Origin of the sequence: Moorena sp. SIO1G6 (genome assembly GCF_010672795.1) — a bacterium.
GTDB classification, from domain to species: Bacteria; Cyanobacteriota; Cyanobacteriia; order Cyanobacteriales; family Coleofasciculaceae; genus Moorena; species Moorena producens.
The window spans coordinates 1-57,671 of sequence record NZ_JAAHFZ010000026.1; the positions used below are offsets into that span (position 1 = coordinate 1).

The 57,671-nt window shown below is 43.3% G+C and carries 44 protein-coding genes (1 of these 44 running past the window's edge); 22 read left to right on the forward strand and 22 right to left on the reverse strand.

Features of this window, described 5'->3' with window-relative positions:
* Nucleotides 1-174: 174 nt before the first annotated feature.
* The gene (locus F6K63_RS22330) at nucleotides 175-306 is read left to right on the forward strand and encodes a hypothetical protein (protein ID WP_287313141.1); all 132 of its coding nucleotides are present in this window, start codon (nucleotides 175-177) and stop codon (nucleotides 304-306) included.
* Complete coding sequence (locus tag F6K63_RS22335) at nucleotides 281-733, forward strand: MerR family transcriptional regulator (protein WP_071104228.1); 453 nt, start codon at nucleotides 281-283, stop codon at nucleotides 731-733. Before F6K63_RS22330 ends, F6K63_RS22335 begins: the two co-directional genes overlap by 26 nt.
* Nucleotides 734-940: 207 nt before the next feature.
* Here the strand turns inward: F6K63_RS22335 and F6K63_RS22340 are convergent, their stop codons facing one another.
* The 3 genes from F6K63_RS22340 to polA all read right to left on the reverse strand — a co-directional run bounded on the left by F6K63_RS22340 (nucleotide 941) and on the right by polA (nucleotide 6,274).
* A complete protein-coding gene (locus tag F6K63_RS22340; RefSeq protein WP_287313142.1) occupies nucleotides 941-1,756 on the reverse strand; it encodes a calcium-binding protein in 816 nt (271 codons plus the stop codon).
* Nucleotides 1,757-2,159: 403 nt separating this feature from the next.
* Nucleotides 2,160-2,357 (reverse strand): hypothetical protein, encoded by a 198-nt coding sequence (locus F6K63_RS22345; RefSeq protein ID WP_287313143.1) that lies wholly within the window; start codon nucleotides 2,355-2,357, stop codon nucleotides 2,160-2,162.
* A gap of 926 nt (nucleotides 2,358-3,283) precedes the next feature.
* Complete coding sequence (polA, locus tag F6K63_RS22350) at nucleotides 3,284-6,274, reverse strand: DNA polymerase I (protein WP_287313144.1); 2,991 nt, start codon at nucleotides 6,272-6,274, stop codon at nucleotides 3,284-3,286.
* Nucleotides 6,275-7,123: 849 nt separating this feature from the next.
* Between polA and F6K63_RS22355 the strand changes: the two genes are divergently transcribed.
* The 3 genes from F6K63_RS22355 to F6K63_RS22365 all read left to right on the forward strand — a co-directional run bounded on the left by F6K63_RS22355 (nucleotide 7,124) and on the right by F6K63_RS22365 (nucleotide 9,998).
* Nucleotides 7,124-7,300 (forward strand): NblA/ycf18 family protein, encoded by a 177-nt coding sequence (locus tag F6K63_RS22355; protein WP_008178810.1) that lies wholly within the window; start codon nucleotides 7,124-7,126, stop codon nucleotides 7,298-7,300.
* Between the two features lie 497 nt (nucleotides 7,301-7,797).
* A complete protein-coding gene (locus tag F6K63_RS22360; protein ID WP_008178808.1) occupies nucleotides 7,798-8,676 on the forward strand; it encodes a universal stress protein in 879 nt (292 codons plus the stop codon).
* An 80-nt stretch (nucleotides 8,677-8,756) separates the two neighbouring features.
* A complete protein-coding gene (locus F6K63_RS22365) occupies nucleotides 8,757-9,998 on the forward strand; it encodes an SH3 domain-containing protein (protein ID WP_008178805.1) in 1,242 nt (413 codons plus the stop codon).
* A gap of 307 nt (nucleotides 9,999-10,305) precedes the next feature.
* Here the strand turns inward: F6K63_RS22365 and F6K63_RS22370 are convergent, their stop codons facing one another.
* Entirely contained in the window at nucleotides 10,306-11,292 is a 987-nt protein-coding gene (locus tag F6K63_RS22370; protein WP_008178801.1) for an aldo/keto reductase, read from the reverse strand.
* Nucleotides 11,293-11,792: 500 nt separating this feature from the next.
* Here F6K63_RS22370 and F6K63_RS22375 point away from each other — a divergent pair, with 500 nt between their 5' ends.
* The gene (locus F6K63_RS22375) at nucleotides 11,793-12,614 is read left to right on the forward strand and encodes a SirB1 family protein (RefSeq protein WP_008178796.1); all 822 of its coding nucleotides are present in this window, start codon (nucleotides 11,793-11,795) and stop codon (nucleotides 12,612-12,614) included.
* Between the two features lie 51 nt (nucleotides 12,615-12,665).
* On the opposite strand, the gene F6K63_RS22380 is transcribed toward F6K63_RS22375, so the two are convergent.
* Nucleotides 12,666-13,130, reverse strand: a complete 465-nt coding sequence (locus F6K63_RS22380) for an SRPBCC family protein (RefSeq protein ID WP_075896223.1) — start codon at nucleotides 13,128-13,130, stop codon at nucleotides 12,666-12,668.
* Nucleotides 13,131-14,093: 963 nt separating this feature from the next.
* Here F6K63_RS22380 and F6K63_RS22385 point away from each other — a divergent pair.
* Nucleotides 14,094-15,725, forward strand: a complete 1,632-nt coding sequence (locus tag F6K63_RS22385) for a mechanosensitive ion channel (RefSeq protein WP_008178789.1) — start codon at nucleotides 14,094-14,096, stop codon at nucleotides 15,723-15,725.
* Nucleotides 15,726-15,860: 135 nt separating this feature from the next.
* On the opposite strand, the gene F6K63_RS22390 is transcribed toward F6K63_RS22385, so the two are convergent.
* Nucleotides 15,861-17,366, reverse strand: coding sequence for a GTP-binding protein (locus tag F6K63_RS22390; RefSeq protein WP_287313145.1), 1,506 nt, complete (start codon nucleotides 17,364-17,366; stop codon nucleotides 15,861-15,863).
* Nucleotides 17,367-17,790: 424 nt separating this feature from the next.
* On the opposite strand from F6K63_RS22390, the gene F6K63_RS22395 reads away from it, so the two are divergent.
* The 4 genes from F6K63_RS22395 to F6K63_RS22410 all read left to right on the forward strand — a co-directional run bounded on the left by F6K63_RS22395 (nucleotide 17,791) and on the right by F6K63_RS22410 (nucleotide 24,812).
* The gene (locus tag F6K63_RS22395) at nucleotides 17,791-18,066 is read left to right on the forward strand and encodes a hypothetical protein (RefSeq protein WP_008178783.1); all 276 of its coding nucleotides are present in this window, start codon (nucleotides 17,791-17,793) and stop codon (nucleotides 18,064-18,066) included.
* Nucleotides 18,067-18,143: 77 nt separating this feature from the next.
* Nucleotides 18,144-19,505, forward strand: coding sequence for a P-loop NTPase fold protein (locus tag F6K63_RS22400; RefSeq protein WP_287313146.1), 1,362 nt, complete (start codon nucleotides 18,144-18,146; stop codon nucleotides 19,503-19,505).
* Nucleotides 19,451-24,679 (forward strand): WD40 domain-containing protein, encoded by a 5,229-nt coding sequence (locus F6K63_RS22405; protein WP_287313147.1) that lies wholly within the window; start codon nucleotides 19,451-19,453, stop codon nucleotides 24,677-24,679. Before F6K63_RS22400 ends, F6K63_RS22405 begins: the two co-directional genes overlap by 55 nt.
* Complete coding sequence (locus tag F6K63_RS22410; protein ID WP_287313148.1) at nucleotides 24,663-24,812, forward strand: hypothetical protein; 150 nt, start codon at nucleotides 24,663-24,665, stop codon at nucleotides 24,810-24,812. The genes F6K63_RS22405 and F6K63_RS22410 overlap by 17 nt, the downstream gene beginning before the upstream one ends.
* Nucleotides 24,813-24,817: 5 nt before the next feature.
* Here F6K63_RS22410 and F6K63_RS22415 read toward each other — a convergent pair whose 3' ends face one another.
* The 3 genes from F6K63_RS22415 to F6K63_RS22425 form a co-directional block, all read right to left on the reverse strand.
* Nucleotides 24,818-25,633, reverse strand: a complete 816-nt coding sequence (locus F6K63_RS22415) for an Rpn family recombination-promoting nuclease/putative transposase (protein WP_287313149.1) — start codon at nucleotides 25,631-25,633, stop codon at nucleotides 24,818-24,820.
* 150 nt (nucleotides 25,634-25,783) lie between these two features.
* Complete coding sequence (locus F6K63_RS22420; RefSeq protein WP_287313150.1) at nucleotides 25,784-26,701, reverse strand: hypothetical protein; 918 nt, start codon at nucleotides 26,699-26,701, stop codon at nucleotides 25,784-25,786.
* Nucleotides 26,702-26,922: 221 nt separating this feature from the next.
* The gene (locus F6K63_RS22425) at nucleotides 26,923-27,507 is read right to left on the reverse strand and encodes an FAD-dependent oxidoreductase (protein WP_287313151.1); all 585 of its coding nucleotides are present in this window, start codon (nucleotides 27,505-27,507) and stop codon (nucleotides 26,923-26,925) included.
* 347 nt (nucleotides 27,508-27,854) lie between these two features.
* Here F6K63_RS22425 and F6K63_RS22430 point away from each other — a divergent pair, with 347 nt between their 5' ends.
* Entirely contained in the window at nucleotides 27,855-27,986 is a 132-nt protein-coding gene (locus F6K63_RS22430; RefSeq protein ID WP_267875608.1) for a hypothetical protein, read from the forward strand.
* A 12-nt stretch (nucleotides 27,987-27,998) separates the two neighbouring features.
* Nucleotides 27,999-28,277 carry an exodeoxyribonuclease VII small subunit gene (gene xseB, locus F6K63_RS22435; RefSeq protein WP_083373696.1) on the forward strand — a complete coding sequence of 93 codons (279 nt, stop codon included), beginning with the start codon at nucleotides 27,999-28,001 and terminating at the stop codon, nucleotides 28,275-28,277.
* A gap of 6 nt (nucleotides 28,278-28,283) precedes the next feature.
* Here xseB and F6K63_RS22440 read toward each other — a convergent pair whose 3' ends face one another.
* On the reverse strand, nucleotides 28,284-28,892 hold the full coding sequence (locus tag F6K63_RS22440; RefSeq protein ID WP_071104244.1) for a hypothetical protein: 609 nt from the start codon (nucleotides 28,890-28,892) through the stop codon (nucleotides 28,284-28,286).
* Nucleotides 28,893-29,290: 398 nt separating this feature from the next.
* Entirely contained in the window at nucleotides 29,291-30,484 is a 1,194-nt protein-coding gene (locus tag F6K63_RS22445; RefSeq protein ID WP_287313152.1) for a DNA double-strand break repair nuclease NurA, read from the reverse strand.
* A gap of 254 nt (nucleotides 30,485-30,738) precedes the next feature.
* Here F6K63_RS22445 and F6K63_RS22450 point away from each other — a divergent pair, with 254 nt between their 5' ends.
* On the forward strand, nucleotides 30,739-32,205 hold the full coding sequence (locus F6K63_RS22450) for an NF038122 family metalloprotease (protein WP_287313153.1): 1,467 nt from the start codon (nucleotides 30,739-30,741) through the stop codon (nucleotides 32,203-32,205).
* A gap of 149 nt (nucleotides 32,206-32,354) precedes the next feature.
* A complete protein-coding gene (locus tag F6K63_RS22455) occupies nucleotides 32,355-36,119 on the forward strand; it encodes a two-partner secretion domain-containing protein (RefSeq protein ID WP_287313154.1) in 3,765 nt (1,254 codons plus the stop codon).
* Between the two features lie 103 nt (nucleotides 36,120-36,222).
* On the opposite strand, the gene F6K63_RS22460 is transcribed toward F6K63_RS22455, so the two are convergent.
* The gene (locus F6K63_RS22460; protein ID WP_154659656.1) at nucleotides 36,223-36,384 is read right to left on the reverse strand and encodes a hypothetical protein; all 162 of its coding nucleotides are present in this window, start codon (nucleotides 36,382-36,384) and stop codon (nucleotides 36,223-36,225) included.
* Nucleotides 36,385-36,994: 610 nt separating this feature from the next.
* Between F6K63_RS22460 and F6K63_RS22465 the strand changes: the two genes are divergently transcribed.
* From F6K63_RS22465 to F6K63_RS22490, 6 genes are all read left to right on the forward strand, one after another.
* Nucleotides 36,995-37,252 (forward strand): hypothetical protein, encoded by a 258-nt coding sequence (locus F6K63_RS22465; protein WP_287313155.1) that lies wholly within the window; start codon nucleotides 36,995-36,997, stop codon nucleotides 37,250-37,252.
* A complete protein-coding gene (locus F6K63_RS22470; RefSeq protein ID WP_287313156.1) occupies nucleotides 37,227-38,387 on the forward strand; it encodes a phosphotransferase family protein in 1,161 nt (386 codons plus the stop codon). The genes F6K63_RS22465 and F6K63_RS22470 overlap by 26 nt, the downstream gene beginning before the upstream one ends.
* A gap of 142 nt (nucleotides 38,388-38,529) precedes the next feature.
* A complete protein-coding gene (locus F6K63_RS22475; protein ID WP_287313157.1) occupies nucleotides 38,530-38,679 on the forward strand; it encodes a hypothetical protein in 150 nt (49 codons plus the stop codon).
* Nucleotides 38,663-39,778, forward strand: coding sequence for a T3SS effector HopA1 family protein (locus tag F6K63_RS22480; RefSeq protein WP_287313158.1), 1,116 nt, complete (start codon nucleotides 38,663-38,665; stop codon nucleotides 39,776-39,778). Before F6K63_RS22475 ends, F6K63_RS22480 begins: the two co-directional genes overlap by 17 nt.
* Nucleotides 39,779-40,280: 502 nt before the next feature.
* Nucleotides 40,281-40,595: a hypothetical protein gene (locus tag F6K63_RS22485; protein ID WP_287313159.1), complete on the forward strand. Its 315-nt coding sequence runs from the start codon at nucleotides 40,281-40,283 to the stop codon at nucleotides 40,593-40,595.
* Nucleotides 40,596-41,016: 421 nt separating this feature from the next.
* Complete coding sequence (locus F6K63_RS22490; RefSeq protein ID WP_193431447.1) at nucleotides 41,017-41,175, forward strand: hypothetical protein; 159 nt, start codon at nucleotides 41,017-41,019, stop codon at nucleotides 41,173-41,175.
* A gap of 439 nt (nucleotides 41,176-41,614) precedes the next feature.
* Here F6K63_RS22490 and F6K63_RS22495 read toward each other — a convergent pair whose 3' ends face one another.
* The 9 genes from F6K63_RS22495 to F6K63_RS22535 all read right to left on the reverse strand — a co-directional run bounded on the left by F6K63_RS22495 (nucleotide 41,615) and on the right by F6K63_RS22535 (nucleotide 55,906).
* Nucleotides 41,615-42,382, reverse strand: coding sequence for a peptidylprolyl isomerase (locus F6K63_RS22495; RefSeq protein ID WP_287313160.1), 768 nt, complete (start codon nucleotides 42,380-42,382; stop codon nucleotides 41,615-41,617).
* An 89-nt stretch (nucleotides 42,383-42,471) separates the two neighbouring features.
* On the reverse strand, nucleotides 42,472-44,025 hold the full coding sequence (locus F6K63_RS22500; protein WP_287313170.1) for a beta-barrel domain-containing protein: 1,554 nt from the start codon (nucleotides 44,023-44,025) through the stop codon (nucleotides 42,472-42,474).
* Nucleotides 44,004-44,240 carry a hypothetical protein gene (locus F6K63_RS22505; protein WP_287313161.1) on the reverse strand — a complete coding sequence of 79 codons (237 nt, stop codon included), beginning with the start codon at nucleotides 44,238-44,240 and terminating at the stop codon, nucleotides 44,004-44,006. The genes F6K63_RS22500 and F6K63_RS22505 overlap by 22 nt, the downstream gene beginning before the upstream one ends.
* A 20-nt stretch (nucleotides 44,241-44,260) precedes the next feature.
* Entirely contained in the window at nucleotides 44,261-47,011 is a 2,751-nt protein-coding gene (locus F6K63_RS22510) for a peptidase domain-containing ABC transporter (RefSeq protein WP_287313171.1), read from the reverse strand.
* A 4-nt stretch (nucleotides 47,012-47,015) separates the two neighbouring features.
* Entirely contained in the window at nucleotides 47,016-47,609 is a 594-nt protein-coding gene (locus F6K63_RS22515) for a helix-turn-helix domain-containing protein (RefSeq protein ID WP_287313162.1), read from the reverse strand.
* Between the two features lie 1,658 nt (nucleotides 47,610-49,267).
* Complete coding sequence (locus F6K63_RS22520; protein WP_287313163.1) at nucleotides 49,268-50,662, reverse strand: hypothetical protein; 1,395 nt, start codon at nucleotides 50,660-50,662, stop codon at nucleotides 49,268-49,270.
* Nucleotides 50,663-50,892: 230 nt separating this feature from the next.
* Nucleotides 50,893-52,692 carry an adenylate/guanylate cyclase domain-containing protein gene (locus F6K63_RS22525; RefSeq protein WP_287313164.1) on the reverse strand — a complete coding sequence of 600 codons (1,800 nt, stop codon included), beginning with the start codon at nucleotides 52,690-52,692 and terminating at the stop codon, nucleotides 50,893-50,895.
* Nucleotides 52,693-53,272: 580 nt separating this feature from the next.
* Nucleotides 53,273-54,055: an HAD family hydrolase gene (locus tag F6K63_RS22530; RefSeq protein WP_008178737.1), complete on the reverse strand. Its 783-nt coding sequence runs from the start codon at nucleotides 54,053-54,055 to the stop codon at nucleotides 53,273-53,275.
* A 1,644-nt stretch (nucleotides 54,056-55,699) separates the two neighbouring features.
* The gene (locus F6K63_RS22535; RefSeq protein ID WP_008178736.1) at nucleotides 55,700-55,906 is read right to left on the reverse strand and encodes a hypothetical protein; all 207 of its coding nucleotides are present in this window, start codon (nucleotides 55,904-55,906) and stop codon (nucleotides 55,700-55,702) included.
* 343 nt (nucleotides 55,907-56,249) lie between these two features.
* On the opposite strand from F6K63_RS22535, the gene F6K63_RS22540 reads away from it, so the two are divergent.
* A complete protein-coding gene (locus F6K63_RS22540) occupies nucleotides 56,250-56,621 on the forward strand; it encodes a hypothetical protein (RefSeq protein WP_287313165.1) in 372 nt (123 codons plus the stop codon).
* Between the two features lie 333 nt (nucleotides 56,622-56,954).
* On the opposite strand, the gene F6K63_RS22545 is transcribed toward F6K63_RS22540, so the two are convergent.
* Nucleotides 56,955-57,671, reverse strand: partial view of a hypothetical protein gene (locus tag F6K63_RS22545; RefSeq protein WP_008178731.1) — the 3' portion only. The gene runs 63 nt beyond the window's last position; 717 of the gene's 780 nt are visible here — the last part of the coding sequence; its start codon lies off the right edge, out of view — the gene reads right to left on this strand; it ends in the stop codon at nucleotides 56,955-56,957.

The following is a 57,671-nucleotide window of genomic DNA, read 5'->3' on the forward strand; positions in this document are numbered from 1 at the left end:
CGCGATTGGCCGTAGGCCACGCTAAAAGCGATCGCATTCCCAATCCCGATTCCCGATTCCCGATTCCCGATTCCCAATTCCCGATTCCCGATTCCCGATTTCCTAACTATTCCGATATTGACGCAGTTGCTAATAGTCGAAACCACAGCACTTGACTTGCTAGCCACCCTTACCATGTTTACCACTATTACCACGCTTTCCTCCCGATTACCGGAAATTGTCAATTTTTCTTTTATCCCTTATACTAGTAGTATCGGAATAGTTAAAGTAGGGTTAACTGATGAACAAGTGCGTTGGAACTACTGAAGCAGCATCTCTATTAGGAATTTCTTCTCGGCGATTGCGCCAACTCCTAGAGAAGGGTCGGGTGCGGGGTGCCTATAAAAGCGGGAAATTCTGGATTATTCCTCTGTTCAACCATTTGCCACAAATTACTAAAGGTAATCGTGGACCAAAGGGCAAATGGCGCACTAGTCGTACGACCGCTTTAGCGAAGATTAATGTCAATCGTAATCACATTGGCTCGAATATGAAGAAAAGCCCGGAAGACCGGAAGCCAGTGATTTCAGTAAAACGAAAGGGAACTAATCTCTACGGTAATGAGGTAGAAATTCTCGGTCCTTGTAAGATTGTGTATCAGCCGGATAATCCACTCGATTGTGGCGCTCGTTTGTGGATTGAAACCTTTAGTGATATTCACTTTATAGGTGGGAGTTTTCCGGCTAGTAGTTAAGTTTATCAAGGGCTTTGCGATTATTCAAAATTATCTATTTCATTACTCGGCGTTGCATCAAGACATTGAAGTATGAAAGCGCGATCGCCTGGTTTTGGTAAAACCCCCGTTGGTACCCCAACTTTAAGGGACGTTGAGAGCTTTGTTTTGCCCAAAGTTGGTGGGTTAGGGGGCAAAATTATACCGATAAATCTGCCTTGCCAAAAATTAGAAGAAGAGATCAGGATTGATGAAGAGATCAGGATTATCGATTTGGCTAGCCTGAACTCCAACTACAACTGCTAGAAGGTCACCGTCGCTAACTATTTCAGTTCCTTGGCTAGTATCAGAGAAGTCCAAGTCCTGAAAATCTAAGCCTGAACCTAGACCAAATTTAGCTTGACTAAGATCAAAGTTAAAGATGGTATCAAACCCCTCACCTGTACTTAAAAGGACTTTAGCAGCACCTGTTCCTAAAAAGACTTGGTCATTACCTTCGCCACTAAAAACTATATCATCTCCACCATTGGCAAAAATAATATCATCGCCATCGCCAGCGTTAAAAATCTCACCGTCAGAAGAGCCAGTTAAAGTGTCATTTCCACCAAGACTAGCAAGGGTATCATTGCCACCGTTGCCATTTAGTTGGTCATCACCATCATTGCCATCAATTCTATCAGCCTGGGAACCACCATTAAGCTGGTCATCACCATTCCCACCGTTAATGATGTCATTGCCACCGTTGCCATTAAGCTGGTTATTACCAAGACTTTCAGCCGTTACCGCTAGGACCTCGTTACCAGAGCCACCATTGATTTGGTTATTGCCAGCACCACCTAAAAGAGTATCATCCCCACCATTGCCATTAAGCTGGTCATCACCATCCTCACCGAGGATGGTATCGGTATCAGAGCCACCATTGATTTGGTCATTGCCAGCACCACCTAAAAGAGTATCATTCCCGCCGTTACCATTAATCTGGTCATCACAAGGAGTACCCTCAATCAAATCATTCCCTGGTGTTCCATTTATTGTATTAGCCATGTTTATATTCCTTGACAGTAAATACTATCCTTGACAGTAAACACTATATTACCCAAGAAATCATTGATTGAATAATAAATTTTTATGTCATTTAACGTCAATTTTGACTCTAAAAGTGTTCGTAAGCTAAGCTAAGATTATGTGGATGATTATACTTTAATGATAGAATAAAAATGATAGAATAAATGCCCAACTATTAGTAGTAAAATGGCGTTGCTGACTAGGAGTATGAATGCGCGATTGCCTTTGGCACAGCAAAGCTGGACGCCTGATTTTAAAAAAGCCGCCATTAGTCCCCCAGAGTTGGGGGACTTTGAGAATTTTGTTACCCCCATAGGGAGTTAAGGGAGCAAAATTATACCGATAATCAGCAACTAGTACTAATTATCTACAGCATCAAACTCTACTTAGAGCGACGCAATTGTTTAGCAGCCTGTAATCCCTGATTGACAGTAGTAGTGCTAAGGGCTGCTACCTGAAGCCATGGCACAACATCATTTTTGATGCTCTTTTGGACATCACTACTGATAGTGTAAGTAGCGAAAACAGCAAGAGCTATAGGAACACAGAAATGCCCTATAGCTCGAAGAGACTCTTTCATTCTAATTTTCTCCTTTATTTTTAGGAACCAAAGGAGATTAAGCTTAATATCGTTAAGACAAGCACAATATTAAACCTAACCCTAATGTCGAACTATGAATAAGGCTCTGTCATAGTTCATTCATATCCTAACTGATTAAATTTATTATGTCCTAAATCTGGAGGAGCGACATGCAATCTGAAATCCTTACTGGGTAATAATTTCACCACATAATTGAAAAAATATACATAATTCTAAAGGGTCTTTGTGACTGTATATTGCCTGATATAATTGGCATCACAGCCCTATATAGTGGCATTTTTAGGGCTTATGTCTCCCCCTCTGATTCTAAATTTTACCTCCCTAAATTTAACTGTGCTTCATCAAAACTTCACGGTTTTTCGAGTACAATGTATAAGACAAGCACAATATTAATCCTGATTTGCGAAATATTTCTTAATATTCGCAAACAGCATCAATATCAAACCTAACCACTAATGTCGGACTATGAATAAGGCTCTGTCATAGTCCGATCATTTTCAACTTATTGGGCAAAGACAGCACTACCACAAACATGCCTTTGCCCTAGGATTAACGATCGCCCCTAACATCAAGAGTAATCTCAGCAGTTATCACCCGGTCTGTCTGTGAGATAATCTTCACCCGTCTAACCCGACCAGAGTAAGGCGTTCGCCTAGCGGCGACCTAGGAGAATCGCACAATACTCAATTTTGCCAGCTCCCTTTCCACTTCTGCTGACTGCTTCACCAAAGATGCCAGTCTGTGATCGCAGCCGTGAAAAAGACAGATCCAAGCGCAGGGCTAGATCTCCGGAATTGGAATAAATTATTATAGCGTTTCTCGTACTTATGGGCTAACAGTCTTCTTTGACGCTGATTCCCTTCAAACCCTCGTTACTATTGCCTATTGCTAGCATGCCTATTGCCTTATTTAGCTTCCATCCAATTATCCCCAGCATGTATTTCCACAACTAAAGGAACACTTAACTCAACTGCTGATTCCATAGTTTCCCGAATTTTTACCTGCAATTCTTCCCATTCATCAGGAGGAATTTCAAAGATTAATTCATCATGGACTTGTAATAGCAACCGCGCCTGATATTTCTGTAACTCTTGATACAGATTAACCATAGCAATTTTGATGATATCAGCGCTAGAGCCTTGAATCGGGGAATTAGCTGCTGCTCTTAATGACCCAGCATCATAAGGATTGATACTCTTAAGTTTATCCAGATCAATCTGATCGAGAGCTTTACCTTGCAGCCTTCTAAGACTGTTACCACTAAAGCTAAAGTAGCGACGGCGTCCGAGTATAGTTTCTACATAGCCTTGTGCGATCGCTTTTTTCTTAGTTTCCTCTAAATAAGCAAACACTAGAGGATAGCGCTGATTCAATCGATCAATAAATTCTTTTCCTTCAGCTGTCGATACCTTAGCTTCCCGAGCAAACCGTTGTGCTCCCATGCCGTAAATTACGCCAAAGTTAATTATCTTACCCAAGCGCCGCTCTTCAGCAGTAATCTCTTCTTTATCAAATAACATTTGCGCTGTCAAGGTATGGACATCCGCTTGAGTTTGGTAAGCTTCGACTAGCACTGGCTCTTGACTCAAGTGAGCTAGGATTCGTAACTCAATTTGGGAATAGTCAGCGGATACCAACAGCCAACCGGATTCTGGAATAAAACCCTTCCGAATCTGGCGACTAAAATCAGTACGAATAGGAATATTTTGTAAATTAGGACTAGAGGAGGATAGTCTACCAGTTGTGGTCACGGTCTGATTAAAATCCGTATGTACTCGTTTAGTATCGGAACGCATCAGTGCTGGTAAAGCATCCACATAAGTAGATTTCAATTTAGATAAACTACGATACTCCAAAACAGCATCTACTACGGGATGGTCTCCTTGTAATTTAGCTAATATAGTAGCATCGGTAGAGTAACCGGTTTTGGTTTTACGAGACTTCCTACGATCTAACCCTAGTTTCTCAAACAGTAACTGACTCAGCTGTTTAGGGGAACCTAAATTGAATTCTTGTCCAGCATCTTGATAGGCTTGCTGCTTAATTGCCACTAAATCCTTTTCCAGCTCTTGAGAGAACTGTTCCAGATAATCCTTATCAATACTAATCCCCTGGTATTCCATTTCAGCTAATACCGGTTCGAGGGGTTGCTCTACATCTAGCAACAATTCCTGCAATGCTGGAATTTTCGCCAATTCTTCTCGTAATTTAGAAACTATTCCGAAGGTGGTATAAGCATCCATCCCACAGTAATCCGCTACAGTGGGAATGTCTAAATCTCCGATAGTTTTCCCTTTCGGAACCAAGTCCTCATAACTTTGTGCTTCTATTCCCAAATAGTGCAGCCCTAAGTCACTAAGTTTATGGCTAGTTTCAGGATTAAGTACATAACTTGCTAGCATGGTATCGAATACAACTCCTGCTAGCTGAATCCCGTTACAACGGAACACTAGTCGGTCAAATTTACTATTTTGTAAAACTTTGGGATAATCTGAGCTTTCTAAAATTGGACGTAGGGATGCTAAGACAATATCCTTATCTAAATTAGTCCCATCTTTATGACCGATAGGAATATAAGCAACATCAGTAAGTTCTTTTCCCCAACAACAGCCAATCCCCACCAACTGAGCATCTCGTGGTTCCAAATCACTGGTTTCTGTATCCCAAGCCACAGGATTTCCAGCATCGGTATAGTATTTCAGCTGTTCAACTAATTGATTGAGCTTGTCTACGTTATCGATAATTTGTGGTTGAATCGAACCAGTATTAGACCCTTGCTCTTGAAACTCTTCCGTTTCCGCTGCACTGAAAAAGGCAATATCATCATCTTCCTGAGTATCAGTATTGCTATCAGTATCGCTATTAGTATCACTATTAGTATCATTTGGGGCATTAGTTTCGATATCCTCTAGCACTACGCCACCAAACCGCTGCTGTAGTTTATCTATTTGACTGATAAATGACTTTAACTCTAACTTCTCTAATAGCGGTTTGAGCACTTGAGGATCGAATCCTTGGAGCTGAGACTGGTCTAAATCAATATCGACAGGAGTATCAAATCGCAATTGAGCCAAATAGCGAGCATGCTCCGCATCTAATTTACCGACTTCCAGCTTTTTCTTAACGGCACCCTTAATAGTATCAAGGGAAGCATAAATATTATCCAGGTTTTGGTATTCTTTGAGTAACTTAACTGCAGTCTTTGCTCCGATGCCCTTAACTCCAGGAATATTATCGGATGGATCCCCACAGAGGGCTTTATAATCCACGACTTGAGAGGGTAATACTCCCAATTTTGCTTCTACTTCCTCTAAGCCATATTCCGTTGGGCCAACTGTAGCACTCCCCCTAGAAAACGGACCACTGAGATATAAAACGGTAATTCCTTTGTCTGGAGCAACTAGTTGAAATAAATCGCGATCGCCAGATACAACTTTGACACGATAGCCTTGATCAATAGCTTGGTGAGCTAAGGTTGCCAATACATCATCAGCTTCATAACCAGGAGAAGTTATTACTGGGATTCTTAACCCTTGTAGTAACTGCTGGAGATTCTTGACATCTGGTAAGAAATCTTCTGGTGTTTCGGTGCGATTGGCTTTATAAGTAGCATCGGCTTGTTGGCGAAAGGTGGCTTCTTTGGTATCGAAAGCAATTGCGATCGCATTCGGGTTTTCTGACTCCATTACCTCTAGCAAAGATTTAATGAAGCCAAAACAGACACTGGTCGGAATTCCAGTTTTAGTCCGTAATCCACCCTGACGACTTTTGGCAAAAGCAAAATAGGAGCGAAAAGCCAGAGAATGACCATCAATTAAAATCAGTAGCGGGGATGCTGCCATTGGGGAATCATCAGGGACCGGGGGAGAGTTGTCAGAAGAAGTAGATTTGGGCATATCCCTATTTTAGCTATATTGTAGCGATGGCTTGTTTGTTGACAGCCAGGGAATTCCGGATTAACTGAGGCTTAGCAGGTAAGTAACTAAGGATGAATCATTAACTGTCTAGGGTATAGGTTAACTGGCTAATGGGATCTCAACTATAGTTAATTAACTACTATTCCGTTAGGGTGCTGGTTGTCTGATCGACTTTGCGATGAAGCGATCGCGCCCCGCGTGGCCTACGGCCAATCGCATCGAAGCCACTCACTGAACTCGGGAATTTACCATATAGTCAACTAACTACTATTCCGTTCGGGTGCTGGTTGTCTGATCGGCGTTGCGATGAAGCGAACGCGCCCCGCGTGGCCTACGGCCTCAGCTTCCGCGCTTATGCGATCGCATGGAATAGCCATGTGTTGATCACAGCTTACTCACTAACTCTACCGGGAAGGTGTGTTATTAACGAAACCTGAGCAGTGTTTTGCTCACAGCTTACTCAGTAACTCTACCGGTAAGGTGCGTTATTAAAGAATCCTAGCAATTCAGCACCTTTGTGGTGTGTCTATTTTTGCGTAAGTCCTGTTGATGATGAAGGCATCAACTTTTGTTTTATGGAGTATAAGAAACAACTATACCGAATTGGACAGCATCAATCCTAGCCAGGAAACTTCCTAGAAATAGTCTACGATTGTTTCTAACGTCATGCAAAATCAAAATATGGCAATTTTGTCAAATACTTGTTACGATTCTTCATTAAAGGTCAGATAGGTTAACGGTTGATACATTTACCGATACCTAGGGTGACCATGACTAGGGCTGCTCTAGCCAGCCAAAACCCATGATTAGTTTTTAAGGAGCTCAACTATGTCTAAACCTGTAGAACTTTCCCTGGAACAAAAATTTAACCTGCGGTCCTTTGAATCTCAGGTCCAGAAAATGAGCCGTGAGCAAGCTCAGGAATTCCTAATCAAACTCTATGAGCAAATGATGATGCGTGAAACAATGTACAAAGAAGTCCTAAAACACGAGTGGGGATTATAGCTAAAGCCCTAGTCTGATTGTTATTGGCCTTAATTGAGCCGCGACCTCCTTCTCTTGCTCAATTCCGTAGGTAGGAAAGGAGCTGGGGATGCTGGGGCGTCAACTCGAATTATATTAAGATTTAATTAAAATTAAAATTGATTGATTCAACTTATTGTTAACTAATATCATCAGCGTAAGTATTATCACCGTAGGCTTGCTTAAAGGGAAGTCTTCAGCCTTCAGCGTTCAGCCGTCAGTAGACGTAACAGATATTAAACGAATGCTTACCTGTTTTATTCACAAGGTGTTCGCGTAGCGTGCGCGTAGCGCTAATCGCTGTTCGCTGATATCTGATAGCTTACGGATTGGCAATACCCCAATTCACTCTAGGGCAGCCAGGATGAATAGTTGATAAATTTATATAAAATAATCCCAAACTCTCTAAAACTATCTAAAGTAATTGTAAAGTGTTCTAGTCTGAAAGAAACTCTAAGAAAAAGCGATCCTCCCTGCATATGTTTCAGCATTGCCTAGTCTGCACCGACTTCTCCGACGGTTTATATCGGCTAGTAGATTTTGTCCCCAGTTTAGCGGCTGGTGGGCTCAAGAAAATCATCTTCTGCAACTTTGTTCCGCTTTGGGAAGAGGGAGAAATACCTCGTATTGATGAAGAAGGAATAGAACAAGCTCGCCGCCGCTTTGAAGAGGGTTTGACCAATATACCTGAAGGGGTAGAGGTTCACATCGAAGTGACCTCAGGTCGTCCTAGTGACAGTATTCCTAAAATCGCCAAACGTTACGATGCTGATGTCATCCTGATTGGCACGCCAGTGCGCAGCTTATTACAAGAAAAGCTTTTCGGTAGCACTACAGCAACCTTGACCAAGGAATGTAGTACACCATTGCTAATGCTGCGACCACAACTGATTTCAGCTTACACCTGCGAAGAACTCGATCTACGCTGCAAACATCTATTCCGGTATTTACTAATTCCCTATGACGGCACTACAGCCTCGAACTATACCGTCGAAAGGGTCAAAGAGTATGCTAAACAAGCACCAGATAACTCAATCAAGCAGTGTATGCTGTTGTGGGTAGTCAGCGAAGGGGGGCGCAGAGAATTATCCAAGGACCCTCAGTTACAAAAAGCTCAAGACAAGCTAGAACCAGTAAAAGCAGAGTTAGAAGAGCTGGGCTTACAGGTCAATACGGACGTGCGAGTGGGCAATCCCCGTGAAGAGATTTTAGACACAGCCTTAGAATTTGATATTACTGCGATCGCAATCTCTTCCGATCACAAAGGAAAATTCTTAGATTGGTCAGTGCGTAGCTTAGCCGGTGATTTAATGCGCAGCAGCTGGCACCCTGTTCTCTTCTTTCCACCACAAAGCTAGGATCGAGAGTATAGGGTTTTATGCAGAGTTCTAATAAAATAAAGCCGTTCCACTTTGATAGTGAATAATAAATCCAACATATGATCAGAAAGATTAGTGGTTGGCGAAGATTACTAGTGGTGTGCATCTCTGTGGCGCTAGCTTTTACAGCTTTTCCTGCGCCATCTTATGCTACTAGTCCTGCGATCGCTCAATTTACCCCATCATCTCGTTTAGAAAACATCTCATTTGAGAACCAGGTAAAATTTCAACTTGCTGCGGCTACAGACAATTGCCGCAAAGTGGTGACTAGAGGCAGTGATCTCAATGTCCGCAGTGGACCCGGTAGCAATTACCGGATTATCGGTTTTGTCAAAAACGGGTCTGAGGTTACCCTTGAGCAAATAGTAAACCAAGACTGGGCAAAAATTTCTTCTCCCTTGTCAGGTTATATTTCTCAGCGGTATCTCCAATCCTGTCCACCACCACCTAAACAGGAATGTCGCATAGTTTCGACCAATACTGGCAGGGGTCTGAATGTACGTCAGAGTCCTGGTGGTAAGATTATTGGTGACTTGGACAATGGCGCTAAAGTCACTATCGTCAATACCATTACTGATGGTTGGGTACAGGTTGTCTCTCCCCTAAAAGGTTATGTTTCCGACCGGTATCTTAAACCCTGTCCACCTCCTCCTCCGAAAGAAGAATGTCGTCTAGTTTCGACTAAGGGTAACCCGCTCAATGTGCGTGCGACCCCCGGTGGTACCATTGTCGGTGTTGTAGAAAATGGTACTAAGGTCACTATCAAGGGTACTAGTACTGATGGTTGGGTACCGATTGTTTCGCCCCAGAAAGGTTATGTGTCTGAGGCATATCTTCAACCCTGTCCCACCGTCAAAGAACAGTGTGGTACAGTTACCACTCGTGGTAGTGATCTGATCGTGCGTTCAACCCCTGGTGGTCCCAGTATCGGTACATTAAAAAATGGTACTGAGGTCAAGATTGAGAGTATAGGTGCCGATGGCTGGCTGAAGATTTCAGAACCCATAATCGGTTATGTGTCTGGCCAGTTTGTTACGATAAAACCTTGTCCAACACCACCACCATCTGAAGAGAATTGTCGGCAAGTTTCAGCACCACAGGGTTTAAATGTCCGCAAAGCACCGTCAAATGATGGCGAGATTATTGGAATTCTCGCTGATGGTTCTAAGGTAACGATTGTTAATCGTGGAAATAATGGCTGGGTTCCTATTTCTGCGCCCTTACAAGGTTACGTTACTGGCAAGTATCTGATCTATTGTCCTGAGTCTAAGCCAGAAGAGGAGTCAGAACCAGTGGGTTAACGCTGAGATCTGGCTGAGATCTGGCAGCATTGTCGATCTAGCGATGCAGCTAAGATTGTAGGGTGCGTTAATAACGCACCCTACTGCTGATCTGTAAGTATCGAGCATGCACGTTGTTATAAGCTATAATTCTTTAACCATTCAGCTATCAGCTATCAGCTCTCAGCTATCAGCTCTCAGCTTTGGAATCAAACAAGTAAGCATTGCTTTAATCTCTGTTAAGTCAGCTGACGGCAGCTCAAGTAGCTTGGCCATTCCCCTAGCCTGGCCAACGGCTGACCGCTGACTGCTGAATGCTTACATAATTTTAAGTCCACTTCCGGAAAAATGTATTGTCTTTCCAAGCAGAAGCTGTCCGTGCTTCAATAGCAGTCATTTGTTCTGAACTCAACGATTGAAATGCTTGGGCTACTTTAAAATTTGATTCTAATTGCTTGACGGATTCGGCAGCAATAATACAACAATGTACTCCCTCCAGAGACAAAACATAACCCATAGCTTGATCCATTCCATCTAAGACACCATTTTTGAATAACCTGCCATAAGCCGGAACTTTCATAGCAACGACTCCTACATTTTTCTCTCGCGCCACTGGTAAAACAGTTTTGGCAAAAGGACGAGGATGATGAACATCTGCCGCATTGAGAGAAATTAAGGTGGTATCAAAGGGATAGCGCCGCAACCCTTCTGCAATCACATCCGGTTCGTGATGTCCGGTAATACCTAAATATTTTACAATTCCTTGTTCTTTTGCTTCTTCAAAGGCTTTGATAGCGCCATTGGGACTAAAAATCTGATCTAACGTTTCGTGAAAAGAAACATGATGTAATTGCCATAAATCGATAGAATCAGTTTGAAGGCGTTTAAGCGATCGCTCTAACTCTCGCCAAGCCCCATCTCGATCTCGTTGTGCTGTTTTTGTTGCTAAAAATAGATTAGAGCGATAAGCGGGTAATACCTTACCCATATATTCTTCGCTGGGGCCATAACTAGCCGCCGTATCAAAATAACGAATTCCAAACTGTAACGCCGCTTCAATTTGGGCGACGGCATCAGCTTCTCGATTCATCTTCGACAAAGGCGTTTTTCCTGCACCTCCCAATCCAAAGATTGGAACTTTCACCCCCGTTTTACCTAACACTCGTTCTGGCATTGTAGCTGCTGTTGGCAGTTGAATAGCTGCTGTTGCTGACAGTTGAGACTGCTGTTGATGCCATGCTGCACTTCCAACAATACCACCCGCAGCAGCAACACTGGTCACGATCAACTGACGTCGAGTTGTTTTACGTGTCATCGCTCGCCTATTTTACAGTAGGTTTGCCCGTATTTTAGCCTGGTTTCTGCAACCTAAGCATATGCGCTACGCGCACGCTACGCAAACAGCTGACAAAGTACTTGTCGCCAAGATTGCTAACTTGATCTATTCCAATGGTGGAAACATTATCTACGCCGATAAACATACAGGTTTGGCAACTGGAATTAAATCAGGAAAAAAAACTTAAACTCTTATCCCTGTATTGATGCAGCCCTTCCCTATCAGCAACTGTATCGCTTTATGATAACACTAAAAACTCCTCAGATATCTTGACACTGTTCCCTATTCCCTATTCCCTGTTCCCTTTTGATATCAATCTTATGTTTACCTATCACATAAAAATACTATATATAGCAGTCGCCAGGGCACTTAGGACATGACAAAAGTCTCAAAGCTAAGTATAGCAATAGTTTGACTTCTGACTTCTGACTTCTGACTTCTGACTTCTGCTATATTCATAGTAGCTGAGGAAATTTTAGATGGACTTTACCTTAGGGCGTCAAGGGTTTTACACAGAAATAAATCAGCCAGATGACCAAATTCATTTGGCAAGAGCAGCGCTTTACATAGCTGAGGAAGAATACCCGGATCTGGCTATTGATGATTACTTGAATGCCTTAGATGTGATGGCATCTGAAGTAGAGGAGCGTTTGCCTGAGCAACGCTATCCCCTGCGAGTGATTAAAACTCTTAATCAGTATTTCTATGATGACCTAGGATATTCGGGCAATAGCAGTGATTACTACGATCCCCGTAATAGTTTCCTAAATCAGGTCATGGATCGGCGCACAGGTATTCCGATTAGCCTTTCGGTGGTGTACCTGGAAGTCGCTCGACGCCTTGATTTTCCCATGGTTGGTATTGGGATGCCAGGGCATTTCCTAATTCGCCCAGAGTTTGAGCAGGTGGGGATCTTTGTAGATGCTTTCGATGGTGGTGAGATTTTATTTGAACAAGATTGCGAGGAACGACTAACCCAAATTTATGGTCATCCGGTAACCCTACAACCAAGTTTCCTAGCACCGGTGAGTAATCGGCAGCTGTTAGCAAGGATGCTCATGAATCTTAAATTGATTTATCTCAATGGCCAAGACTTACCTAGAGCGCTAGCCGCAGTTGAGCGCATGTTGTTGCTGTTTCCTAATGCACCGGTACAACTGCGGGATCGGGGGCTGATTTACTCCCAGTTGGGATATTTATCAGAAGCATGCCAGGATTTAGAACGTTATTTGGAAATCCTGCCCCAAGCTGAGGATGCTGATATCATTCGTCGGTTACTAAAACAGATCGGAAATGAGTAAAGGCTTCTATGGATGGGCATGACTAATCACCAATTCCCTAATCCCTAATCCCTAATGACTGCACTCACGTCGGTAAATCTCTTCTGCTACTAACTTAAGGCGTCTGAGTTGGGCTTTCATATCATTCTGAGTCCATTGGGCAGCAAAGCTGTTGAATCCCCAGCTAACGATGGGGTTGGGAATTTCAAATTCAAAACGGTTGACCAAACGGGTGCCTTGTTCAGCTGGCTGACACTCCCAGCGGTCTCGTCCTTTGAAAAAACCCTGGAACTGCCAAACCACTAACCCTGGCTTGCGGTCAATAACCACACTCTTGAGAGTGGGCTGCAACCAGGGAATGTTAATAATAAACCGCGAGCGACTCCCGACATCAGTACTCCACTGCCCCACTGATTCACAACGCAAAATCGGGTTGAGCCAGCGATGCATTAAGCTCTGGTCAGTGATACAGCGCTCGACAATGGTGGCGCTGGCATTAATTTTAATGGATTGTTCAAAAAATTGGGCGTTTTGCATGTAAAATTTCGACATTATTGAACTATCTTGATTACGGTGGCAGCTAGCCACACTACCAGACCACTAGAGTTGTGAGGAGGAAAAATTAATCAAGACTTGATTTTTGTACATCAATTCGCTCTAAATATAAGGGTTACGTCTTGAGTGACTGACAAACCTACCAAGAAATCTTTCAGCTCCCGAGTGTCCGACGTCACATCGGGGCAAATGCCGATTCAACACTCAATCAAGTTACCCAGCTAACCAGCGGGGGTAAGACCCCCTAAGCCAAGCAGTTGACTCCTGTCGGCAACTATGGGTAAATTCTATCAGCACTCCTGGGTCAAGATTTGTCAGTTAGGCAAGATTAAGCCACATCTGTGGAAAATTTGAGGAGTAAAACGTTCTCCATGAACATCTCAACCTTTACTTTTAAATCTTCTTGTCGTACCTTCTGCTCAAGGTTATTTTCAGTCAGCACCCTCCTCTGAAGAGACCAGGCGTAGATAGCCTCCCTTCAGGTAGCTGACCAGCCTAAGACCTTGACCCAAGGGGTTGCCCTTAAGGTAAAGGATCTACGTTGTTGGCAAGTGTTAAAGTTCCTACCTTGGGGTACTTTGCCCGCTCCAAGCTCTAGAACCGAGTCGTTAAACAATTAGACGAGGGCTAAGACAGTGCGGTTCGGAAAGTACCGACCAACAACGTTGGCGAGGCAAACGTTACCTTGTGCAGAATCGGCGATTCCGGCTTTAACTGGAAAGCACAACAACTGCACCTCTTGTTGTCCAGCTCTTTTTGGGACGGCAGTCTATACCGCAGCGTCTCGGTTCCTCTGGGGTCACCAGACGCGCAGCTTCCCCGCTGCTCAACTTATCTAGTTGAGACGATAATACCGTGCTCCTCACCAGACCACAGTAGTCACAAGGAACTTAAAAAACTTAGGGTTGTTTGTGACATTGGACAATTTAAGTAAGAACAAAGACTATGAATGGAACTTGGGAAGGTATCTTCCAAATTGTAGGAGTTGGTGTGCAGCCATCGGCACACCTGGTTTTAGCCCAGACAGGAGTTCCCGCATTAGACCAAGTTTTGGCAGATGGGGGAACCACCTTACTGAATGTGGTTAAATCGATCGCAATCTTAGTCATTGGTCTTATCCTTGCTAAGATTGCTGCTGGTATTACCAAAGCAGTACTGAATCGCACCAATATTGACAACAACATTGCTCAGTGGGCTACTGGCGGTCAGCCAGGAAGCGAGCCTCCTCCCATTGAGCAATGGTTATCCGGGGCAGTTTTCTGGATTATCATCGTTTTCACGGTAGTGGCGGTTCTAGAAACCCTCAAGCTAGATACGGTTTCCGGACCCCTGAATAGTTTTCTAGACACCATCCTCGGCTTCCTCCCCAGTGTCTTTGGTGCGGCGATTCTATTGGGCATTGCCTGGTTAATCGGAACTATCGTCAAGATGATAGTAGTCAGGACCCTCAATGCATTGAATCTCGATCAGCGCTTGGGTGAGCAAGTCGGCGATGGTGGTACTAGTCAGTTCTCTCTGGCTCAAACCATTGGCAATGCCCTTTACTACTTAATCTTCTTACTGTTTCTGCCATCGGTCTTAGAGACCCTAGGCTTACAGGGAACTCTCGATCCAGTACTAACTATGCTGGGTGAGATTTGGGGGATTGTGCCCAATATTGGCGCAGCCATAGCAATTGGTGCTATTGGTTGGTTTATTGCTCAACTTGTGCAACGTCTGGTCACTAGTTTCTTGACAGCAGCAGGTACAAATCAGATCGGGGAGCGGTTTGGACTAAGTAGCTCTGGTGGTCGCTCCCTAGCGGGGATTATCGGTACGATTGTCTATGTCCTGATTTTGATTCCCGTTGCTACCGCTGCCCTTAATGCCTTGCAGATCCAGGCCATCTCTGGCCCTTCGATCGCAATGTTAAGCCAGGTTACTAATACCATCCCCAAACTATTTGCTGCGGCTGGTATTCTGGCAGTTTTCTACGTAATCGGACAGTTTGTTAATGATCTGCTCACCAACGTCCTGACAGACCTTGGCTTCAACAATTTATTTAATTGGCTAGGTTTTTCCGCCAGCGCTCCTAGCACCACTGATGAAACAACTGATGAAACAGCAGAATCAGACACACCACAGAACCCACTTACCAGTCGCACCCCTTCTGAGCTAGCGGGACTGCTTGTACTGATTGGTATCATGATCGCTGGTATTGTGGCAGCAACGGATGTGTTACAGATTCCCGCCTTAACTGACATTGTCGGTGGGGTTGGTTTCATTGGTGCTCGGGTGCTGTCCGGGTTAGTAGTCCTTGCTATCGGTCTATTCCTAGCCAATTTTGCTTTCAACTTGATTACTGGCTCCGGCGCTCGCCAATCAAATATCCTGGCACAAGTAGCTAGGATTGCGATTATTGCCTTTTCTTTAGCCCTAGGTCTACAACAAATGGGCATTGCCCCTGATATTGTGAACTTAGCCTTTGGTTTGCTCTTAGGTGCAATCGCGGTTGCGATCGCATTAGCCTTCGGTCTCGGAGGTCGCGATGTTGCTGGTGAGCAAGTTAGAGAATGGCTAGATTCTTTCAAAAAGTAACTCGAAGTTATTCGCGTAGCGTGGCCTAAAGGCCAAGGTTGTTCGCCCTTTTTGAATTAAGAATTAAGAATGTAGAATGTAGAATTCTTAATTCTACATTCTACATTCTACATTCTACATTCTTACAAACAACTTTCAACCTTCAACTTTCGATAATCTTGCCCTCAATTCTCCTTTAATGCGATGGAGAATTGAGGTTTCGTCTAAAGAGGAGAGAATTCGTCTAACAACGGCTTTTGGTCCATCTTCTCCCCAGGATGCGCCATTAGCTAAATAGGTTTTGGTAATTTGTCCAATACCATAGCCAGAAACTCCAGCAACACTAGCTTGGGTGATGGCAACGGACATATATGGCGCTAGGGAAACCCCACCAGTGACAGGAGCAGAAATGCCTAAAATACTTTTTAAGCTACTCAGTCCCAAGTTAGCCAAGAGTTCACTAGCACCAATACCTCCCATACTCATAGCGATTTTTTGTAATAATTGAATAGCTCCCTGCTCAGTCATAGCAATACCATAGAGACGGGATAAAGTAAGAATCATTACCACATCAACTACAGTAGCGGTGAGGATATCCACAACAGTAACTGGATTGAGAGCAATGACAAATGCTTTAGTTATCACTGCTTTCCAGATAATTTGATTGGCACTGTCATCCCGAATCTTCATTTTTCGGTTGACCAAGTTTTCATTCAACTCATCCGCGTAAAGCATGGTGTTAAGAGCAACAAGGGATTTACCTTCCCGATGTAAAATCTCCAGAATTTTTAGTTTCAAATCTTCAATCTGGGGTTTCCCTCGGCGGCGCTTGACCTGAATGTTGCCATTAGGCGATCGCACTGCTACAGATACCAAAGGTGAAGCAGCAACCATCACAATTTCTGCTGGTGAAAGCAACTGCTTGACCCGTTCATCCCGAATTTTTCTGTAAATTGCCATGCGATCAGCATCGGGATATTGGTCAATCTTGTTCAACACCAGTAACATCGGTTTCCCACTAGCTCTTAACTGAGATAGAGCTTGGTACTCTACCTTAGTCATATCACCAGCAATAATAAACAGCAGTAAATCTGCCTGTTTAGCCACCTCTAGAGCTAAGGCTTCCCGAGTTTCCCCATCTACTTCATCAATCCCTGGGGTATCGATTAGCTGAATTTGGGAATTACCAATACTGGGTAGGGCAACCTGTAGAATATCCTGTTGGCTATGATTTGGACTAGGGGTTTCTTGACTAGAGGTTTGACTAGGGCTTTGATTATGGCTTTGATTATGGGGCTGCCAATGGGCAGTTTGAGCATTCTGAGTCACCCCATGTAGGGCACCAGTTTCAAATACAGGTTGACCGACTAAGGCATTGAGTACAGAGGATTTCCCTCGTCCCACCATGCCAAAGGCCGCAATTTGGATACAGGTATTTTCCAGCTTCTCAAGCAGATTGCCTAAGTCTTGGATTTGAGCATCTAAACCAGCTTTTTCTCTACGGGATAAGTCAAGATTAGCGACTAGATCCCTGAGGGAGTCTTGTGCCTGTTTGTAGTTCAGTTCTGCCTGGATTTGCTCAAAACCTGAAATTGCGCTATCTAAATCCTGATCAAAATCTAGAGAGTTAACAGAGTCAGACTCAGGCCAGAATTCGGTCAAAACAGCACCTCCTGCTTAAGACACTTCTGCTTTCGATCCTAGAGCATCAGTTCAGGAATCACTTTTGAGAAGAGGGCGAATATAGAAATAGATGCGTAAGCATTCAGCTATCAGCCGTCAGCCGTCAGCTTTTGAATAAAAGAAGTAAGCATTCGAATAATGCTGAGTTAGGTTCCAGCCTCGAAGCCTGTGGCACAAACTATTTGCCTGTGCCACAAAGCACCTCAAGTAGCGTGCGTGGCCTACGGCCAATGGCTGATAGCTGATAGCTGACGGCTGAATGCTTACATAGATGCTTCACAGCTGACATGGGTTACAGCCATTATTCATCCCTGGTAACTTCCTGATTCCAACCCACAGCTGTCGAAGAGTTAATCATTGCCTTACACCATTGATTCGATGCAAACCATAGGAGAGATATGAGATGATCAGCCAATTCTTAAGTGTTAGTCTAACCTTGCCGATGCTACTGAACTTAGGTCAGAGTCTCACGGATACCCAAATCGTAAATTATGGTAAAGTTAATGATCATACACCAACATGGACTAATTTTGAGGGTAAACTCAATAGTCAAAACCCACCGTCGTTATCCTTGGCCAGCCGGGATGAAGCAAAAGACCAAGAGCAAAAGTGTGAGTGGCTAGACATATGTTCAGAATTGACGGGGGCATCTTTATTGGTTAGCAAAACGCTTTTATAAAAGGTAAGTTAGGTGCTAAAAAAACGTGGGAATTAGCATTGTCCTGCGACTAAATCAGGAAGGAAAATTACGCTATAATGGTACTAGATCTGCCAAGATTATACAAAGCTTGTAATCCCAGCAAGCCCCTGAGTATGGGAGATGTCAATGATAGAAAATACTATATTGATTTTTCCCCAGTCAGAGGAAATAAAATTATTGAATCCCTCAAGCGAACCATCACCTTAATTTCTCCAGATGAGCCGACTTGTCAGCTATTTACAGGGCATATTGGCTGTGGTAAATCCACAGAATTACTTAGACTAAAAGCTGAATTAGAGCAACAAAAATTTCATGTGGTTTATTTTGAGTCGTCTCAAGATTTAGACATGGCTGATGTTGATCTAAGCGATATTTTGCTGAGTATAGCTGGTCAAGTCAGTGAAAGTCTGGAGAAAATTAAAATTAATATAAAACCAGGCTATTTTGTCAATCTTTTTACAGAAATTACCGATTTTTTGCGCACACCAATTGAATTAGGTGCTGAAGCAGAATTGTCGGTAGGCATTGGCAAAATAACGGCTAAAACTAAGGAAAGTCCTAAACTGCGGCGTCGATTACGGGAATATCTCGAACCTCGCACTAGTGGCATCTTAGACTCGATTAATGAAGAACTACTAAAACCTGCTACCACTACCCTGAAGAAAAAGGGTAAGGCGGGACTAGTGGTGATTGTGGATAATCTGGACCGGGTGGATATTCGCCCTTTACCCTCTGGGCGTACGCAACCAGAATACTTATTCATTGACCGGGGTGAACAGTTACGCCGACTCAATTGCCATATTGTGTACACAATTCCCTTGGCGTTAACTTTCTCCAATGAGTGCGAAACCCTGAAGAATCGCTTAGGTGGTGGACTTACTCCTAAAATCTTACCGATGGTGCCAGTTAAACTGCGCACAGGTAAGGAGTTTCCCGATGGCATGGCTTTGCTACGAGAAATGGTACTGGTTAGAGCTTTCCCCAATCAAACTACTGAGGAACAATTTGCTTTGCTCCCGGAAGTATTTGATAATATAGAAACCTTAAACCGCTTGTGCCGAATTAGTGGTGGTCATGTGCGCAACTTGCTAGGATTATTGTTTGATTGTCTTAGGCAAGAAAACCCACCGATTCCCAGTGAGTGTTTAGAAAATGTGATTCTCGAACGTCGCGATTATCTGATCTCATCAATTACTGATGAGGAGTGGGAATTGCTGTTTCAGGTGGTGCAACAGCAAAAAGTCAGGGGTGATACGGAATACCAAACTCTATTGCGCAGTATGTTTGTCTTTGAATACCGCGATCGCGATGGAAATTGGTTTGGTATAAATCCAGCATTAGAAGAGGCACCGCAGTTTAAGTCATGGTTGAAACAAAATCACCAGCAGACGCTGCCCAATACAACGATAGTACATTAAAGGCTCTCTCTAGAGCGATCGCATTTTCACAAGGGGAATTTTCCCTTGTGATCGTGCGATGTAACTACCAGGGTTTGCAACAACAGATGCTGCAACGCCTCAAAGCACTCTGTCAGCAGCAATACCCGATTACAGAGTTTATCATACCGCCATCGGCTACCACCCTTTACACCACCATCCAAAACTACGAACACAGGGAATTGGGGCGTGGACAGGACAAGGGGATAGACAGATGCGGGAACAGAGAGAGTTCTAGCCCCATTGACCCTTCATCCCCTGACCCTCTTACCTCCTCACCCCCTCATGCCGCATTACTGATTGTTGGTTTAGAGTCAGTCATTGCCCTTGAGGAATTACTGACCTCTACTAATCAAGTCCGGGATGAGTTTCGTAAACGCCTAACCTTTCCTCTAATATTGTGGGTTAATGACCAAGTACTGCAAAAACTGATCCGGTTGGCACCAGATTTTGCCAGTTGGGCAGCCACTCCCCTCAAGTTTGAACTGACCACCACAGAGTTAGTCAATTTTCTCGGACAAAAGGCTCAAATGGTATTTGCCTGTCTATTGAACTCTGGAAAGCCTTCCCCCTCAACCACGCCACAAATCCCCAATCCCAACCTACCCTACGGGAACGCCAAAGGCGAACAACCAACCAACCTTCAACATTCCAACCTTCAACCTCCCAACCTCCAACCTCCCAACCTTCAACCTCCCAACCTTCAACCTCCCAACCTTCAACATTCCAACCTCCAACCTCCCAACCTTCAACCTCCCAACCTCCAACCTCCCAACCTCCAACCAACCAACCCCGATATTTGTATTACCTATTCCAGAAACTCAGCACTGCAAAACCAACGTCGATTTGAACTGGATTTCGCCCTAAAAGATTTGCACAGTCGTGGCATTACCTTGGACAAGGAATTAGACGCTAGTCTAGAATTTGTTTTGGGTCTAGATGACTATAAACGCGATCGCATAAATCTAGCCAAGAAGCGGTTTCGTAAAAGCTTAAGAGTTTGGCAGCAAACCGATAACTTAGAACGGCAGGGGTTATTATTGTTTTATCTCGGTTTGTGTTACTGTCGCCAGGCTGACCAAAATCAAGCTCATAAACAGCGCTATTGGGAAGAAGCTTGGCCGTATCTGCATCGATGTATGGGAATTTTCACCCAAGCGGGGCGTCACGATCTGGTGGCTATTTTTATTAGTAAGCTAGCTGAACTGCTGCAGCATCTACAAGGGTGGTCATTCTTACAAACCACCTCTCAACAGGCTCTGTCCCTTCATGAAACCTATGGGACTCAGGTGCAACTAGCCCAAGATTACGGTTTTCTGGCAGAAGTAGCCCTTGAGCAATCCCGATGGGACGATGCTGGTCAATTAGCCGAGAAAGCTCTATTAATTTTGGTTGTTGCTGCTGATGATCAGCCCCATGACCAAGGCTTGCATCCATTGCTATTAGCCCAGCTCTATCGATTATTTTTGGTAAAATCCCAAGGAAAGCAGGGAAATTTAGCAGAAGCGGTCAAGCAGCTGGAAAAAGCGAGTCATAAACTAGCAGATGCCATAGAATCCAGCAATTATCACTATGAGCCTCAGCGTTACCTGCACCTGTTGGAACGATTACGTAGCCTTTACTTTGAACAAGGGCAATACCTAGAAGCATTTCGGATTAAACAAGAACAACGGGCAGTGGAGCAGCTGTATGGCTTCCGTGCCTTCATTGGTGCTAGTCGTCTACAGCCACCACGAGGAGCTAATAATCCCAGCTGGCATGGTGTACAGCCACAAGACCTTATTCCCCAGGAAATGGCAGCTTCCGGACGTCAGCGAGATGTAAACCGCTTAATGGAACGGATTACCCGTGCTGATCACAAACTGACAGTTATTCATGGTCAGTCAGGGGTTGGAAAAAGTTCCATTGTCCATGCCGGATTAGTGCCAGCACTCAAAAATAGACCCCTTGGCGATCGCATTGGGTTACCGATTGTGGTACAAGTTTACACCGATTGGGTGGGGGAACTAGATAAACACTTGGCCGATCAGGTATCAGGAAATGGAAATGAAGACCTCTTGATCAGGGAAAAATTTATAAATTCTAATGGTAACGGTAATGGTAACGATCTAATTTCTTCTATCCTGGAGCAATTACAACACAACGCCGACAATAACTTGTTAACGGTTTTAATCTTTGATCAGTTTGAAGAGTTTTTCTCCGTTTATTCCCATCAATACCAACGCAAACTGTTTTATATTTTTTTAGTAAATTGTCTTAAATTACCCTATTTAAAACTAATTTTTTCTATCCGAGATAACGCCTTACATAAATTACTAGAACTAGAACATTATACTTGGGAAGTTATAGAAAGTAATATCTTAGATAAAAAGATTCGTTATCCATTAGTCAATTTTTCCTTAGAAGATGCTTATGCAGTTATTCAAAGCTTAACCCATCGGGCTAATTTTTATTTAGAGCCAGCTTTAGTTGACGAATTAGTCAGAGAATTAGGATCTGAAATTGGAGAAGTTCGTCCCATTGAGTTGCAAGTGGTAGGTGCTCAACTCCAAGCTGAAAATATTACGACTTTAGCTCAGTATCAGCACCATGGTCCCAAAGCCAAACTGGTGGAACGGTTTTTAGAAAAAGTTATTAAAGATTGTGGTCCTGAGAATGAAACAGCGGCTTGGCTAGTGTTGTCGTTACTCATTGATGACAATAAAAATCGACCCCTTAAGAATCGCTCGGAGCTAGCCATAGAATCATCCTTAGAAGACCATACATTAGATTTAATATTAGAAATTTTTGAGAAATCAGGATTAGTATTTATATTACCAGAAATTACGATCAACCGCTATCAACTGGTTCACGATTACCTGGTAGACGTTATCCGCCATAAAAAGCAATCGAAACTGCAAGCAGAATTAGAAAATCTGCGCCAGAAAGACAAACAGAGCCAGGATAAAATTGAGCAACTGGTTAAAGAACAAGAACTCCAAAACCAACTGGCTGAAATAACTAAAAAACAAAGGAAAACCGAAGAAAAGCTGAATCGAATTCTCAGACAACGATTGCGAGAAGCACGTTGGGCAGGAATGGCATTGTTCAGTCTGATGGTGATTACCGGTATACTTGGGGTTCGCTACGCTATCAGTAAAACCAACAACCATTTGAGTGACCTGAGCTACTCCTCAAAAGCTCTAGTTGATGCCAACAGAACCTTTGATGCCCTAATCCTAAGTTTAGAGGCAGCCCAGCAATTGCAGCAATCCCTTGGGGTGAATGCAGAGACCCAGACACGGGTAGTCACTGCTCTACAACAGGCAGTTTATGGGGTCAGAGAACGCAACCGTTTAAAGGGACATCGAGATTGGGTTAGTAGTGTCAGTTTTAGTCCAGATGGTCAGCTGATTGCCTCTGGGAGTCGAGACAAGACTATCAAACTTTGGGGCAAAAACGGTAAGTTGCTCAAAAGTTTCCGAGGTCATCGGGCTGGAATCCAAAGTGTCAGTTTTAGTCAAGATGGTCAGATGCTGGCTAGTGGTAGTGAAGACAAAACCGTCAAGCTATGGGGTAAGGATGGATCCCTAGTAATGACCTTAGATGGGCCAGATGGGCATACCGAAACAGTCCATTGTGTTAGGTTTAGCCCCAATCGCCAGATGATCGCATCGGCTAGTGAGGATAAAACTGTGAAACTTTGGAGTAAAGATGGTGCTTTACTCCATACTCTCACTGGTCACAGTGATTCAGTGTTGGGGGTTAGTATTTCTCCCAATAGTCAGTTAATTGCTTCTGCTAGTAAGGACAAAACTATCAAACTTTGGCGCAGGGACGGAACACTCCTGAAAACCTGGCAAGCTCATACCAAACCAGTGGTGAGTGTCCGTTTTAGTCCTGATGGCAACACTATTGCCTCTACCAGTACAGACAACACTGTCAAACTCTGGCAAACTAATGGGGAATTAATTGATACCCTCGAAGGTCATCGTAATTGGGTTCTTGATGTCAGTTTTAGCTCCGATGGTAAGAGGCTAGCTACGGCTAGTGCTGATCACACCATTAAACTCTGGAACAGTGATGGGGAATTAATCGAAACCTTGGCTGGACATAGCGAAATGGTGGTAGATGTCACTTTCAGTCCCGACAACAAGACCATTGCATCGGCTAGTGCAGACAAAACCATTAGACTCTGGGCTAGTGACGGGGGGATACTGGCACCGATCCGCCATAATCAAACTGTCAGAAGTGTAAGTTTCAGCCCCGATGGTGAAATGATTGCTACTGCTAGTGCAGACAATACCATTCAACTCTTGAGGCGTAAGGATCGTACCAGCAAAACCTTCTTGGCTCATGGTGAACCTTTGACTGCAATTAGTTTCAGCCCTGATAGCACGATTATGGCTAGCGCTAGTGAAGATAAAACGGTTAAACTCTGGAGTTTAGATGGCTCCTTGCTTAATACTCTAGAAGGACACCAGGATCAGGTTTGGGGAGTTAGTTTTAGTCCCGATAGTAAGTTAATTGCCTCTGCTAGTGCTGACAGAACCGTGAAACTCTGGGATTTAGACGGCACCTTAGTCAAGACCTTAGAGGGGCACCAGGATAAAGTTTGGGGAGTCAGTTTTAGCCCAGATGGCAAGCAGATTGCTTCTGCTAGTAATGATGGGACTGTAAAACTCTGGAATACTAAGGGTAAGTTGCTCAAAACCTTAGAAGGGGATAATCAAGAGCATAATGATGCGGTGAATTGGGTTAGTTTCAGTCCAGACGGCGAGATGATTGCTTCTGCTAGTAGTGATGGCACGGTAAAACTCTGGAATCGTGATGGCAAGTTACTCAATACCTTGAAAGGCCATAATGGTGCCGTGAATTGGGTTAGTTTTAGTCCCGATGGAACCTTAATCGCATCTGCTAGTGGTGATACAACGGTTAATCTTTGGAGTCGGGATGGACATTTAATTAATACCTTTAAGGGACACAACGATTCGGTGTTTGGAGTTAGTTTTAGTCCCGATGGCAAGTGGCTAGCTTCTGCTAGTAAAGACAAAACCGTGATCTTGTGGAATTTAGATGTGGATTATTTGCTACAGCGCGGTTGTAGTTGGTTGTACGATTATTGGCACTATAACCGTGAGGGTCAAAGGGATCAGCTTTGTGGATTTTCACTATAAGGGAGTAGGGAATCGGGAATCGGGAATCGGGAATCGGGAATCGGGAATCGGGAGCAGCGCTATAGTTTATGAACTCTTGACTATTGCCTATTGCCTATTGCCTATTGCCCATTACCCATTACCCATTACCTAAATATGTCAACTATCAGAAGACTGCTCAACCACCTGTGTAACTTGTTCCACCTCTAATTCTAAAGCTTGGGCAACTTGTTCTATGGTTAACCCCAACGCTAATAACCGAGGTATCGACTTTAATTTGCCTTGAATTTCACCTTCAAGTCTCCCCTCCTGTATACCTTCGGCTTTTGCCTCCTGATAAACTTTGGTTTGCCGTAAATCACTTAAGCTAAACATGGCTTCGATCTCCGTGCGACTGAGTTTGGGTAACTTATACACCAGTATGGTCTCTATTAATTGTAGAAGTTCTCGCTTTTGTCGTTCATTCTCCACCTCCTCAGTGGTTCGTTGAATCAAGTCTTGAGCAAATGCAATGGCAGAATCTTCCTCAGTGACAATTAGCTGTACTGTGGAGATACCCACCGATGGTGCAGAGGTCTCGGCTAATTCATCGAGATAAATCCGAGATACCCTTGGAGAATCGAGTAATTCTCGATACCTAAAAGTAGCTCCTTTCTCCACATTGCGGCTAGGGTAAATCACCACACCACGCCAATCATTGCTGAGTTCGGTTTTGTCTAAGTACAGAAAAATTTCACTAAAAAACCGGGAGTAAAATTGAGAGTCCCTCTGAAATTGGACTTCTACAAAATAAATTGGTTGTTGGGCTGTGGTGATTGTGGGCAGGAATACCCCATCAATTCTAAAGGCTAGTTGTTTGACTTCCACAGAAGCGAATTGATAAGCTTGTGCTTCTGTAGGGGAATGGTTAATTAATTCAAAAAAGATGCTGGGGAACGATTGAAACAGGCGATAGAATATGGTATCGGTTTTCACATTTAGGTCATTACTTAACTATAGCAATTCTACTACTTGTGAGGTACACAATTTCGAGATTTTAGGGAACAGGTAACAGCGATGCAGCGCTGCTCCCTAAAACCTAGAAAATTGTACCTCATGGGTAGTAGAATTGCACTAACTAATTTGCTAGTAAATACCCCAATCATCAATAATTTTTTCTCTTTCAGAAACCGCCAATTGAGATAGATTTTTACCAAGAGCAGATTCCATTTCAGGGGAGAGAATTATGTGCTGATTTTGGTCAATAGCTATGTGCTTATCTACTTGCTCTTGGGTAAGAATACCCTGGCATACATAAGTTGATAGTATTTCGAGAACAACCTGAAATGCATTGTAAGGAATAGAAGTTAATTTAAACCCAGGAATATGAATATATTTACCCCCATTTTTATGGTGATATAGATAACGAATAGGATTATCATCCCGTTTGGCAGCATCTACCTCATCGGTAGTTTTTCTACCAGGATAAACTTGAACCGCTTTTTTGAGCTTAATATTTTCCAATCCCTTAGCCCAAGGAATCCAGCGAGAAATATCCTGCTTAATTGTGCTCAACATTTCTGCTTCCGTTCTACCAGTTATTTTTTCCAAATTATCCAACCATTCCCTAGGAATAGTTTTCGGAGTTTCAGCCAAGGGAATATCTAATTCTGCCTGGTTATATTCTCGACCAGAAAAAATTGCCAGATGATCGTATCCGACTTTAATTATTCCACCATATTGACCTCGAATGAGCATAGTACTAGAAAAACTTTTTTCGATTTCTGGAAACTGTTTTTTCAAGTCTGAGGGAATCTTGTATAGTCCATAAACTTTTAGCTTTACTAGATTTCCTTCGATATATTGCTCAAATTTTAGTTCTGGAATCGGAATGCCCAAACCCTTGGCATAACCAGCATTAACTATCGTATCGAAATAAAGTTGATTATTGTGATTTATCTTTAACTCGAAGTTTTGACTATTGATGGCAATATTACGTACTTCCTTATTGTAGTGAATGTCAACAAAATTTTCTCTAACAAGAAAATTAAACAGATTGATCATGTGACAAACCTGAGGGGGTGACATGAGACCTGAAAATCTTACTAGATAAGGCTTTGATGCCAGTTGTCTTAGGAAAGATAAACTGGCAAATTGACCCTACGAATGATGTAATGGCAAGCTCAAACCCTTATAACTACGTCCAAGGTCAGGCCAAAACAGCATGTATCTTTTTGTTACAGATCGGCTGAACGCAATACCCAGTAAGGATTTTAGCTTGCATGTCACCCCCTCAGGTGACAAACATATTCGGCAATATTTAAGACAAATTGCCTAACTTTGACTGCACCAGCGATGTCCTGTTTGGCCGGATCGAAATTTCCAAGTAAGGGTTTGATGGCTTCTTGATCTAGTATCTTTACTAAGTCTTCTGGCTTGCCAAAAATAGCTTCATTATGAGAGTATTTTAAATGTTGCTGATAAATTTCAACCAAAGCAGCAGCAACATCTTTATAAGTTATCCCTTCTTGGTTAATAGCAGTGTTTCCTATTTCATTGGGTACTAAATAATTAACATAGCTATCTACAAAAACATACTCAGGCATTAATTGTTTAAATAAAATACTTTGTTTGAATAAATGTTCCAGTGTCTTTTTATGTGCACCATAAACAAAATGATGCAAAATACCTGTATTATTGAGAGAAGCTCCATTTTTATTAAAAACTTTTGATTCAGCTTCAAAAACCGATACTTTGGCGATACCTAATCTAGCTAAAATACATGCTGTTGAGACTCCCATAGCACCGGCTCCAATAATGGCTATATTTTGTCTTTGCTGAAGTGGTAGATTAAATACAGTTTCTAGCATTTTTTTATAGGGCAATCCCATCTAAATCAGGTTAAAATAGAAGCAAACGTGATTGGACTTCTTTTCCACGAGACTTCTTATTTTTGCTTGCTTCAAGGAGCATAGCAACGGAGTCGGAACGTTGATTTTATTTAAAGGGGCTACTTTTAGTATTTATGTTTAGTTCAATTGTTCTCTATGGCTGGTATCACAGTTGAGGGTGTGGAATGTGCCTTAAAAGTCACTAAGTCCGATTGTCATAATTGGTTTACTGACTGCTGTTACTTTACCTCATAAGTCTTAGAATTGCTATATACTTTATTAACTATTGCCTCTATTCCTCTCCTGGGATGGGTTAGGGGTGGGTTATGCCTCTTGCCTCTTCTCCCGATTACCGATTACCGATTCCCGATTCCCAATTCCCGATTACCGATTCCCTGTTCCCGATTCCCTGTTCCCGATTCCCTAAAATCCAAAAATTCTGTACCTTACCCCATTGAGAATTACTATCTATGGAAACTCAACCTGATTCAAACCTAACTGATTCAAACCTAACTGATTCAAACCTAACTGAAATCCCTTCTGGAGAAACCTGGAACTATGAAGCGACGGTGGCTAAAGTGGAAACTATCATTAGGCAAATAGAAACGGGAGAACTAGCACTAGCCGACGTGTTTGATCAGTTCTCCGCTGCTGTCGAATATCTCCATGAATGTGAATATTTTTTGGATCAGCGACAGCAACAGATGGATTTGTTGATTGAGACGCTGAGTGATGATTCAGATTTTTAAGAGTAATTAGCCCATCCCTTGAATACCAACATGTCCAGCAAAGGCATACCAATCTTCACTAAAGCCCTTGAATTCCAGATCTTTCAGGCTAAATTTTACGTGATTCTCCTCCACAGTAAACTTAATGGTATTATCAGCATTAGCTTGATCAGTAACAATCACCAATTCAGTGCCTGCTGGAATTTCCTGCTTTGATACTTCATTCAACATATTAGATTGAATAGGAGCTCGCTTAATTACCGTATCTTGATTAAAGAAAAGGTTAAGTAAAACCGGTTGATTGACTAAGGTATTCTGATAAATAGGAATGTTGAAAGCAGTCTTATCCTCTTGTTTAGAGACTACATTACTAACAGTTTCTACTGGTTGAATACTATCCATCATAATTGCTACATGGTCTTCAAAGGCATACCAATCACCACTGAAACCCTGAAAAGCAATATCTTTTAAACCCAGTTTAATGTGATTGCCAGATTCCTGACCATAATAGCGAAGTACTAATAGAGTACCTGCTGGTACCATCTGACGTTTATTATCAGGCAATTGCGACGATTGAATCGGCTCTTGCTTGAGATAGCTATCTTGTTTAAACAGAATTCTTAATACATTTGCCATGAGACTATACCGGTTTTTAAGTGGGTAAGGTAAAAATTTTTTAGAATTAAGAATGTAGAATTAAGAATGTAGAATTAAGAATGTAGAATTAAGAATGTAGAATTGAGAATGTAGAATTAAGAATGTAGAATTAAGAATGTAGAATTAACCATTCTGCTTTCTGCCTTAACCATTCTGCCTTCACCATTCTTCATGCTCCATTATATATGAATTCTAAATTATCCATTATATATAAATTCTAAATTCTCCATTCATCATTCACTATTCTGCATTATAAATTCTAAATTCTGCATTCACTATTCTTCATTCTGCATTCACTATTCTTCATTCTAAATTCTCCATTCTTCATTCTAAATTCTCCATTCTTCATTCTAAATTCTCCATTCTTCATTCTACATTCAACTAATACTACCCCGTTTACGAGCCTCCTTATAGGATATTCCCACATTTTTGACACCTGCACGAATCATTTGTTGTTCAAGCAAAGCAAAGAAGCGATTCCGGTCACCGGCCTTAATCACGGCCTGATTATGAGCTTCAGACACAGCAATGGGATAACCATATCCTTTATAGACCTGCCCCAGCATTAAACTCAAGGCTTGATTGAGCAATGCCGAATTCTGGGCTACCCATTCTGGCATCTCGATCCGAGCAATTTCTGTACCCACATGGACATAACAGAAATAGATCCGGTGATGGTCGTATAAATCCAGAATCCCTGCGGAACTCTGAAATAGAGGGCTACGCTGTCCTGGTTGCAATAAACTTGCCCAGAGAGTGGTATCCCGCAAGGGGTCAATCACCTGACAGGGCAACTTGTCCGTGAGATTACCACATTGGGTGATACATTTGGGTGTTTCATAGGGACAAGCTGGTAATCTGAGGAAATTAACCATTTCCACACTACGAGAAGCGCTCAGGTAACCAATCAGGGGTACATTAACAGCACGCAACTGCTCCCAAGCTGTTAGAATCGGAGGCAAGATGCGATCGCGTGCATCCCCTGGCATCCCATCAAGAAACCAGTAAATTAGGGAACCATCTACTATCGCTAAATTGGGAGTATCCCTGTGGGGAGCTGGTGGCTTCACCCAACGGCAAGCCATTTCTGCTAACATCGATACTTCGGAAATGGTGCGCCGATGCCCCATCCACTCCTCCGTGCGAATCCCCCACTGACGAGAAATATATAAGTCTTCCGGTCGGTAGAACACTTCGGGCACACTATCCAACAGAGGGTAAAGACTTTGTCCATAGTGCAACATTACCCGACCCACATTAATCACATAACAGTAGAGAATTTCGTGGTGAGAGGGGGAAATTTGAGACCCATCGGTGGCGAAAACACTATGGCTTTCAGGGGGACTACTGATATCAACACAAGTATCCAGAGATTCTACAGGTGTTGCCGCCGTGAAAATCATGCGATCGCGCCATTGCTGATGAGACTTGACCAAACTCTCTTGTTGTTTTTTAGCCTTTGCCAGTAATTGTTCAGCCCGTTCTAGGCGTTGGCGAGACGCCACTGCCTCTAGTCTCAGGTGCTTACTAATACCAGGAATTTGTCCTGCCAGTTTTGCCAGATCAAGCATGGAGAGCTGATTAGTAGATTTACCGTAGATTTGCTAATTTCAAACTAGTGATCTGTAACACACTTTTCTTGTGATCCTAAACGACTCATTAAGTGATCCTAAACCAACAGAGATAAATAAACACAATTGTATACATCAGGCTCCAATAACAAACGCGATCCTATACACCAGCCTCAGATCACAAACACGATTGCATACATTACCTTTTCATACTGACAGTATTCATGTCAGTAATTTCTACGAGGTAAGATTTTATGAAGAATCGCCAATTAATGATGTCCTTGTCCCTGGCATCCGCAGCCGTAATTGGTGGTAACGCCCCAGCTCAAGCCATAGACTTCGACTTCAGCTATCAACCAGGAACGTCCCTCGAACAAATGCTCGGGTTTGAAATGGCTGGTGAGATTTGGTCTTACTATTTAACCGATAATGTCACCGTCAAAATTCACGTTGATGTCACCGACGACTTGCCCTCAAACATCCTCGGTGGGGCACTCCCTGGTCTGCAAAAGTCTAAAAAGTACAAAAAATTTCGGAAGAAGCTGAAGTCCGATAGAACGTCGGTAGATGATTATACTGCTTATGATAACCTGCAAAAACATAACTATAATGATGGCCATAGTGGCTATCATGCCGTGTTTGAAAGCAGAAATGGGTGGTACAACAAAAACATTGCTCTGACCAATGCCAATGCCAAAGCCATAAATTACCACAGGAATAACTCCCTTCTCGATGGCTATATCGTCATGAATGACGCCTTCAATTGGAGCTATGATTACCAGCGTAACGCCCCAACCCCATCAAACACCATAGACTTTCTCAGTGTCGGCATCCATGAAATTGGTCATATCTTGGGCTTCGTCAGTGGGGTGGATTCGACGATACTCGCGGATTATGACGCTAGTTATCAGATGAACCTTGACCGTCTGATGCGTACTACCTCCCTGGATATGTACCGCTATAGTGCCTGGAGCGAAGACCAAGACATGCTTGAATTAGCCTATGGTGCCGACGCCTACTTTTCCATTGATGGGGGTAATAAAGTTCTGGCATACTTTTCTGAAGGCAAGGATCCCAATTTAGGATTAGGAGGTGATGGCTATCAAGCCAGCCACTGGGACGGTATGGGCAATGATTTGGGTGTTATGAAGCCAGCCCTAGGTTGGGCAGAGAGGGCCGATATCTCAGCACTAGATTTACGAGCATTTGATGTGATTGGCTGGAACCTAAACTCCACTGTGTTGGGCTCAGATGGACGCCCCAGTGACTCAAATATGACCCTAAATCTCAATAACTTGCTCAACAACGCCAAGAATACCTTAGCCAGCAAAATCGGTGCCTACTTCAATGATCCTAACTGGAATGCCTCATGGATCGACTGGTATATCGCCAATGGCTATAACGAAACAGCAGGATCCTGGCTAGATCAAGACCGGATCCAGAATGTGCTCGACATCTACGAATGGGGCTATGGTGGCGGTGCTGGTGGCGGTAGCAGTGGCGGTGGTGGCGGCAGTGGCGGTGGTGGCGGTGGTGGCGGTGGCAGTGGGCAAGTATTAGGCCAGTTGATAGAACAGCAGCGGTTTTCTTCAAATTTCAATTGGTCAACCTTCAATGCTGACCAGGGATCGGCTCAGGTGCCACACCCTGGGGCTACCAGTGGCTTAATTGGGTTAGGTCTGTTGGGCATTGGTGGTCTGTTCAAGGGTCGTAGCAGATAGTAAACAGGTATAGCGCTACGCGCTATAACAAGTACGGTAGAGCCAAAAATTTCCCCTTTTCTAGTCATAAGCGTTACTTGGTCTAGAGGTTTGGGAATTCTAGAGGATAGTTCTTGCCCACAAAATGCTTCAGTCTCTAGAAAAGCCTCATGGTCATCACAGATTTATTTAAATTTCCACCTAGGTGCGAGCACAATAAACCCTTAAACCAACTCCTGACCTTGCCCATTGCCTGTTACCTAGTGGCTCAGATGCCCTTGCTCTGCTCAGCTCAAATTGTTCCAGATAATACTCTACCGAACAATTCCATTGTTACTCCTAATGGCAATATCATTGAGATTACCGGTGGTACCACTGCAGGAGGTAATCTCTTCCATAGCTTCGAGCAGTTTTCCGTTCTGACTGGGAATACAGCCTTTTTCAACAATTCCCTGACTATTGACAGTATTATTAGCCGGGTCACTGGTGGCTCCATCTCTAAGATTGATGGCTTAATTCGGGCTAACGGTAGGGCTAACCTGTTTTTAATCAATCCCAATGGGATTGTGTTTGGTTCGGAGGCTTCCCTAGATATTGGTGGCTCGTTGATCGGCTCTACCGCCAACAGCATTAAATTTGCCGATGGCAGTGAATTTAGTGCTACCAATCCCCAGGAGCCTCCCCTGTTAACCATTAATATTCCTACTGGTTTACAGTATGGCTCCCAAGCCAATCCAGGCAGAATTGTGATCAACGGGCCTGGGAACAATCTGAGTATTAATCCCGCTACATTTGCAGTAATCAGAGACAATCGACCAGTGGGGCTGGAAGTACAGCCAGGTAAAACCTTAGCCTTGGTGGGGGTTGATGTGGCGGTTGCAGGAGGAAATCTCACCACACCAGGAGGACGGATTGAACTGGGCAGCGTCCAGGGAGAAGGGATGGTAACGCTAACCCCAACTAACTCAGGTTGGACATTAAGCTATGAAGATGTAGGACAATTTCAGGATATTACCTTGTCCCAAGGGGCGTCGGTGAGTACCAGTGGTAATGGCGGGGGTGAAATCCAGGTGCAGGGTCGGCGGGTGACCCTTAGTCAGGGGTCAGCCATCTTAGCCGATACCCTGGGCAGTGGGGCTGGGGGAAGTTTGACGGTAAAGGCGACGGAGGCATTGCAAGTTATCGGTACCGTTGTAAATAATTTCTTTTTCAGCCGTTTATCTAGTGATGTAGCACCAGGGGCTACAGGGAATGGGGGTAATTTATTCATTGACACGGAACGCTTGCGGGTTGCTGATGGCGCTCAGATCTCCAGTGGCACCTTTAGCTCCGGGAATGCTGGCACCTTGACGATCACCGCTGCTGAGGTAGAGGTGATTGCTGGCTCGAACTTCGGTCCCAGTGGTTTGTTTGTGCCAGTAGCACCAGGGGCTACCGGGAATGGGGGCAATTTGCTCATTGACACGGAACGCTTGCGAGTTACTGATGGGGCTCAGATCTCAGCTAGTACCTTTGGCTCTGGAGATGGAGGAGATTTGCTAGTTCAGGCCAAGGAGGTAGAACTGATTGGTACAGCTTTTGGCATCTTCCCCAGTACCTTGTCGGCAAATGTGGAACTAGGAGCTACAGGGAATGGGGGCAATTTGCTCATTGACACGGAACGCTTGCGAGTTACTGATGGGGCTCAAATTTCAGCTACTACCTTTGGTAAAGGGGATGCAGGTGCTTTGAGGGCGCAAGTCACTGAGATGGAACTAATTGGTACCTCATCAGAGGGATTACCTAGTGGCTTGTTTGCCAATGTGGAACCAGACGCGATCGGGAATGGGGGCGACTTGACCATTGAAACTGAGGGTTTGCAGCTGACTGATGGGGGTCAGATCGCAGCAATTACCCGTGGTGAAGGGGATGCAGGTTCTTTAACCGTAAAGGCAATCGATTTGCAATTGAGTGGTACCTCACCACAGGGATTAGCCAGTGGCTTATTTACAGACGTCAGAGCAGGAGCCATTGGTAATGGGGGCCAATTGACCATTAACACCGAACGCTTGCGGCTAACTGATGGGGCTCAGATTGCAGCTAATACCTTTGGTGAAGGGGATGCCGGTTCTTTAACCGTACAGGCAATCGATCTGCAATTGAGTGGTACGTCAACCGAAGGATTACCCACCGCTCTGTTAGCCAATGTGGAACCAGACGCGATCGGGAATGGGGGTAAATTGACCATTAACACCGAGCGCTTGGGACTGGTTGATGGAGCCCAGATCTCAGCAATTACCCGTGGTGAAGGGGATGCAGGTTCTTTAACCGTAAAGGCAATCGATTTGCAATTGAGTGGTACCTCACCACAGGGATTACCCAGTGGCTTATTTACAGACGTGCGACGAGAAGCCATCGGGAATGGGGGCAAATTGACTATTAACACCGAGAGCTTGCGGCTCAGTGATGGCGCTCAGATTGAAGCTAATACCTTTGGTAAAGGAAATGCCGGTTCTATAGAGGTAAACGCAACAGACATCGAATTAATTGGTACCTCACCACAGGAATTAGCCAGTGGCTTATTTACAGAAGTCCGACGAGAAGCCATCGGGAATGGGGGTAAATTGACCATTGACACCGAACGCTTGCGGCTGAGTGATGGGGCTCAGATTGCAGCGACTACCTTTGGTGAAGGGGATGCTGGTTCTATAGAGGTAAACGCAACAGACGTCGAATTAATTGGTACCGCCACGAATTTTGCTAGCGCTATATTTGCCAATGTGGAATTAGATGCCATAGGCAAAGGGGGTGAGTTGACCATTGAAACCGAACGCTTGCGGCTGGTGGATGGCACTCAAGTGGCAACCATTACCAGAGGCGAAGGCGATGGGGGAACCTTGAGAGTTCAGGCACAGGAGATAGAACTGATTGGGAGATCAGACCTAGGTGCCAGCGGATTATTGGCGAATGCGATCGCAGGTAGTGGTAATGGCGGTAAATTAGAGGTCTTCACTGATCAGTTAAGTATCCGAGATGGAGCAACGATCAGTGTCAGTAACTTCCAAAGCAATAACCTCCTAGCACCAGGGCAAGGCCAAGCTGGGGATATTGAGATTGTGGCAAACTCGATCGAGCTTTCTAACAGCGGAGCGGACACTCCCAATGGTGGTGGTATTACCGCATCCAATTTCTCGGCGGGAGGAGGCAATATTGATATTTCCGCTAATCAAATCACCAGTAATCGAGGGCAAATCACTGCCACTTCTGAGCTTAGCGGCGGTGGTGATATTAAACTTACTAGTGACTTACTGTTCCTTTCAAACCAAAGCGCCATTAGTACCAGCGTTAATGACAGTAATGGTGGTGGCGGTGATATTAAGATTAATAGTGATTTTGTAGTGATTGTAGAAAACAGTAACATCACCGCCAACGCCATATTTGGTAATGGAGGTAATATTGTGATCACTACTCAAGGTCTGTTTCTGTCTCCAGATAGCCAGATTACTGCCAGTTCTGAATTTGGTATTGATGGTCAAATCAATATTAGCAATCCCGAGTTAACTCAAAACCTGGGATTAATCCCATTACCAGTAACTATCATCAACCCTGGTCTACTCATTGCCACAGGCTGTAGCACCGATGATCAGCAGAATGGATTTGCTCTGCTTGGACGAGGGGGCTTACCCACTGACCCCACTGACCCCCTCAAAGGTGAAACCATTTGGATAGATTGGCGAGATTTCTCAGCCACCAGGCGTCAATTGTATCGGGCTGCTCGCAATCGGGGGAAAAAACCCAATCAGGAACCTCAAGTGACAGCCAAAAAGCCACCAATTATTGAAGCTCAAGGATGGATCATCAATCAGGATGGAATTGTGGAGTTGGTGCCTTATCCCACTGGTCCTGAGCTCAAACCAGTATTGAATAGGACCATCAACTGTCATAATCTTAGGTAAGCATAATAGGACTGTCAGCTATCAGCCGTCAGCTATCAGCCGTCAGCTATCAGCCGTCAGCTATCAGCATTCAGCTATCAGCATTCAGTTATCAGCATATGCGCTACGCGCACGCTTGGCCTTTGGCCACGCTCCGCGAACGCGAACAGCTATCACCTAAAGGCTGACGGCTGACGGCTGACCGCTGAAGGCTTACCATCAACAAACGCGATGCTCTTAAGGCCAAAGGCCACGCTACGCGAACAGAGCCACTACGGGAAGGCATACATTAGAATCATAAAACGAATGCGATCGCATACATTAGAATCATAAAACGAATGCGATCGCATACATCAGCCTGTGATACTCAAAGCATAGATTTACCAGAATAAAGTGAAAATTATCCTTAATTTTCGGTCACCAATGTCATTTTATCCAGCAACCGTAGTCTACATAATTTACAAATAAATCATAAAACCCAGACCTCTATAATTTTCTATTCTTTTTAAATATTTTGATGACATAACTAGTTTAGTTATAGAGCAAATGGAATAGGAAGCAGGGAACAGGGACTAGGGAGTAGGGAGCAGCGATGCAGAGCGGTCTTGGGGGAAACCCCCGTGAGGCCACTGCATCGCTTTTGCAATTAGGCAAAAATTCGGGAGAAAATTCCCACACTCCTCACACTCCCCGCGCCCCCGCCCCGCGCCCCCGCCCCACACTCCCGATCTTTTTTACAAATATGAGATGCACCCTTTCCCCATCTCGCTATCTCGCTATCTCGCTATCTCCCGACCCTCCCCACACTTCCCACATTTCCCACATTTCCCACATTTCCCACATTGATCACATTTACCACACTTATCCTGAATAGTTTAGGGACATAAAAGTTTTAGTTGCGTCTGTTTTTAAGGGTAAATTATTGGCAGAATAACTTTCCTTTTACCTATACTATTGAATATAGTATTTTTCCTATTAATAAGGTTTTAAACACCTATTTTTTTCGATTCCCGATTCCCGATTCCCCAATCCCGATTCCCGATTCCCGATTCCCGATTCCCTCCTGGGAGGGGTTAGGGGTGGGTTCCGATTCCCGATTCCCGATTCCCAATTCCCAATTCCCTAATTATGACATTCATATTAAACTCTCATAATGTTTTTGACTATATAGCTGCTCGTGGTTTATGCAATCCTTCCGAGCAAGTTCTCAGTAAAATTGAGCCACTGGAAGCCAAGAACTTTAACTTATTGCTGACCTTTCCAGATGGTCATAAGCTGCTCGTAAAGCAGGAGCGACATAACCAGGAAGGGAAAGCCGCTGGTGAGTTTTTGAATGAATGGCGAATTCAAGAATTCTTACAGCAATTTCCAGAACTTGCTAACCTCCGCTCTTTGATACCAGAGGTGCTGCATTTTGATGGTGAGAATTCCATTATGGTTTTCCGCTATCTCGATGACTATCGGGATTTAATGGATTTCTACGCCAAGGAAAATATCTTTCCTCCAGAGGTTGCTGCCACCATCGGCACCCTTTTAGGAAAAATCCATCATCATACATTTAATCGTAAAGACTATCAAGATTTATTCTGTAGTGAAACCGATAATATAACCACTGACCAAGTGCCTAGATTAGTTAACAGTTTAGAACGAATTGGTCCGGAGATTTTTGGTGCGGTACCTGCTGACGGGCTGAAATTCTTTGCCCTTTATCAACGATACGATAGTTTAGGGCAAGCGATCGCACAACTAGGCAATGGTTTTGCCCCCTGCTGTCTGACCCACAATGACCTAAAGCTAAATAATATCCTTCTGCACCAAGATTGGGAGCATGAGAGTACCAGCATTGTCAGGCTAATTGATTGGGAGCGCTGTAGTTGGGGAGACCCAGGGTTTGATTTAGGAACACTGATCAGTAGCTATGTCCAAATCTGGCTGAGTAGCCTAGTTATCAGTAAATCTTTAAGTATTGAAGAATCCCTAGGTTTAGCCATGACCCCCTTGGAACAGCTCCAGCCTTCCATTGCTGCCCTAACCAAAGGTTATTTTGAAACCTTTCCAGAAATTTTAGAACACCGACCTGATTTTTTGCGGACAGCAGTGCAATTTACCGGTTTTGGTTTGATTCAACGGATTCGGGCGATGATTGAGTACCAAAAATCCTTTGGTAATGCCGGGATTGCCATGCTTCAGGTTGCCAAGACCTTGTTGTGTCGTCCAGAAAAATCCATGCCCACAATTTTTGGCCCTGCTATTGCTGAATTAATTCAACTCAGTCCTTCCGCTGTTTAAGATAGATATAGCAATTCTCTATCCCATGAGGTACAAAGCGATCCCCCTAAATCCCCCTTATAAAGGGGGACTTTGAGGTTGATAATCGTACCTCATAAATTCAATAAACGCTATAGCATTTCCAAATAGGCTATGAATAATCTTGCTGATTTCTCATAACATCAAAAAGTCTTCAGAGGTCTTTCCTACTGCTCCCTACTCCCTACTCCCTACTCCCTACTCCCTACTCCCTACTCCCTACTCCCTACTCCCTACTCCCTACTCCCTACCAAGTTATGATCCAACTACTTGATTCTAGAGAAATTCAACTATCCCAAGTCGCCAATCAGCAATTACTAGACGTTCTAGACGATATTGTTAACAAAGTAAAAATCCAATCAGACTTCTCTATTCACCATTCAGATTACAAACCGTTGGAAATTCCAGCCGAAGCTGTGGAACGTTTTCAACGGATGCCCGAGGATATGCAGCAAAAATATATCAGTCTGCAACTGCGGAGTTTTCTCTATGGTATTTATTACAACGGCTCAATGCGAGATACTCTCGCACCGGAAGCAGATACTGAAGCTGCGCCACTAGACCTAGAGAACAATACCATCCTGGGAGTAGATGTGGGATTTTATCAGCGACTCCACGACAGCAATAGTGGCAAAGGCTACTTTGACCCTGGTTGGTCTGTTCTCAGAGAAGAAAGTGATGGCACTTTGGCTGTGACTAAGGGAGGATTGAGGCTGCATATTGAACGGGAGCAGCATCTGCCAGCATCCCAGCAATCTGCCACCGTCGGGGATTCAGTAGCAATCCGTATGCCTAAGAATTTGGTGCAAAATGGCTTTTATATGGCCGTTGGCAATCTAGAAGCAAATCGTCCGCAAACAGACCAGTCAGTGACTGTGCGAATTTACTTCAACTTGACTCCTGACGGTGCAGTTGCCGTAATGGGTAGCTTAACCCAACAGCTGAACGACATGGAAATTCCGTTCCACTTTAAAGTTTTGTACAATCCCAAGGACTACGAACGACACGATTCGGGGGTACTCTACTTTGATAAGCGTAACTATGACGCTGTTGAGGGAGTTTTAAAGACTGTTTATACAGAGCACCAATCTCATTTTCAGCCAGATGTTCCCCTATTTACCATGGAGCTAGCACCAGGTTTGGGGTTAGCAGAAGAACCAGACCAAAAATTTGCCGAACAGGAAAGCTTTGGCATGAATCGCTGTCAGATTGTGGCCAATGGGTTGTTGGAAGCTTGGCATCAAGGGGATGATTCCACTGAAGGAAGGATGAAGGCTATCCTTGGGCAATTTTCTACTGTGGGGATTGACTTGGAGCGTGTTTATCTGAATGCCAATTCTGAAGATATTTACACATCATTAAATTTCTCTTAGTCGAAGTAATCAAAAATTAAACCTTTTTTGGATCTACCGAACCTAGTATGCATAAAAACGCTGAAATTACCACTAAATATGATTGGGTATTATATTTATAATAAATCATTTTATCAAGAACTAAAACTCCCGCCCCATAAGGATTATAATAATTAGTTTTTCAAAGTTTTACATAGCCAGTTCGGTAGAGCCTAAAAAAAAAGGTTTACTTATGACATCAATAAAATAAAAAAAACTAAACCAACTCAATTAATCCAAGTATGATTCAAACAGAGATCAAAAATTACTAATTGATTCCTATAGCAATCCTAAATTAATTGTGATAATTTTTATTCCCTACTCCCTACTCCCTGCCTCACTTGGGTAGGTTTTTTACATTTGGGCGACTACGTACTGGCACTCTTGTTGAAATTTCGCCAAATATGTCTGTCGGAAAATCTCCCAGAATTTCCACCGATTACCGACCCATCTCCCGCTCTTCCCCTCCTGGTCGGGGTTAGGGGTGGGTTCCGATTACCCATTCCCCATTCCCCATTCCCCATTCCCCATTCCCCATTCCCTATTACCTATTACCTATTACCTATTACCTATTACCTATCTCCAAAGTAAAAAACCTACCCTTGTCAGCTACTCCCTGCTCCCTGCTTCCTACTCCCTACTCCCTACTCCCTACTCCCTGCTCTCTGTTCCCTGCTCCAATGCCTTGGAGGCGATCGCAAACTACTCTGGAATTCTGGATGCTGGGTTTGAGGTAATCCCCGTGAAGCCTCTCCCAGTGGATACGGTAGAGGGTAATCCAATTCCTTTGTTAATTTAATTATAATATTGTAAATGTTGACTGTATCAACCTAGGACGAAAGTGCCTTAGCTAATTGAGAAGTGCTAGAAACTAATCTTAGTCTTGTAGTCCAAGAGTAGTCTTGGGCTATTTTTTATGGTTTTTATCAGTTTCAAGAGTTTTGTTGACATAACTACTTTAGTTGATTCCCTAAATTAGAGAAACGCTAACTATCACAATACTGGTAAAGGTGATTTATAGGTTAATTATGAGCTATTAATAGGTTTATCAGCAGATAAATACATTGAATTTAGTGACAAAAAGGTTTTTGCTTTAGCTTCAATAAGCTCTAAAAACCCTAGACACACGAAATTATTTTGAATAGGATTAAGACAGGAATCAAAAATTACTAATTGATTCTTAGAAAAACACCAAAATTCATTATTGGAGAAAAACTCAAATGGCTAACATTCAAATTTCTAATTTACGTCCTGCTGGTGCTGACCTTTTCTTGGATTCTGAAAGTTATATGCATGATTTAACAGAGCAAGAAATGATGAATACATTAGGAGGAGTCAAAGTGGAAATATTGTGGACTGCCTTGTGTGTGGAATGGTAGTCACAAAAGTACATAGCAATTGAAATTAAAAGCTATAAATACTAACGAAGTCCGCTTTATCGGATAGATTTTTAGCAGATTTCAGCAAGACTAAAATACACTTTACCCCACCCGCATGATTACGGATGGGGTATACCTCTAAAAGCAGAAATGTTTAATGATATTTAAAAACCTATAAAAATAGCATAATTTTTTATAAAATAGAGGCTAAATAAAAATATCAAAATTTTGCTTCAACCATACTAACTTTTCCAAAAATATTCAAAAGATACCTAGGAAAACTATTGACCAATAATTATCCAGTCCTCAAGACATTTAGGCAGGATTTTTTAAGCATAACGGTCTTGTTTATAATCGAAACCGTTCTATTTATACCACAAGTTGCTCTACATAAGCGTTGAACCTTTAAAATATTCAACGCTTATGCTATACTTCTTATTTAAGAAGCATTTTGGGTAGTGATTTGAACGATTTCAATATTTGTAACAGATTTGAATTGAGAAAGGGATCTATTTATCCATTCATTAAATAGATCAGTAGCAATTTTATTGCGGAGCCAATTATCTAATTGTATTTCAATAATCTCCTCCACAAAAATTAAATGTACTCCTTTAGCAGTCACAATCGGTTTAATCACCTGGGGAGGTTTAGCAGCAAAAATAGCAGCAGAAATCTCTGGCTTCAAATCCTGACGATATAATATCCCTCGGTATCCCCCTTTACGACGTAACTCTTTATCTTCGATGTATTGATGAGCAACATCATAAAAACTCATTTCTCCTTCGCCAATAGCATAAAATAATTCTAAAGCTAAATCTTTATTATCAAAAATCACTTCATGCATAACCACACCATCATAATCCAATTTATGTTCATAAAAATAGGGCTCAATTTTATCTCCAAACAAATGAACAGCTAATTTTGTGGAAAGGGCATGATTGTAAACCAATTCTTCAAAATCATCTAGAGACAAATTATTTTGTTTCATCCAGGCATGGGTATCCTCTGCACTATGAAGTTGATGCATTAGTCGGTATTTGTCTGCCATTTCCTGAAGTTCTTCAGTTTCTATCTTGATTCCAGCCTTTGCTACCGCATTTGCTATTACTTGACGGGTAATAATTGCTTCTACAATATCATAAGTTTTTAAAGATAGCTTGACTTGGTCTAGAATATCTTCAGCATTAATAGTGATAGATTTTGACATGATTTTTGTCCTCGTTTGATTTGACTAATAAAAATCGACAATTCAAAAATATTTAACCTCAGGCTTGAACTCTAGCAATGATCACTAAACTACAATTCCAAACCCCCCTGCTGTAACTTCTTAAATGGATCCAGAACTAAATCCATAATCCGACGCTGCCGCACAATTACCTCTGCTGTTGCGGTGTCCCCTGGGCGGAGAGCAATACATTCCTTTGGTGTGGGCATACAAGTTTTATTCAGTTTAATTTCTAGGTCATAAGTAGGAACTTTACCCTGCTCTGTTTCAGTCACCTTGGAGGTTGGAGAAATCTTGATTACTGTTCCTTCTACTACTCCATAATCTTGAAAAGGATAAGCATCAAACTTCATTTTTACTGCCATTCCTTCCCGTAAGGAACCACTTTCTGAAATAGCGATCTGGGCTCGCAGGGAAAGGAAGGACTCCTTTGGAGCAATCTCGACTATAGTGTCTCCAGGTTGCACCACAGCTCCAGCACTTTTGATCGGTGACTGAAACACTATTCCCTCGATCGGAGCCGCTAACATCCTTTGCTTTAACTGAATTTCCAAGGATTTAATCTGACTTTTCGTCTGAGATGCTTCTGCTTTGAGGGTAGTAATTTGGGTTTCTATATTCTTCAGTTGTTCCTCACTTTTTAGTAAAGCTAGCTTACCAGAATGAACTAAAGTTTTATAACTACGTTCTTGCTCTTGTAAGCGCAGGCGAGATTGTTTAATATCAGCAGAGGCTTGATGAATCGTCTTTTGATAAGTACCTTGTTGTTCTTTCAGGCGAGACTGAGCTTGTTTTATTTCTAATTCAGTTCTGATGATAGTTTTCTCGGCTTCTTTGGCTGACTGTTGCACGTCTAAAAAGCGTTCTTTGGACAAGACACCCTCTTCATAAGCGTTTTGGTAACGGGGAATTTTTTCCTGAGCACTTTCTAAACGAATGGTTTCTAATTCATAGGAAACCTTGCTAGATTCAATAGCCTGCCGTGCCTGCTCTATTTGTGCCAATAGTTCTTCTTTTTGTAAACTGTAGGCGAACTTGAACGCTTCCAGATTCTGCCGTGCTTGCTCGACTTGCGCCTGTTTTTCTAACTCTTGAGCTTGGTTTTGTTGCTCCTGGGTACGCAGAGCTAGTATCAATTGGTTTTTCAGCACCTCTAATTGATTCAGCCGATTCTGTTGCCCTTCTAATTTTTTTTGTTCCTGCTGAAGTTCAGTGCTAACTAACTCCGATTCCAGTTCTAGTAAGGTTTGACCAGCCGTTACCAATTCCCCTTCTTTGACCTTAATTGCTGCTACCGTTCCTGCTACTGGAGCATCAAGTTTGATGGTTTGTCCCTTAGGTTCCAATCTTCCTCTGGCTTTGCCGGTCTCATCCACCTTAGAGAATATGGCCCAAGGTAAGGCAATACCGATAAATACTATCAAAAAATACAGTAATCCCCTTGTCCAAACCTGGGGTAATGTATCAAGCAGTTCCTTAGTAGCATAAGACCATTCATGACCCTGGAGTCGTTGATCATTCCTAGGTTGAGGAGTCGTTTCTTGGGTGAGTAACTCCTCATACCGACCCTGGTCTGGAATAGTTTGAGTAGGACTATGTCCATTCAATGTATGATTTTCAGGCATAGCAGTATTTCCATTTGAGTTGTGAACATAGTTGATGGGAATCGGGAATCGGGAATCGGGAATCGGGAATCGGGAATCGGGAATCGGGAATCGGGAATCGGGAATCGGGAATCGGGAATCGGGAATCGGGAATCGGCAAGAGTAATCAACGAATTTCTTCTCAAACCCCACACCCCACACCCCACACCCCACACCCCACACCCCACACCCCACACCCCACACCCTATTCCCTCCGCTATAGCTGCTGCTGATTGAGATAGAAATAATGTCCTTGCTTTGCCATTAAGTCTTCGTGAGTACCGCTTTCAATCAAGACCCCTCTATCCAGGACTAAAATCAGGTCAGCTTTCCGTACCGTAGAAAGACGGTGAGCAATAACTAGGGTGGTGCGGTTTTTGAGAATGGTATTGAGATTGGTCTGAATAATCCGCTCGGATTCCGCATCCAGGTGGGAGGTGGCTTCATCGAAAATTAATAGGCGGGGATTTCCCAAGAGGGCGCGAGCAATGGCTAAACGCTGTCGCTGTCCCCCAGACAACATCCCTCCTCCCTCCCCAATCTCGGTTTCATAGCCCATGGGCAGTTTTCGGATAAATTCATCGGCACCGGCCAGTTTTGCTGCTGTGATAATTTCGTCTAAGCTAGCTGAGGGATAAGCCAGACCGATGTTTTCTCTAATTGTCCCTCCAAACAGAAACGTATCTTGATCTACCACACCAATTTGCTGGCGCAAGGATCCTAACGAAAGACTGGTGATATCTTGCCCATCAATCAACACCTTCCCATCTGAAGGAAGATACAGCCCCAACATCAACTTAGAAATCGTGCTTTTCCCGGAACCACTGCGCCCCACTAGGGCTACCATTTGCCCTGGTTTTACCTCAAAACTAAGATTTTCCAGAACATTGCTCTCACTTTCTGGGTGATAGCGGAAGGTGACCTGATCAAAGCGAATGTGACCGCGCAACTCAGGTAATGATTGCCGTGCCTGATGGTGCAAATCTTCTTCTGGTTGGTAATCCAGCACATCATTGATGCGCTCCATGGCAATCACCACTTCCTGAAATTCATTCCACAGTACCGTGATCCGCTTGAAAGGGGTGATCACTTGACCCAGCAACATATTAAAAGCGACCAATTGCCCAATGGTAAGCTGATTTTGAATCACCAACCATGCCCCAAACCAAAGCAGTGCGGTAGTGGCTAACCCCTCGATGGTATTGCTGAAAATCTGGAGTCGATTGCTAATAACCTGCCCAGAAAAGTTAGTTTTAACTTCTTTATTTAATAACTCTTCCCAATGCCAGCGTACGGTTTGCTCAACTGCTGTAGACTTGACAGTGCGGACACCAGAAAGGACTTCAATCAGATAACTACTTTCTTTTGCGATCGCATGAAATACTTCCCGAGAAATTCGTTTTAAAAAGGGTGTAGAAATCAACGCCAGCAGGAAAAAGGGTGGCACAATTACTAAGATTAGCAGCGCCATCTTCCAACTGTACCAAAACATCAAACCCACATAGATAAAAACTGTTAGTAAATCTAGCAGGATAGATAACGCTTCACCGGTGAGAAACCGCTCAATTTTACGATTTTCCTGAATCCGGGAGGTAATATCACCCACAAAACGAGACTCAAAGAAACCCAAAGGTAATCGCAAGGTATGGCTGATAAATCCGACAATCAGTGCTAGGTCTACCTTATTCGCGGTGTGGTCAAGCAAATATTGCCGCAACCCGGTAATCGCAACCCGAAACATAGTAAACATCAGCAATCCTAACCCCACAGCAGTTAGGGTGAGGGTGCTCCGTTGCACCACCACTCGGTCTAAAATTATCTGGGTAAATATCGGTGTAATCAGACCAAAGATCTGGATCATCAGGGAAGCAAAAAACACCTCCAGCAACACGACACTGTGAGGCTTGACCAACTCAAAAAATTGCCAGAAGGAGGTCTTACTTTCTTTGGTATCCTTCAGGATTGCTGTGGGTTCCAGTAGCAGTGCATAACCAGTCCAATCTGCTTTGAATTCCTGGTGGCTCAGAGTTTTCTGACCAAGACCAGGGTCAGCAATTACCACATGCTTGTTGGTAATTTCATAAACAACAATAAAGTGTTTTCCTTCCCAGTGAACAATAGCAGGTAGCTGTTGTTTTGCCAGTTGATCCAAACTAGCTTTCACCGGTCGAGTGGAAAAGCCAATACTTTCCGCAGCCGCTGATAGTCCCCGCAATGAAGCGCCATTACGGTCGGCATTGGAGATATCTCGCAAGCGATTAACACTGAATCGTTTCCCCCAATAACGACCGATCATCACCAGACAGGCAGCACCACAGTCAGAACCACTCTGTTGGGCAAAAAACGGATAGCGCCGGATCACTCGCTGCCACAAATGACCAACTTTTTGAGTAGGGCTAGGAAAGTAAGCTTTGCTAATGGTTTCCCTGGGCTTTTCGTCTCCTGAGGTGGGGATATCTTTCTTCTCCCCCACTCCCCATACTTCCCCCACTCTCCCTTTCTCCCCCTCTCCCAAAGCACTCTCTGACGGCATCAGCAGGGAATTTTGCCCTTGGGCCTGACGATAAAAATGCTCGCGGATTTGGGGATGTTTGCTAATCAGGGGAAATAACAGTTCCGGAGTTAGATAACAGAGCTTGGTTTTGAGGGAGGCTCTGGCTGAGTAGGACTCAAAAGACTCTTCTGGAAAGAAAGTACACTCCCCAAAAGAGGCTCCGGCTTTTAGGTTAGTAATTAACTCCCCCGCGCTATTAATCAGTCTGACCTTTCCAGAAATCACAATATAGACCCCAGCCTCGGCCTCTGTTGACTGCCAAAATTGACCAACCGTTGGCTCGCGATATTTTATTTGTTTGAGACAGCGTGATACCTCTAATTCTGAAAGACCATGCCCTAGAGTATGGGCGAGTTGCTGAGGAGAAATCAGTTGATTAGATGTAGGATTAGATCTAGATATATGTCGAACCATAATCTCATGCCATGTTGCTGGGATTGAATAGCCAAAAACCATTGGACTCGGAGCCATTAGCGGATTTCAGGTCAGAAATTAAGATGCTGTGACCATCCTTTTCCCGTCCGCTAGCTGATTTAACCTTTGTCCGTTTTGGTATCGTCGATAATCCCATCTCCTTGAGCAATCGTTGCAGGTGGCGATTGCTCAGTTCAATCCCGAATTCTTTTGCCAGATGTTTGTTTAACCAATTCACTGTCCAACGGCGAAAGGAATAACCATAATCCCGGGGACTCTGGTTAATCAGTTCTTTCAAACGGTCTAAATACTTCTCATTGACTGCCTTCGGGCGACCAATGGGACAATCCTGCCATTGGTGAGCCATCCCACTACGAGCAATATGCATCCAATGTCTTACTGTTGCGGCACAACACCCTAAGGTGTGACAAATTTCCGTTTGAGATTTGCCCTGATCTGCCAATAACATAATTTGAATCCGCTGACGGTAGGACTCATGTAAATCCTCTTCTAGACTTTTTTGGAGTAGTTTGCTTTGGAATGGTGTTAAATAATGACTTTTAAGAATTTTGGCTTCTTTACCTTGCTCGTTGTTCATATCAATCGGTTTTCTATGTACAACAGCCCTAAATTGGGCAGTTTTAACATTCATTGAATGTAAGCTATCAGCCGTCAGCTATCAGCTTATGTGCTACGCACACGCTACGCGAACAGCGGTCAGTAATCAGCTATCAGGTATCAGCCTATGGGATAGGTCCCAGCGTTGAAGCCTGTGCCACGCTACTTGAGGTGCTATCAGCTCAAGGCTGACGGCTGACGGCTGACGGCTGACTGCTTAGTAATGAGCTATTTATAAACCCTATATAAACCCCAATAATTAATCGAGCACAATCAACTTACACTTCCAAGACAGATAATTTGAACCTTGATGTAAGTAATTAGGAGTTCAATAATAGTTGAATCAAATCTTGGTATTGATGGCTGAAGTATCTCCCACAAAAGATTATATAATTAGTCGGATTAAAATCAAAATTTACCATTAATAAATCCTGAAATATTGTCCATATTTGCTCCACACATATGGAATAATAATTGACAAAAATTAACAGAATATTAAAAAGGTTTATCCGAGTAATTATCACTAAAACAATGGTTATATAAAGGTGATCGCTTTCACGAAAAATTAACTAAAACTTTAACTCTATAAAGCTTTGATAAAAAAAACTTTTATCAGATAAAATTCCATAGTTTATTCCTTTATCCACAATGGATGTAATCTGTAATTATCAGGGGATTGGAATTAGCCACTAGCCGGGACCTTAGCACCGATGAAGTGAGCATCACTGAAGGCTGACAAGGCTGCTTGTCACACCTGAATGCTATAGCTAGTTTTTTGATTGGAGTGGAAGCCTGAGTTAATGCAGTTCCCTGGGTAAGACTTTAAAGGTGAGTGTCATACTTCACCATTTGCCACATGAGCTGAGTGTCTTGGTCCGCAAACCATGACGATGGCTGCAAGCTGCTACATGTATAAGCTTGAGTTGGTAGTAACGGCTTCTTTGTCTATTATTCTTAATCACACCCAATGCTGACAGTACCCAAAAGGGTACTGTTTCACTGCACTTTCTGTGTTAAGGCAATATGCACAATATGCATTGATAGCAGTTCTCCATTGAAAACTGCTATCAACCACAACTAGGATTACATTAAAAATCTGAAGGGGGCTTGGGGAGAACTGGTTGAGGAAATTTTGCTTTTGCGATCGCATAACCTAAGCATTCAGTGCTTATGCGATCGCATAACCTAAGCATTCAGTGCTTTTGCGATCGCATAACCTAAGCATTCAGTGCTTTTGCGATCGCATAACCTAAGCATTCAGTGCTTTTGCGATCGCATAATATCAAGTCCGGTTGAATACCCATAATAAAAGTGTATCGAAGGCAGAGGGCAGAAGGCAGAAGGCAGAAGTAAAGGAGTAAGGTTTCAAAGGTAATGGTTTTTGATAACTAATTATCCGGACATGATATAACCTAAGCATTCAGCGAATGCGCTACGCGCACGCTACGCGAACAGCTAGCAGGCGCTTTAACTGCACGGGGTCGGATCAGTAAAACGAGCAGGGATTTTCAACCAGCCCCGTACCAGCACCCCCCAGGTTGTTTACTACCGACCGTTGATTAGCATTAGGCATTAGGCATGATAGCTGACAGCTGACGGCTGAATGCTTGCTGCGTCACCTTTGTCGCCCACAGGAGCTCAATCTGCTAAATTAATTTGCCACAAACCATACCAATTCCTGACTGCCAACCATACTGTAGACAGCAATCCCGCCAGGCTCAAAGTCAAACCAGTGTAAGGAACCAGTAACCCAAACACAGGTAGTATCGCTCCAGCAATCGTACATACCACTGCTGCGGAAGAAGTATAACGGGTTTTCCCTAACCCCCAAACAAGTACCAGCAACACCAAAGAAATACCAGTCCAAGCCAACTGAGCATTCATCACTCGGCTCAGATAAGTCAGAGTGAGCAGACAAGCAAAGAAAATTCCCCCAGCAATCATCAGATTCCTTAAGTGCAGTGGTACAGATAAATACAGCAGAAGCAACCACCACAGAAACAAGCCAGGGGCTAACAACAGCAGACGAGGAATCACTCCTGTATTCCTGACTGGATCAGTAGCTGTGAATACTCCAAAGGGGTTGAGCACTGAAACATTATCCTCAAATCTCCAGGTAAACACTGTACTTTTCCCCTCGACCTTAGTTTCAGTCGGAGCAATCCCACTAGCGAAGTCAGCTTTAGGAAAATTTGCCTGTACCGTCAGGCGGAAGTTAGACACCAATTCTTTACCAGCTGTGTAAATCCACCGTGGTCCCCCTTGAGCTTGGTAGGTAACACGGAAACTGGTGGATTGACCCGGTTCTAGACGCAATGGAAAACTGTAGTTACCCGGATTGGTGGGGTTTAATCGCTCACCCTCCCGTTCTACCCGGAAATCTTGCAACAGGGAGTAGCTGTAAGGTTCTCTCACCTCAAAAAATAGCTCCTCTGCTTCTGCAAGGGAGTTGGTGACTTTGTAGTCAGCAGCAAAGTCAATGCGGTAGTTATTACGACGGTCTTGGAGATTAGGAATTTGGTCAATCTTGACCTCAATATCAGAGCTACTCAGGGCTAGCCAGCGGTTCACTTGGCGAGTATCCTCGATCTGAACAGGTTTCCCTTTGACTGTAGTGGTGTAAGTATAAGGTTCCTCGATCACATAGCGAACCTGGGGTGCTGCTTGTTCTAAGCGTAATCCAGCTACGCTTTGTGCCACTTGAACTACCCGATCCTGTTCCCAATGATGGTAGCGATTGGCTAAAGTTGAACACAGAAAGAAACCTGATACTAAGATTGCCACAATCACCACCCCGTGTTGGCATCCCCGCAGTAGGGCAGAATAGCGCACCACCCACTCTCCCACAAAAATTGCTTGCTCTGGCTCGGCACGGCGCAAGGCAATGCTCAGCAGCGCAATCACAATTCCTAAAGCAAGTATGAATAGCGCCAGCACTCCCAATACAGTGAGTAATTTGCTGCCAAACTCAATTAACTCATTAGGATGGGTGAGATCAGGTAAGTTTGGGATACCTCGGGGACTGTAAAACATAACCAGTCGTGTGTGACAATCGTTGTAATTTTCTAGTACAAAGACGGTTAACTTTCATCAGGAGTTTCTTGCAAAAACCCTACTAACTATAGGGTTTCCTAGTATGGGTGAGGTATATCTAAATTTTATTCCCTGTCTTGATGCAGTTCTTGACCTTACCAAAAATCCCTATATACGACGCTTGCCTCTTGCCTCTTGCCTCTTGCCTCTTGCCTTTCCCTAGCTGACGGCTAACTACTGATACCTAACGCCTTATATTCACTTCTATCATTTATCGAATTGTAGAGAGCATCAAGCATTTTATTTACCTCTGGAGGTTGGGATGTAAAACGGATATAAAACCCTTTATTTTCTGGTTCAATTGACGTCACTTTAGCATAGATATTATCACTATATTCTGCTTGGTATTGATTTAATATATTCAGGCTTATATTACTTAGCTCTACCGGGAAATTATCTCTTATTATCTCATAGGAACGCACTTTCGCTCCCTTAGCTGAAAGCTGAACTAAACTTCCAAGAAAAAGATTTTTACCGATATGCTTTTCTTCCAAAATTTTGTAGGTGAGTGGTATGGCTTTAGGAAGGAAAAAAAATTCTTCATCTTCTTTAGGTAGAAAGAGATTGTAGTCATCACCAATACCCACAACTTGATAGATAGTAATTGGCTGTTTAACCCCTTTTGGTTGTACCTGTTTGTGCCCGTGAGTAATCACGATTGACTTAACCTGTTCAAAGGTAGATTGTGAAATAAGAATTTGACCACCTATGGTATAGGATTCAATGCGATAGGTTAAGTTGACTTGGCTACCAACTACACTGTAATCGGTGCGTTTTTCCGAGCCAATATTGCCCACCACAACATCACCTGTGTTGATACCAATACCCATTTCTAGAGGTGGATAGCCCCACTTATTCATGGTTTCGTTAACAGGAACCATTGCCAATTGCATCGCCACAGCACAAGCCACTGCCCGTTTTGTATCGTCTTCTCTCGCCGTAGGAGCACCAAACAAAACCAAAATTCCATCACCCATGAACTTATCAATGGTTCCTTGGTATTTAGTAATCACCTCTGACATATGTTTCAGATAGAGATTGAGAATTTTAACCACTTCTTCCGGAAGCAATCGTTCTGATAGCGCTGTAAATCCTCTTAAATCAGAGGTTAGTATAGTCAGAGTTTTGCGCTGACCCCCCAGTTTCAATTCTTCGGGTTTTTCCAGTAACTTATCTACCACTTCCTGACTGAGGTAACGCCCAAAAATCTGACTAATGATTTGATTCCTTTTTTCTAAATCTTGGTTAGCTTCAGCCAAATCAGCCGTGCGTTCCCTAACCCGCCTTGTTAATTCCTTTGCTGTTTGACGCAATCTACCGATAACCAGCATTAGCCCTGAGAGTGCCAACACAGATAGTCCTCCTAAGGTGATAAATGTACTCCTCAGACTCATTTGTGTGTGTACCACAAATTTGTCTAGAGGCTGAATGATTTCCAAAACACCTCTGACATCTCCTACTTTCCAATCCATCTTGGGACTATCCGGATGGCTGTTATGACAAGCAATGCAGCTATGCTGCATAATGATGGCTTCTGCATATCGAAATGAAGAACGACCTTGGATCTGCTCTTGGCGAAAAAATGACTGAGTGGGATATTTTCTCAAGAATCTGAGTGCATCCCATTCAAAATCATCTTTCGGACCCCCTTCACCTTGTCGATTGGGAAAGGGATAGTCACTGTAAAGCCTGATTAAAGCTCCCGTATCATTGGCACTGATGTGCGAACCCAGTTCTATCACATAGGTAGCTGGATTAGGAATTCCCCCTTTTTTGGTAGTGTAGTTATGGGTAACGGTAATTCCATCAACAGTTTTAGCACGACTAACGACCTCAGTACTGTAGAGGTTACGTGCCTCATTAATAAGTTGAGCGGATAAGGCTGAATACTCTAGTGCGTGGGATTCAATTAGATCCATTGACAGACGAGACATACTTGAGAGGGCAATTCCCACTCCCAGGCAAAACATGATCGTTAGAACCAGGATTATTCTCTGAAAAATTTGGTTTAGTAACCAGTTCCAGAATTTAAAAATTAGGTGTCGCATCCCATAGAAACCCTAACCGAAAAGCGTTTTATTCAAAATCCCTTTCACCCCTGGTTGAGAAGACAATCTCAGAGGTGATAGTTATAGAGTTCTCTGAAATGCTGCCAAAACCTAAATTTCGCTTCCAGAAGGACTAATACCGTAAGCATTCAGCCGTGAGCTTTTAGCTCACGCTACGCGAACAGCTAGCTGTCAGGCGTCAGCTTTGTGGCACAGGCCACAAGCGCTGTAACATAACTCAAATTAAATGAATGCTTAAGTCTTTTATTTAAAAGACTTAACTCACATTAAAAGAATGCTTACCTCTTTTATTCAAAGGTGCGCTTTCCGCATCTAATTATTAAATGCCCCACGGGTCGCACCTAAAAGCACCGATTGCGCTACTTGAGGTGCTGCGCGAACAGTAGCACCATCTGTAGCGCATTAGCTGATAGCTGATAGCTGATAGCTGATAGCTGATAGCTGATAGCTGATAGCTGATAGCTTACCTAATACCTAATAGTTAATCGAGCCAATTTGAAAAATCCTGGGAAAATTGCTCAAGAGACAACAACTGAATTCTCGGGTCATGACCAGCAGATTCTTGCTCAGCTTTGGTGTTGTAGCCCCAATCAGCTAGATACAGTTTCACCGGTTTGAGGTCTGGCTGCTGTTGCACAGATTGAAGGGTCTTGAGCCGATCTTCCACAAACCATAGTGTTACGGCTTCCCCTGGAAAAGTTTCAATTAATTGTCGTAGGGTTTGATGTTTGGGTCGTTTGGACTCCTTGCCAATAATCCTCTCTTGTGGTAAGTTAATACCTTGTTGCTGCAATAGCTGCTTGATGAAGCGTCCTTCTTTAGTAGAAACAATATATAGCTGTGTGGTATTTGTAGAAAGTATTTGATCCAACCGCTCAATCACACCAGGATAAAATTGGTGTAGACTCAACCAAGCATCTAAATCGGTGGTAATCCATTTATCCCGAATAGTGTCTAACTGCTTAGCTATATCGGTTCTGTCTAAGGTCTCGGAATTAACGATAGACTGGGCAACTGCTGACCAATCCTGCAAAATCTTCTCTTCTGAAATACCGAGAATCAGCGCGTGAATCAATATTGGCATTTCCCAGCCGGTTTCGATCACAGGTCGTAAGCGGTAGAAGCTAGCTGCTAAATTCTCGGGTGGTGTTTGACTAGCGGGTTTCCAAATTTGACAGTATGTACGCCACGCGGTCTGAAAATACTCTAATAGTCCGTTACACAGAACACCGTCAAAGTCGAGAGCCAGAATTGTGGGTACCATTTCACTTAATTAATACTTATGAATACTACAAATTACTATACTCAAGATTAAGGGAAAAAAGTCAAAGATTTTACCTTTACATTTTCCCCTTAATCTTTCCCATTATGCAATATAGCAATCCGATCTGATTCGTGAAAGAAATGGGCTGCTTTAAGGCAGAAGGCAGAAGGCAGCTATGCTGAAGGGACCGGAGTTGGAACTAGTTTTTAAGAAGTCCAGTGATTTTACAAATGATTTAGGATTGCTATAATAGATAGCAAGGTTTTAGTGAATTGGTATAATTTTATAGCACCCTATCAAGTGATATAGCAATCCGATCTGATTCGTGAAAGAAATGGGCTGCTTTAAGGCAGAAGGCAGAAGGCAGCTATGCAGAAGGGACAGGAGTTGGAGCTAGTTTTTAAGAAGTCCAGTGATTTTAGAAATGATTTAGGATTGCTATAGTCTCTATGCAACTCCAGCAAATTTAAGAAGATCGACAATACCAAATATGCCTGGATGTGAAGCCAGTGTTGGTCTCCAATCCTGGTCTTGATTTAGATATAGCAATTATCATAGCTATGAGGTACACAATTTCGGGATTTTAGGGAACAGCAGATCACCGGAACAGCGGATCTGGGAAGAAAAAAGAGGGAATAGGGAATAGGGAATAGGGAATAGGGAATAGGGATGCGCTGCATCAAGAGGTGCGACCCGTGGCGAATTTAATAATTAGATGCGGAAAGCGCACCTAACAGGGAATCAGCTTCCCAGAAGACTGTACCTCATAACTGTGAGAAACGCTATAAGACATACGGTTTAATCCGTAGTGCTCTCGAAACTGCTTGTCCTGATGCTAGACTAAAGGTCAGATGCCGCAACAGGTTTCGCTGAGCTCGATAAGAGGGGGAAGGAAAAAGCCTGCCAAACCTACCATCGTAGAATCTGGATCTTGGGGAACATCTCTTAGATAGAGTCGGCCATGTCTGGTCATTGCGTTTCTTGTGTGTTGTTTACTCGTATTTTGAGTATGGAAAACGCCACCAGCTTTGGACAGTACCCGTGTGGGTACCTTTTTTGAAAAGGCAAACGTCATGTATGCAAAAGTCCCTCTTTGGTCAGAGTTTCAGAATTTGATCTTGGTGAGGGACTGCTGGCTTGGGAAATATGCGTTCCCGTAGCGTGGCCTACGGCCAATCGCATTACTGACTAAATTACTCAATTACTATAGCGCTATATATAAGTGAGGAGCTCTCAAGGTATATAGCGTTTTCATTTCACCTGAAAATGCTATACTTGTTAATCCAAACCACTATTCCTCCTCAAGGAACCATAAAAACTAATAGGAGTCACCACCTAATCCAGGGTTTTTGAGATCAAGTTTTTCGATCAGCCCTTGTCCTGTGCCCATCGGGTGCATCTCATATTTGTAAAAAAGAAGGGAAGTGTGGGAAGTGTGGGGCCCGGGCGCGGGAAGTGTGGGAATTTTCGCGCGAATTTTTGCCTAATTGTAAAAGCGATGCAGCGAGGTAGCGCGGTCTTGGGGGAAACCCCCGGAGATGAAACCTGATTACGTTGAGCCAATGAGCGTCGGCAGGTTATGGGTATTTGGTTTAAGTTATGTGAATAAGGCTCAACTGTCTTACGGTAACTTCAAACCACTCGCTATTGCATCAAGACAGTGAGATGCACCCTGGCCATCACAATAAGGATAAAGGTAAAGGGAAATTTTTCGGGTTCATCCCAGGTTACTGTCACTCTAAATCTTGACTCTTGGTCAGAGCAATAACTGAAAAAACTCGCTTCCTCGTAAGTTATTCCCGCCTCACTGGTGTGGGGATATAAGTCAAGATAAATTGGCCATAAATTCAATTAGTCGTTAACTAAAGTATAACTTAAAAAAACTAATTGCAAACTATGGATTTTTTTAAAATTTAAGCGTTATAACATTGCATAACTGACTAAATACTACCAATCCATGTTCTTTTTAGAGAATCAACTACGACAGCTACAGCTACATAAATTTAGCGTTTATATCACCAGACCTATTACCTTGGGATACCAATGGGAATAAGTTATTATCCCACGGGATAAATTCTCAAGAGCAAACCCTAAGAGGATTTGTTCGTTGTAGACTACAACGAATTTTAGCGAATCCATTTTTCATCAATTACCATAAAGAAAATAAGAGCTATAATAAACTTAGAGGTACAAAATGAATACTTGGGTAAAGTCAGAAGCTGCGTACCTAGAAAATCATCGCCCTTGGTACGAGGGACCTCATGGAACTTGCAATCTCCTCAAACCCACTCTCATCCACATGGGAGACGATAAGCCACTTCATTTGATGTTCCCTGTCCATTGGACTGAAGCTATAGATGCCTTACCTCAAGCTAAAACAATGGCAGGGCAACTCAATGGGTTCTTAGTACTACTGCTTTATGGACAGGCATCTGACCAAGAAATTCAATCCTTGGTACTAGAATTAGCAGAATCCCAAGTTCTCCCCCTATGGCTAGGTTGGCAAAATAGGAAAAGGTTCGACCGCATTGTAGCAATGCTTTCCAATCATTCTGAGCTTAATTGATGTCAGTGCATATGATGTCAGTGCATAGTCAGGGTGCATTCAAGCAATTCAGCATTGATCTTGACAGTGCTTGCATACTTTGTGACGATAATTCTTTAAGAATCAGACCTTGAATTATTGAAGCAATAGAATTATTGAAGCAATCCACATCAACATTATGAACAGACTAGAAACACTCCAGCTGAGGTGATTAGGGCTTTTATTAAAACATTACGTCGTAAGATTCCGGTTTGACTAGTAAGAAAAGATAATGACTAACCCTTGATATGACTTAACTATCAATATCTAGGAATTAGCCATTACCAAGTTTTTTTGGTAGCTATCTGATCACGACTACTCGAGTGAAGTTTTGGGTGACCGTCTTTCCATAGCCTTTTTTACAGTGACCATCTGAGACATCAGATGCTGAATTTTAGTGTAGAGTTGGTCAAACTCATCACGATTAAGGGAAGTTGGGTTAATCTGTGGCTCCTGAGCAGCATTGGGTGGAGCATAGGCTAGAAATGATTGAACCGATGGAAACCTAGCCGTAGCTGCTCGCACGTCCAAGTCGGGTTTAGTGGGGGGTTTAGTGGATGGTTCATGGTCCACTGCTTGAGTGTTAATGATTACTGGTTCAGTTACCGACCCAGTTTCGGGAATCGGATGGTAGGTTTTGGGCAAGGGTTCAGAACTGACTTGCTCAAGATTGGTAATTGGCTGGTAGTTGTCGTTCAAAGATACTGAAGTGTCTTTATCTGAGGTAAACTCCCTGAGTCCAGAAGCATCTAACCTAGAGTCTGAGAGCTGAAGTGTCTCTAACAATTCCTCCTTTTTCTTGAGATTTTCCTCAAGACCGGATAACTGTGCCTCTATATCAGACCGGTTGCGGTCAGCGGAGCGCCATCCAGTGATCGCCACCGTAGCAGTTCCTAGAGTCACACTTAGTAGCGCTGCTAAGCCCAAGTAAGGTGGAGCTACGTCCATTAGTTTACCATCAAACACTGGCTCCTCTTGCACTTGGATATTCAAAGGTTCAGAGCCAAACCAAGCCAGTGGTATGGTTAGGAC

Coding starts and splice junctions, on each gene's coding strand:
- F6K63_RS22330 (WP_287313141.1), top strand. CDS start 175: ATGTTTACCACTATTACCACGCTTTCCTCCCGATTACCGGAAATTGTC.
- F6K63_RS22335 (WP_071104228.1), top strand. CDS start 281: ATGAACAAGTGCGTTGGAACTACTGAAGCAGCATCTCTATTAGGAATT.
- F6K63_RS22340 (WP_287313142.1), bottom strand. CDS start 1,756: ATGGCTAATACAATAAATGGAACACCAGGGAATGATTTGATTGAGGGT.
- F6K63_RS22345 (WP_287313143.1), bottom strand. CDS start 2,357: ATGAAAGAGTCTCTTCGAGCTATAGGGCATTTCTGTGTTCCTATAGCT.
- polA (WP_287313144.1), bottom strand. CDS start 6,274: ATGCCCAAATCTACTTCTTCTGACAACTCTCCCCCGGTCCCTGATGAT.
- F6K63_RS22355 (WP_008178810.1), top strand. CDS start 7,124: ATGTCTAAACCTGTAGAACTTTCCCTGGAACAAAAATTTAACCTGCGG.
- F6K63_RS22360 (WP_008178808.1), top strand. CDS start 7,798: ATGTTTCAGCATTGCCTAGTCTGCACCGACTTCTCCGACGGTTTATAT.
- F6K63_RS22365 (WP_008178805.1), top strand. CDS start 8,757: ATGATCAGAAAGATTAGTGGTTGGCGAAGATTACTAGTGGTGTGCATC.
- F6K63_RS22370 (WP_008178801.1), bottom strand. CDS start 11,292: ATGACACGTAAAACAACTCGACGTCAGTTGATCGTGACCAGTGTTGCT.
- F6K63_RS22375 (WP_008178796.1), top strand. CDS start 11,793: ATGGACTTTACCTTAGGGCGTCAAGGGTTTTACACAGAAATAAATCAG.
- F6K63_RS22380 (WP_075896223.1), bottom strand. CDS start 13,130: ATGCAAAACGCCCAATTTTTTGAACAATCCATTAAAATTAATGCCAGC.
- F6K63_RS22385 (WP_008178789.1), top strand. CDS start 14,094: ATGAATGGAACTTGGGAAGGTATCTTCCAAATTGTAGGAGTTGGTGTG.
- F6K63_RS22395 (WP_008178783.1), top strand. CDS start 17,791: ATGATCAGCCAATTCTTAAGTGTTAGTCTAACCTTGCCGATGCTACTG.
- F6K63_RS22400 (WP_287313146.1), top strand. CDS start 18,144: ATGGTACTAGATCTGCCAAGATTATACAAAGCTTGTAATCCCAGCAAG.
- F6K63_RS22405 (WP_287313147.1), top strand. CDS start 19,451: ATGGTTGAAACAAAATCACCAGCAGACGCTGCCCAATACAACGATAGT.
- F6K63_RS22420 (WP_287313150.1), bottom strand. CDS start 26,701: ATGATCAATCTGTTTAATTTTCTTGTTAGAGAAAATTTTGTTGACATT.
- F6K63_RS22425 (WP_287313151.1), bottom strand. CDS start 27,507: ATGCTAGAAACTGTATTTAATCTACCACTTCAGCAAAGACAAAATATA.
- F6K63_RS22430 (WP_267875608.1), top strand. CDS start 27,855: ATGCCTCTTGCCTCTTCTCCCGATTACCGATTACCGATTCCCGATTCC.
- xseB (WP_083373696.1), top strand. CDS start 27,999: ATGGAAACTCAACCTGATTCAAACCTAACTGATTCAAACCTAACTGAT.
- F6K63_RS22440 (WP_071104244.1), bottom strand. CDS start 28,892: ATGGCAAATGTATTAAGAATTCTGTTTAAACAAGATAGCTATCTCAAG.
- F6K63_RS22445 (WP_287313152.1), bottom strand. CDS start 30,484: ATGCTTGATCTGGCAAAACTGGCAGGACAAATTCCTGGTATTAGTAAG.
- F6K63_RS22450 (WP_287313153.1), top strand. CDS start 30,739: ATGAAGAATCGCCAATTAATGATGTCCTTGTCCCTGGCATCCGCAGCC.
- F6K63_RS22455 (WP_287313154.1), top strand. CDS start 32,355: ATGGTCATCACAGATTTATTTAAATTTCCACCTAGGTGCGAGCACAAT.
- F6K63_RS22460 (WP_154659656.1), bottom strand. CDS start 36,384: ATGCCTTCCCGTAGTGGCTCTGTTCGCGTAGCGTGGCCTTTGGCCTTA.
- F6K63_RS22470 (WP_287313156.1), top strand. CDS start 37,227: ATGACATTCATATTAAACTCTCATAATGTTTTTGACTATATAGCTGCT.
- F6K63_RS22480 (WP_287313158.1), top strand. CDS start 38,663: ATGATCCAACTACTTGATTCTAGAGAAATTCAACTATCCCAAGTCGCC.
- F6K63_RS22490 (WP_193431447.1), top strand. CDS start 41,017: ATGGCTAACATTCAAATTTCTAATTTACGTCCTGCTGGTGCTGACCTT.
- F6K63_RS22495 (WP_287313160.1), bottom strand. CDS start 42,382: ATGTCAAAATCTATCACTATTAATGCTGAAGATATTCTAGACCAAGTC.
- F6K63_RS22500 (WP_287313170.1), bottom strand. CDS start 44,025: ATGCCTGAAAATCATACATTGAATGGACATAGTCCTACTCAAACTATT.
- F6K63_RS22510 (WP_287313171.1), bottom strand. CDS start 47,011: ATGGTTCGACATATATCTAGATCTAATCCTACATCTAATCAACTGATT.
- F6K63_RS22515 (WP_287313162.1), bottom strand. CDS start 47,609: ATGAACAACGAGCAAGGTAAAGAAGCCAAAATTCTTAAAAGTCATTAT.
- F6K63_RS22520 (WP_287313163.1), bottom strand. CDS start 50,662: ATGTTTTACAGTCCCCGAGGTATCCCAAACTTACCTGATCTCACCCAT.
- F6K63_RS22525 (WP_287313164.1), bottom strand. CDS start 52,692: ATGTTTTGCCTGGGAGTGGGAATTGCCCTCTCAAGTATGTCTCGTCTG.
- F6K63_RS22530 (WP_008178737.1), bottom strand. CDS start 54,055: ATGGTACCCACAATTCTGGCTCTCGACTTTGACGGTGTTCTGTGTAAC.
- F6K63_RS22540 (WP_287313165.1), top strand. CDS start 56,250: ATGAATACTTGGGTAAAGTCAGAAGCTGCGTACCTAGAAAATCATCGC.